Raw genomic sequence first — 55,861 nt, 5'->3', positions numbered from 1 at the left:
TGTCCCTTTTCGGTCTGTGATAAACTGCGCCTTACCACGTGAAATCAGGAATCGATGAATGGCTACAATGCTGGATGTCTCAATTCGCGCAGGCGTCTCGAAAGCGACGGTTTCCCGCGTGTTGAACGGCACAGGTCAGGTGAAAGAGAGCACCCGCCAACAGGTCTTTAAAGCGATGGAAGAGCTGGGCTACCGGCCGAATTTCCTTGCCCGCTCGCTGGCCAATCAGACCAGCAACAGTATCGGGCTGGTTGTCTCCACCTTTGACGGCTTCTACTTTGGCCGTCTGCTGCAGCAGGCGTCACGCCAGACAGAAGCCTGGGGAAAACAGCTTATCGTCACCGACGGCCATGATACGCCGGAGCGCGAAGAGGAAGCGGTGCAGATGCTCGCCGACCGGCAGTGCGATGCGATCATCCTCTATACCCGGCATATGAGCGAGAAGGCGATCATGTCGCTGATTAACTCGATCGCCATGCCGCTGGTGGTGATTAACCGTGATGTGGCGCAGGCCCGCGAACGCTGCGTGTTTTTCGAACAGCAGGAAGCCGCCTTCCAGGCCGTGGAGTATCTGATTACCCAGGGCCACCGTGATATCGCCTGCATCACCGTCCCGATGCACACCCCCACCGGCCAGGCGCGCCTGCAGGGCTATCGCAACGCGCTGATAAAACATGGTATTGAATGGGATCCGAGCCGGGTGAAATACGGGGACTCGACGATGACCCGCGGCTACGAGCTGTGCCGGGAACTGCTGGACGAGAAAGCCCGCTTCAGCGCGCTGTTTTCCTGTAACGATGATATGGCGCTGGGGGCCTCAAAGGCGCTGCATCAGGCGGGGCTGCGTATTCCGCAGGATGTGTCGCTGTTTGGCTTCGACGATGCGCCAAGCGCGAAATGGCTGGAGCCGGGGCTGTCGACGGTCTATCTGCCCATCGACAACATGATCACCACGGCTATCGATCAGGCGATCAAGCTTGCTAATCAGCAGCCGATCGAAACGATCCCGCCGTTCACCGGCACGCTGGTGTTGCGCGAGTCGGTAACGACGGGACCTTTTTTTAAATAAGCTCTAAGGCCAGCAGCTCCTGGATGGTCTGGCGACGACGGATCAGCCGCGCCTTGCCGCCATCAAACAGCACCTCCGGCAGCAGCGGACGGCTGTTATAGTTGGATGACATCGAGGCCCCGTAGGCGCCCGTGTCATGGAGCACCAGATAATCCCCTGGGGCCACCGCCGGCAGCAGACGGGTCTCGACTTTACCCCCTTCCTGCTGGGTAAAGACGTCTCCGGACTCGCACAGCGGCCCGGCCACCACGGTCTCCACCTGCGGCGCGGCGCTGAGATCGCGGCCATCCACCGCCAGAGCGGTGATATGGTGATAGCTGCCGTACATCGCCGGGCGCATCAGGTCGTTAAAGCCGGCGTCAATCAGCACGAAGTGGCGGCTGCCCATCTCTTTCACGCTGCGCACCTGCGACACCAGCACGCCGGACTCGGCCACCAGGAAGCGTCCGGGCTCAATCTCCAGTTTCACCGGGTGCCCCAGATGGGTGGCGATCTGCTCCCGGGCGCGGTTCCACAGGCCGTAATAGTGGGCGGTGTCGATGGCCTCTTCACCCTCGCGGTAAGGAATAGACAGGCCGCCGCCGGCGGAGATGGCCTGCAGATCCTGGCCAAAGTCGACAACCTGGCGCACCATCGCGCCGCACACCTGCTCCAGGTGACCGTAGTCGACGCCAGAGCCGATATGCATATGGATCCCCACCAGCTGCAGCTGATAACGACGCATCACTTCCAGCGCCGCCGGCAGATGGCTGTACCAGATGCCATGCTTGCTGTTCTCACCGCCGGTATTGGTTTTCTGGCTGTGGCCGTGGCCAAAGCCCGGGTTGACGCGCAGCCAGACGCGATGGCCCGGCGACACCTCCCCCAGCTGGCTTAGCATGTCGATCGAACCGGCGTTCACCGGGATCTGTAACGCCTTGACGCGATCGAGGGTGGCGTCGTCGATCAGATCGGCGGTGAAGACAATATCCTCTGGATTCTGCTGCGGATCGTAGCCTGCCGCCAGCGCACGCTCGATCTCCCCCAGCGACACCGAGTCCACCTTCACCCCCTGCTCACGCATCAGACGCAGAATATGGATGTTAGAGCAGGCTTTTTGCGCAAAACGCACCACGTCAAACTGGCTGAGCTGGGCAATCTGGCGGCGAATAATCTGCGCATCATAGACCCAGACCGGGCAGCCAAATTCCGCCGGCAGGCGCAGCAGGTTGTCCGCGGTTAGATCGGTATCAGTGGCGTAAAGAGAATGTGGCATAAAAACTCCGGTGCAGTGCGTGTGTTGGTCGCTGTTTTTTCTGATTACGCCACAGTGCCTGACCAATAAAAAATATCGTTTTATCGCGACTCTATGCAAAAATGATATGGTTACAGCCGAGCCTCAGGGAGACCGCATGCCAGCCGTCAATTTGCGCCATATCGAAATCTTTCACGCGGTGATGACCACCGGCAACCTGACCGAAGCCGCGAGGATGCTGCACACCTCGCAACCCACCGTCAGCCGCGAGCTGGCGCGCTTTGAGAAGGTGCTCGGCCTTCAGCTGTTTGAGCGGACCCGCGGTCGCCTGCAGCCAACCGTGCAGGGCCTGCGCCTGTTTGAGGAGGTTCAGCGTTCCTGGTACGGCCTGGACCGCATCGTCAGCGCCGCCGAGAGCCTGCGCGAGTTTCGCCAGGGCGAGCTGTCGATCGCCTGCCTGCCGGTGTTTTCCCAGTCCTTTCTGCCGCTGCTGTTGCCGCCGTTTCTCGCCCGCTACCCGGAGGTCAGCCTGCAGATCGTCCCTCAGGAGTCGCCGCTGCTGGAGGAGTGGCTCTCCGCCCAGCGCCATGACCTTGGCCTGACGGAGACCCTGCATACCCCGGCGGGCACCGAACGCACGCCGCTGCTGACGCTGAATGAAGTCTGCGTGCTGCCTGCCGGCCATCCGCTGGCGGCGCAGACGACGCTGACCCCCGCCGATTTTCAGGGCGAAAACTACATCAGCCTGTCGCGCACCGACAGCTATCGCCAGCTGCTCGACGCCCTGTTCCTTGAGCATCAGGTTAAACGGCGGATGGTGGTCGAAACCCACAGTGCGGCCTCGATCTGCGCCATGGTGCGCGCCGGCGCCGGGATCTCGGTGGTTAACCCGCTGACCGCCCTGGACTATGCCGATAGCGGCGTGGTGGTGCGCCGCTTCAGCGTCGAGGTACCGTTTACCGTCAGCCTGATCCGCCCGCTCCATCGCCCGCGCTCGGCGCTGGTCGATGCCTTTGTGACGCACCTGCAGCAGAGTCTGCCGCAGATCCTCACGCCGCTGGCGTCGGTCCTGCAGAGAGCATAAAGTTGACCGCGTCTTCCGCATGGATCGCCGCGGTGTCAAAGACCGGCAGCGGGCTGAGCTCGGCAGGCACCAGCAGGCCTATCTCTGTACAGCCGAAAATAACCCCTTCCGCTCCCTGCTCCGCCAGGGCGGCGATCGTCTGCAGATAATAGTCCCGCGATGCCTCGCTGAAGGTGCCGAGACAGAGCTCGTCGAAGATGATCTGATTGATCCACGCCCGATCGTCGGCCTCGGGGATCAGCGTCTCGATGGCAAACTGCTCCTGCAGACGACCGCGATAAAAGGTCTGCTCCATGGTATAGCGAGTGCCCAGCAGCGCGACCCGCCGCTGGCCTTTGGCGGCAATCGCCCGCCCGGTGGCGTCGGCGATATGCAGAAAGGGAACCTGGCAGCGGGCGGCGATGGCATCCGCTACCTTGTGCATGGTGTTGGTGCACAGGACAATGCCCTCGGCGCCCGCCTGCTGGAGCCCGACCGCGGCTTCGGCAAGGATCGCCCCGGCGCGATCCCAGTCGCCGGCGGACTGACAGGCTTCGATGTCGTGAAAATCGACGCTGTGCAGCACCAGGCTGGCGGAGTGCAGCCCGCCCAGTCGCGCCTTCACGCCTTCATTAATCAGGCGATAGTAAGGGATCGTTGACTCCCAGCTCATGCCACCTAACAGGCCAATGGTTTTCATCTTCTGCTCCTTATGTCGTTTCTGCCAGTGAAACAAACTTGTGATCAACTTTCCACTTCTCTGGCCGCGTATTTCTTTTTCATGAAGAGTGGGATAAGTTAAGTGAAACAATGTTTCATTTTAACAACAGGATCGCCCGATGTTTATTTTCCATAAAGACACCACCCTTGAAGACCTCGGCAATGGCGTAACCCGCCGCATTCTGGCGCACGACGGCAAAATGATGGCCGTAGAGGTGAATTTTGCCGCCGGCGCCGTCGGCCCGATGCATAACCATCCTCACGAACAGCTCACCTATGTGCTCTCCGGCGAGTTTGAGTTCACTATCGGCGAGGAGACGCGCGTCGTCAGCGCTGGCGATACGCTGTATAAGCAGCCGGGGATCATGCACGGCTGCGTCTGTTTGCAGCCCGGCACGCTGCTCGACACCTTTACCCCGATCCGCGAAGATTTTCTCGCACGCTGATGAAAAACTGGGGCGATCGCCGCCCCCGATTCAGGTTTCACAGCACGCGCTAAAAAAGATGCCGCCCCAATCATTATCCTGGTAATAATATTTCCCGCTCAGTTCAGACTGATTATTCCTTGTTTTCAAGCTCCCTAAGATCCTTAAAGTGCTTACCACCTCACCTTTTTGAAACATCGTTTCGACTTTGATCACATTTCCATCCAGATCTGCATGACGCGGAAATAAATCGCAATAAAATGAAATTAAAACGGTGTTTTATAAAAAAAAGATCAGCATGAAAAAGAACCTGACGGCCCCTCCACGCTGGGCCAGATAAAACTTAAGCCATTCATTAACAAGGATATGTTAACCAGAGGAAACGTTCAGACTTTTTGCGTTGGTCGCGGCAAAAGGCCGACAGCGCCGCGTCACCCGATCCGTATTACAACTCGTAAGCCAGGTAGGTATGTATGAATGAAAACAAGCTGCTGGGATTGGCATGGATATCGCCCTATATCATCGGGCTGATTGTCTTTACTGCTTTTCCTTTTGTTTCATCTTTCTTTCTCAGTTTTACTGAGTACGACTTGATGAGTCCGCCGGTATTTAACGGCATTGAAAACTATCGCTATATGTTGACCGAGGATAGCCTGTTCTGGAAATCGATGGGGGTGACCTTTGCCTACGTCTTTTTAACCATCCCCTTAAAACTGGCTTTCGCCCTCGGCATTGCCTTTGTGCTCAATTTCAAACTTCGCGGCATCGGCTTTTTCCGAACCGCCTACTACATCCCGTCGATCCTCGGCAGCTCGGTGGCGATTGCCGTGCTGTGGCGCGCCCTGTTCGCCATTGACGGCCTGCTGAACAGCTTTCTCGCCGTCTTTGGCATCGATGCCGTCAACTGGCTGGGGGAACCCTCGCTGGCTTTAATGTCGGTCACCCTGCTGCGCGTCTGGCAGTTTGGCTCCGCGATGGTCATCTTCCTCGCCGCCCTGCAGAACGTCCCGCAGTCGCAGTATGAGGCGGCAATGATCGACGGCGCCTCGAAGTGGCAGATGTTTATGAAGGTCACCGTGCCGCTGATCACCCCGGTGATTTTCTTCAACTTTATTATGCAGACTACCCAGGCGTTCCAGGAGTTTACCGGCCCGTACGTGATAACCGGCGGCGGCCCGACCTATTACACCTACCTGTTCTCGCTCTACATCTACGATACCGCCTTTAAGTACTTCGACATGGGCTATGGCGCCGCGCTGGCGTGGGTGCTGTTCCTCGTCGTGGCGGTCTTTGCGTCGATCGCCTTTAAGTCATCTAAATACTGGGTCTTCTACTCCGCCGATAAGGGAGGCAAAAATGGCTGATATTCAACAGATGGCGCCGGTGATGAGCGACGCCGATCGTGAGGTCGCCCGTACGCTGCGCCGGGAAAAAGTGAGCCGGGTGGTGCGCTACGTCGTGCTGATATTCGTCGGCCTGCTGATGCTCTACCCGCTGGCGTGGATGTTCTCCGCCTCGTTCAAGCCGAACCATGAGATCTTCACCACCCTCGGGCTGTGGCCGACCCACGCCACCTGGGACGGGTTTATCAACGGCTGGAAGACCGGCACCGAATACCATTTCGGCCACTATATGCTGAACACCTTTAAGTATGTGATCCCGAAGGTGGTGTTAACCATCATCTCCTCCACCATCGTGGCGTACGGCTTTGCGCGCTTTGAGATCCCGTGGAAGAAGTTCTGGTTCGCGACGCTCATCACCACCATGCTGCTGCCGAGCACCGTCCTGCTGATCCCGCAGTACCTGATGTTCCGCGAAATGGGAATGCTGAACAGCTATCTGCCGCTGTACTTGCCGCTGGCCTTCGCCACCCAGGGATTCTTCGTCTTCATGCTGATCCAGTTTCTGCGCGGCGTGCCGCGCGATATGGAAGAGGCGGCGCAGATCGACGGCTGCAACTCCATCCAGGTGCTGTGGTATGTGGTGGTGCCGATCCTCAAGCCGGCCATTATCTCGGTGGCGCTGTTCCAGTTCATGTGGTCGATGAATGACTTTATCGGTCCGCTGATCTACGTCTACAGCGTCGATAAGTATCCCATCGCGCTGGCGCTAAAAATGTCTATCGACGTCACGGAAGGCGCGCCGTGGAACGAAATTCTGGCAATGGCGAGCATCTCCATTCTGCCGTCCATCATCGTCTTCTTCCTGGCTCAACGCTACTTCGTGCAGGGCGTGACCAGCAGCGGAATCAAAGGTTAAGAGGGAAATATCATGGCTGAAGTGATTTTCAACAAACTGGAAAAAGTTTACTCCAACGGGTTTAAAGCGGTGCATGGTATCGACCTGAAGATTGCTGATGGCGAATTTATGGTGATCGTCGGCCCTTCCGGCTGCGCCAAATCGACCACCCTGCGCATGCTGGCGGGTCTGGAGACCATCAGCGGCGGCGAGGTGCGGATCGGCGACAAGATCGTCAACAACCTGGCGCCTAAATCCCGTGGTATCGCGATGGTGTTCCAGAACTACGCTCTCTATCCGCATATGACGGTGCGGGAAAACCTCGCCTTCGGCCTGAAGCTGAGCAAGCTGCCCAAGGCGCAGATTGATCGGCAGGTGGAGGAAGCGGCGAAAATCCTCGAACTGGAGGAGCTGCTGGAACGTCTGCCGCGCCAGCTCTCCGGCGGCCAGGCGCAGCGCGTGGCGGTGGGCCGGGCGATCGTCAAAAAACCGGACGTCTTCCTGTTCGACGAGCCGCTCTCCAACCTGGACGCCAAGCTGCGCGCCTCGATGCGCATCCGCATTTCCGATCTGCATAAGCAGTTGAAAAAATCCGGTAAACCGGCGACCACCGTCTACGTTACCCACGATCAGACGGAAGCGATGACCATGGGCGACCGCATCTGCGTGATGAAGCTCGGCCACATTATGCAGGTCGATACCCCGGACAACCTTTACCACCAGCCGAAAAATATGTTTGTCGCCGGCTTTATCGGCGCGCCGGAGATGAATATTCGCCCCAGCCAGCTGGTTGAGCACGACGGCCGCCTGTGCCTGACCCTTGGCGACCAGCGCCTGCCGTTGAACGACCGTCTGGCGGAGAAAGTCGGCGCCTATCAGCATCAGGAGGTGTTCTACGGGGTCCGCCCGGAATTCGTGTCGCTCTCCGACGCACCGTTCGCCGAAGGCAGCTGCATGGGCGAGATGGTGCGGGTGGAAAACATGGGTCATGAGTTCTTTGTCTATCTGCAGGTCGCGGGCTACGAGCTGACCGCTCGCGTGCCGTCGGACGATGCGAAGCCGATGATTGCTAAGGGACTGAATCGAAAAGTCTATTTCACCTTTGATCTTAACAAGTGTCACATCTTTGACGCCAAAACCGAACAGAACCTCTCTCTGTGAACCCTGGAGCATAACAATGAAAAACGTGCTGATAAGCGCCACCCTCTCCGCCACCCTGGGCCTTAGCGCCTTCTCCTCGCTGGCGCAGGATGTCGACCTGCGCATGTCCTGGTGGGGGGGCAATGGCCGCCATCAGGTGACCCTCAAGGCGCTGGAGGCTTTTCACCAGCAATATCCTGATATCAATGTCAAAGCGGAATATACCGGTTGGGACGGCCATCTTTCGCGCCTGACCACCCAGATAGCCGGCGGCACCGAGCCTGACGTGATGCAGACCAACTGGAACTGGCTGCCGATCTTTTCGAAAAATGGCGATGGCTTTTACGATCTCAATACCCTGAAAGACGAGATCGATCTCAGCCAGTTTGACGCCAAAGAGCTGCAGTCCACCACGGTCAACGGCAAGCTCAACGGCATCCCGGTGTCGGTCACCGCCCGCGTTTTCTACTTTAACGACGAAGCGTGGAAAAAGGCGGGCATCCCCTTCCCGAAAACCTGGGATGAACTGCTGGCGGCGGGAAAAACTTTCGAAAGCAAACTCGGGAAACAGTACTACCCGGTGGTGCTTGAGCACCAGGACGTGCTGGCCCTGCTCAACTCTTACATGGTGCAAAAATACAACCAGCCGGCCATCGATGAGAAGGGCCGCAAATTCTCCTACAGCAAAGCGCAGTGGGCGGACTTCTTCGGCATGTATAAGAAGCTTATCGACAGCCATGTGATGCCGGACACCCGCTACTATGCCTCGTTCGGCAAGAGCAACATGTACGAGATGAAGCCGTGGATCCAGGGTGAATGGGGCGGGACCTACATGTGGAACTCCACCATCAATAAATATTCCGACAATCTGAAGCCGCCGGCGAAGCTGGTGCTGGGGGAATACCCGATGCTCCCCGGCGCCACCGATGCCGGACTGTTCTTCAAGCCTGCGCAGATGCTGTCCATTGGCAAATCGACGAAAAACCCGCAGGCGGCGGCGAAATTGATTAACTTCCTGCTGAACAGTAAAGAAGGGGTGGATATTCTGGGTCTGGAGCGTGGCGTGCCGCTGAGCAAAGCGGCGGTCACCTACCTGACCGAGGACGGGATCATCAAAGCCGACGATCCGGCGGTGTCCGGCCTGAAGCTGGCGCAATCCCTGCCCACCACCCTGCCGGTCTCGCCGTACTTCGACGACCCACAGATCGTCGCCCAGTTCGGCACCACCCTGCAGTACATCGACTACGGTAAAAAGTCGGTGGAAGAAGCGGCCGAGGACTTCCAGCGCCAGACCGACCGCATTCTGCGCCGCGCGATGCGTTAACCTGCCCACCTGAACTCTCCCGCGGCGTCCGCCGCGGGAGAGCCTGCCTGAGTATCCTGTCAGAAGAAATATCAGAAGAAATATTTAAAGCGCACCCGGGCGCCATAGCGTTCGTCGGGATTCCCGCTCTTCGCCGCCGTGGAATCGAGCCACGAGGCGTAGGCGCCAAGGTAAATATTGAAGTTCGGCATCGCCATAATATTCGGCAACTGCCAGGATGTATGCACGGTATGGATGTCATAGCGCCCCGGCGCGAGGATTGCGCAGTCGCCATCGCACTCGCCATTCACCCCGGCCATGTTGAACTGATCGATTTTGTTATGCGCGTAGATATAGCCCAGCTCCACGCGATGCCACAGGGCATTGATTCCGGCGCTGAAGTCGGTTTCATCCGCCGCGTCCAGCAGGGCAGTACTCAGATTGACCACCGCCCCATCGTGCGGATCGCTTTTCAGGGTGTTCCAGCTCATGGTCATCCCGTAGCCGGTGCGGTTTGACTGGTCGACCCAGCGCCCGCTCTGACTCTGATAGCCGTAGGCGTTGTTGACGAGGTTGCTCTCTATCGCTGCCGCCGCCGACCAGGCGCCGGACTGCCACACCGCCACCGGCCGCACGTACACTACGTTTTTGCGGTTTTCCAGCGCATTACCGTGATAGTTCTGATCGACAAACAGCGAACTGCCGTCCTCCACCAGGGTATTGACCTCGAAATACCAGTTATCTACGGTTTTGCTGAACAGGAGGTTGCCGCCGCTGCTGCTGCGGCCGCGCCCCTCTTTCATCATGTAAATATAGCCATAGCCGTCGGAATAAAGGTCGTTGGCGGTATTTCCTGAATATTCAATAAAGGTATCCTGATTCAGGGGGAACATATCCCAGGCTTCAAAGCGGCCTATTTTTATTTTCCAGTCATCCTGCTGACCAAAGAAAAATACCGCATCGTCGAGATTCATTTTGCCATCCATATCCGCCAGCGGCTGCACGCTGAATCCGGCATATTTCCCGTCGTCGCCATTACGTCTGCCATCAAAGCCCAGCAGAATACGGCCATTAATATCCCAGCGCTCTTTCTCGCCGGGCGCCCAACTTTTATTCGCGCTGGTTTTGACCGACGTCAGGCTACCGGTGCGGCTGGCGCCATCAAGATTAAATTCGACGTCGCCATAAAATTTTAATTCGCCATTGTCGTTCAGCTGCAGGCGCGGCGTAGCCGGCGCCGCGCGGGCGACGGTCGTGGCCTGCTGCTGGCCTTTCAGCGTCTTAATCTCCGCCTCTGCGCTGGCGGCGCGCGCCTCCGTCGCCTTCAGCCGCTGCTCCATTTGCGCCAGCCGCTCTTCCAGCGATAACGGCGCCTGCGCCATCGCCTGTGGCAGATACAAAGACGTGAGAAAACACCCGACCCAGATTTTATTCATCGGTAAACCCTTTTATTATGGAATGAACTGAATTTTTTATTAATGGGTAATGCACGACGATACAGGCAATAATAACCCGCCCATCGTCAAAGACGGGTTATTAACGACAACAGCCTTTTTATTATTCGAGCTGCCAGGCTCCGGCTTCGGTTAATGCCGCCGAACCGCTCCAGGCAAATAACGCTAATTCACGGCGGGGAGCCTGCGGATAGATACGGCTGCTCAGGCAGGCCTCGCCGTCATTGACAAAAACCTCCACCGAAGAGCTATCGAAAAATATCCGCAGATTGAGATCCGCCCCGGCGGTCAACGGTACGCTGCGCGTCCCGCACAGGCCATACTGCGGATAATGCCGCTCCAGCACCAGACGCTGCTGTTGGGCATCCACGTAGAGGCGCAGGCCATCGCCAAAGCGCAGACCATACTGCTCGGCGCTGCTGCTGGCGCAGTTCCAGCGCAGGTTGACCTCCATCGCCTCGCAGTTGTCGACCATCGTGGTCTGCTGATTGTTCAGGGTGCTTACCGGCCACGGGAACCAGGCGCCGCGCAGGCTCTCCACTTCTTTCACCGGGCGCATCTGCAGGCGGTTATCCGCGCTCAGGCTCAGCTCGCGCGGCAGGGAGAGCATGCCCGCCCAGCCGTCCTGCTGCTCCGGCAGCGGCGATTCCCACATATCCAGCCAGCCAATCACGATCCGCCGGCCATCGGGGGTGGCGAAGCTTTGCGGCGCATAGAAATCGTGGCCGTGATCCATCTCCGTGAACTCGCCGTGACGGACGAATCGCTGCCCCGGCTGCCACTCGCCGATCAGATAGCCGCTCTGGAACAGGTTGCGGTTGCGGAACCCCTCGGCCTGCATCCCCTGCGGGGAAAACATCAGGACGCGTTTGCCGCTGAGGGTGAAGAAGTCCGGGCACTCCCACATATAGCCCATGGTGCTTTCCGCTTCATCCAGCACCCCCGCGTCCTGCCACTGGCGCAGATCGGCTGAACGGTACAGCCGTACCTGACCGGTGTCGCCTTCGCGCGCGCCGACGATCATGTACCAGCTGTCTCCCTCCCGCCAGACCTTCGGGTCGCGGAAATGGTGCATGCTCGGCGGAGTGTCGACCACCATCCCCTGGCGCTCGAAGTGGATCCCGTCCCGGCTGGTGGCCAGGCACTGTACCTGATACAGATTGGCTTCGTCGCCAGGGTCGCCGTGGAATTTATGCCCGGTGTAAATCAGCGCCAGGGTATCGCCATCGACCACCGCCGAGCCGGAGAAGCAGCCGTCTTTATCCTCCGGCCCCTCCGGCGCCAGGGCCACCGGCAGATGCTCCCAGTGCACCAGATCCTTGCTCCGTGCATGCCCCCAGTGCATCGGCCCCCACTGGGTGGAGTACGGGTGATGTTGATAAAAAGCATGGTACCAGCCGTCGAACCACACCAGACCGTTTGGGTCGTTGATCCACCCGGCGCGGGCCGCCAGGTGATAGTGCGGATACCAGCGCAGATTGAGCGCCTGGCGTTGTGTCTGGAGTACCTGTTCAGCCCTGGAGATTGTGTAAGTCATCGTTTTCACTCTTTTTGATTCAGATAGCGGTAGGTTGCGACATCAGCGGATCGGCGGAGGATTTGCCGGAGCGCAACAAGAAGATGGAAATAAAGGTGGTGCAGAACACCAGCAGGCCCATGATCAGATAGGACTGGGCGAAGCCATATTTTTCATAGCTGTAGCCCGCCAGCGGCGACAATACGCTGGCGATAATCGAGCTGGTGCAGGCGAAGCCCACCAGATAGAGGGTGGAGGAGAGGCGTTTATCGAAGTTGATGCTGTTGTACTTAAAGATAGCCACCAGCAGTATCGGCAGCTCCACCGCGTGCAGCAGTTTGGTGATGGAGATCAGCAGCGGCCCCTCCACCAGGCCGGAGGCCACCATGCGCATCGCCATCACCATGCCGGCGAAAATCAGACCGTTTTTGGCCCCGATGCGGTTCACCAGCCACGGCGCGCAGAACATGCCGGCCGCCTCGAGGAACACCTGGAAGGAGTTAAGGTAGCCATACATCTCATTGCCTTCCTGCAGGGTCGCGAACTGCGATGAGAAATAGACCGGGAACTGCTGGTCATAGACGCCGTAGATGCAGGTGCCGATGACGAAGAAGACCAGCGCCCAGAAGCGCGGCAGCGTCAGCAGGCGCAGCGCATCTTCCAGGGTCACCTTGCCGCCCGAAACCGCCTCCTGCATCGCATGCGGTGCCGAGGAGACGCGCAGCCGGGCCAGCAGAATAAAAAACACCAGTCCGGAGCAGCTGGCGACGAGGAAGTTAAGCTGCGGGTTGATGTTAAACAGCAGACCGGCGAAGAAGGTGGCCACCGCCCAGCCCAGCGAGCCCCACATCCGCGCCCTGCCGAATTCAAACTGGCTCTGGCGCGCCACGCGCTCGGTATAGGATTCCAGCACGCCAATGCCGCCGTTAAAGGTCAAGCCGATGTAGATCCCGCCGAAGATGCTGCCCAGCAGGACGTTAATTTTCAGCAGATGGCCGAACAGCAGATACGCCGGACCGGAGAGGATCAGCAGCGCGGTGATATACCAGAGCAGATGTTTGCGCAGCCCCAGCTTATCCTGGATAAAGCCATAGCAAACTTGCGCAAACAGCGCGGAAACCGACAGCACGGCGTAGATGATACCGGTATCGCCGGCCTTCAGCCCCACCTCCTGGTGCAGCCAGATGGAAAGCAAGGAGCCGGATGACGACCAGGTCACGAAAAAGAAAAACAGTAAGGCACTGAGCAACGGGTAGCTGTGTGAGTGATGCGCTTTCATCATGACATTCTCGTGTTAGAGGAATGCAATTATGGTAACGTTAACAAAAAACAAAGCGCAGAGGGATTCGCTGCGATATATGATGTTAATCACAAAAGTTAACGTTAACATAATGAAGATGCGATCGCGATCAAAAATCAACTGCAACATCGCTCACGACGGCGTTAGCAGAAAATCGTTTCACGCTTTTACATCAGCGACTTAGTTGTATAGCCTGTACTCTGCAGCTATAGCGGAGGAAAAAATGGCGTCCCTGAAAGATGTAGCAAAACTGGCGAATGTATCTTTGATGACCGTCTCACGGGCGCTGAACACCCCGGAGCGGCTGAAGCCGGAGACGCTGGCCCGCGTGCAGGCCGCCATCGCCGAAACCAACTACGTCCCCGACCTGTCGGCAAAAAAGATCCGCGGGGCGCGGGCCACCCCCAGCACCATCGGCGTGCTGGCGCTGGATACCGTCACCACGCCCTTTTCGGTGGAAATCACCCTGTCGATCGAAGAAACGGCCCGCGCCCACGGCTGGAACAGCTTTGTGGTCAATATGTTTTCTGACGATCGGCCGGAAGCAGTGGTCGACCTGCTCCTCTCCCACCGTCCGGACGGCATCATCTTTACCACCATGGGCCTGCGTCAGGTGCCGCTGCCGGACAAACTGCTGACCCTGCCCTGCGTGCTGGCTAACTGCGAAAGCCTCAGCCAACCGGTGGCCAGCTATATCCCGGACGATGAACAGGGCCAGTACGACGCGGTAAAAGCCCTGCTTGCCGCGGGCTATCGTCGTCCGCTGTGCCTGCACTTACCCGCCAGCCAGCTGGCGACAATCCGCCGCCGCCAGGGGCTGGAGCGCGCCTGCCGGGAGGCGGGCATCGAACCGGAGAGCCTGACCCACTCGTATATGGCCCAGGGCGATGAGCATTACCACGATATTCCCGCGGTGGTGCTGGCGCATATCCGCGAGGGTAAACCCGGCTTCGACTCGGTGATCTGCGGCAACGATCGCATCGCCTTTATGGTCTATCAGACGCTGCTGGGCCAGGGGTTACGCATTCCACAGGACGTGGCGGTGGTGGGATACGACAATATGGTGGGCATTGGCGATCTGTTTCTGCCGCCGCTCTCCACGGTGCAGCTGCCGCACTACGACATCGGGCGCCTGAGCGCCCTGCATATCATTCACGGCGACAACCATCGGGAGACGCGCAAGGTCGCCAGCCCGTGGTTGCCGCGCGCCTCACATTAACGGTTACCGATATTGCGCAGCTTCTCGCCCGCCATCAGGTTGCGCTCAATGTGTTCAAGGCTGACATTTTTGGTCTCCGGGATCAGCCAGAAGGTGACGCCGATAAAGGCCACGTTGAGCACCGTGTAGAGCCAGAAGGTCCCGGCGGCGCCGATCGCGTCAAGCAGCGTCAGGAAGGTGGCGCCGATGATCATGTTCGACACCCAGTTGGTGGTGGTGGAGCAGGTGATGCCGAAGTCGCGGCATTTCAGCGGCTGGATCTCAGAGCAGAGGATCCACACCACCGGCGCCGCGCTCATCGCATACCCGGCAATACACATCATGGTCATGCCGACGGAAAGCCAGGAGAGGCCGCTGGAGGCGGTGCCATTGTCGAACTGCATCAGGCAGTAGCCGAGCACCAGGGTGCCCAGCGCCATCACGCTGAAGCCGATTTTCAGCGCCGGCTTGCGGCCTGCTTTATCCACCGTGAACACTGCGATAAAGGTGGCAAACATAAAGGTCAGGCCCACCACCAGGGTGGCGATCATCTGCTGTTCGGTAGTGGTAAAGCCCGCCATTTTGAAAATACGCGGGGCGTAGTACATGATGATATTCATGCCGGTGAACTGCTGCATCGCTTGCAGCAGCATGCCAAGGAACACCGCCCGGCGCACGTTACGATTGACCTTGAACAACGCCCAGCCGCCCTGCTTCAGCTTCAGGCTTTCGCGGATCTCGTTAAGCTCATCGCGCGCCTTCTCCGAAGTATCGCGCAGCATCCGCAGCACCTCTTCCGCTTCGATATGGCGCCCTTTCTCCGCTAGCCAGCGCGGGCTGTTCGGCAGAAAGACGACCAGAACGATCAGGATCACCGCCGGCAGCGCCAGCACGCCCAGCATGGCGCGCCAGTTACCGCTGTAGCTAAAGGCGGTATCGGAAAGAAACGCCAGCACAATGCCGAGGGTCACCATCAGCTGATACATACTGATCATTTTGCCGCGCACGTTCTCGCTGGCCATTTCGGAGAGGTACAGCGGCGCGGTGTAAGAGGCGATCCCAACGGCCACCCCCAACACCACGCGGGCCACCAGCAGCACTTCGACGCTGGCGGCAAAAGCGGAGCCGATAGAGCCGGCGACAAAGAGCACAGCCCCCGCCATCAGGCTATATTTGCGGCCAAGGCGGAACGACAGCCAGCCGTTAAACAGCGCGCCTATCGCCGCCCCCAGCATCATGCTGCTGACCACCCACTCCTGAAGCTGGCTGGATAAGGTAAAGTGGTCGGTAATAAAGGGCAGCGCCCCGGATATCACGCCGATATCCAGGCCAAAGAGCAACCCCGCCACCGCCGCGGCGATAGAAACAAACCAGTTCATCCGCCGGGTGTCACGTTGCGCCCGCGGCGTTAATGCAGAGTCGTTACTGATTGAAGTCATTTTTATTCCTGCCACACAGAGAAAGACATAGGACGAAAGTACGTGACTGGCGGAGGAGTTTGTCAGGCTGGATACGCCAAAGATATGGACTATTTTGCTGGCAAGATGGGTTTTGTGATGGACATTAAACTTTCAACGTAACGAAAAATTCGTTTCGCATCGTTAATAACCCTGTTCATACAGGGCGGTAACATTAATTCTGCATTATGGAATATGGACGATCCTCATTTTACGGTATGGACAATAATTGCTCAGACGGCCGGAGCGGTGAGTGCCGCGCCGGCCGTCGCCGTCGGTTAGCGCGCCAGCCAGCCGCCGTCCACCGCCACCGTGTAGCCATTGATATAATCGGAGGCTGGGGAAGCGAGGAAGACCACCGGCCCCATCAGGTCGGCCGGCAGGCCCCAGCGCCCGGCGGGAATGCGGTCGAGGATTTCGCTACTGCGCTGCTCGTCAGCGCGCAGCTGCTGGGTGTTATTGGTCGCCATATACCCCGGGGCGATGGCGTTGACATTGATATTGTGTTTAGCCCACTCGTTGGCCAGCAGGCGGGTAACGCCCATCACCGCGCTTTTGGACGCGGTATACGACGGCACACGGATCCCGCCCTGGAACGACAGCATCGAGGCGATGTTAATGATCTTCCCGCCGCTGCCCTGGGCGATAAAGTGCTTCGCCGCCGCCTGGGACATGAAAAATACGCTCTTGATGTTGAGGTTCATCACGTCGTCCCAGTCCTTTTCGCTGAACGCCAGCGCGTCCTCGCGGCGGATCAGGCCGGCATTGTTGACCAGAATATCAATATGGCCAAACTCCGCCACCGCCCGCTCCAGCAGGTGAGGGATACCGTCGATCTGGCGCAGGTCGGCGGTCAGGCTGAGAAAGCGGCGTCCCAGCGCCGTCACCCGCTCGATGGTTTCCACCGGCTCGACAATATTGATACCGACAATATCGCAGCCCGCTTCCGCCAGCCCGAGGGCCATCCCCTGACCTAAACCGGTATCGCATCCGCTCACGACGGCCACTTTTCCCTGCAGGGAGAATGCATCAAGAATCATAATGTGTTCCTTAGTCGTTCAGAGCCTGCAGTATGCAGGCAAGGTTCTCTCGGCCCGGCTCGCGCCGGCGGCGCGACTGAGCGTGGGGCGAACTCATGGGCAGAGCCCATCATAAAAAATAAAACAGAGTTCCGTTTTACTGATGGGTGCCATCTTAGCCCCGCCCTCTGTCATTTTCAATGATATTTAAAACGTTGTTTCATTTTTTATGACGAAGATTACAAAAAAAGAAAACGCGAACGGTTCCGGCAACCCGCACCGGACAGGAAGCGGTTTTAAAAGGATGATGATTCAGCCGGTTGTCCGGAGAGGCGGCCAAATTGAGGCCAGCAGGCCGCAGAAGATGCGGGAATTACGCCGAACTGCGTGGGACATCACAAATAATGAAACGTTGTTTTGATAAATTAACACCCATCTTTTAAAACATATCACTCAGCGACACGCCTCTGGTCCAGCGGCATCGCAGGAAAGAAAGGAGCACTACATGGCTAAAGGCATGCGGGTCAAACTGAATTACCACGTCAGCCGCGATCCGGATACCGGGGCGGAAGTCACCCGCTTAACCCCCCCGGAGGTCACCTGTCATCGCAACTACTTCTATCAGAAGTGCTTTTTTAACGATGGCAGCCATTTACTGTTCGCCGGCGAGTTTGACGGCCACTGGAACTACTATCTGCTGAATATCGCCAGCGCCGAAGCCGTCCAGCTGACGGAAGGCGCCGGGGATAACACCTTCGGCGGCTTCCTCTCCCCGGACGATAAGTCACTCTATTACGTGAAAAATGACCGTACCCTGCTGGAGGTGAACCTCACCACCCTCGCCGAGCGTGAAGTTTACCGCGTCAGCGAGGCGTGGGTCGGCTATGGCACCTGGGTGGCAAACAGCGATTGCAGCAAACTGGTAGGCATTGAGATTGCGAAAAGCGACTGGACGCCGCTCAACGACTGGCAGATTTTCCATGACTTCTTCCACAAAGGACCGCATTGCCGCCTGCTGCGCGTCGACCTGTGCAGCGGTGAGAGCCAGGTGATCCATGAGGAAAAAATCTGGCTGGGACACCCGATCTATCGTCCCTTCGACGACCATACCGTCGCCTTCTGCCATGAAGGGCCGCACGATCTGGTTGACGCCCGCATGTGGCTGGTCAATGAAGATGGCAGCAACGTGCGTAAAGTCAAAGCGCATGCCCCGGGGGAAAGCTGCACCCATGAATTCTGGGTCCCGGACGGTTCAGCGCTGATCTACGTCTCCTATCTGAAAGGCCAGCAGGGGCGGACGATCTATCGCTTTGATCCGGAGAGCGGCGTCAACGAGGCCCTGATGACGATGCCCGCCTGCTCGCATCTGATGAGCAATTTCGACGGTACGCTGCTGGTGGGCGATGGATCAGGCACGCCGGTGGATGTCAAAGATACCGGCGGCTACTCCATTGATAACGATCCTTATCTGTACGTCTTTAACGTGGCGGAGAAGCGCTACTTCCGCGTCGCGCGCCATGATACCTCATGGGCGACAGTGGCCAACAGCCGCCAGGTGACGCACCCGCACCCCTCGTTTACGCCGGACGACAGCGCCATTCTGTTCAGCTCCGATAAAGACGGCAAGCCGGCCATCTATATCGCGAAATTACCTGACCATCCGCCGATGCTGAGCGCCTGAGCCCCGGCGAACGTTTTTCTGTAACTGGCCTTGCCCTCCTTCGCGGAGGGCTTTTTTTGTTCCCCCGCTTTGGCCCATAAAAAACCCCGGCTGACGGCGCCGGGGAAAACAGACGATGAGGGCCTGATGGAAATCAGAATGAGTAAGCCACCCCGACGCGGAAACGGGTCTGGCGATCGCTGCGGTCATTCACGCCGACGTTGCCGATTTCACCATACGGCGACCAGTTGTTATCCAGCTTATAGGCCACCTTCACGTTATATTCCTGCGAGTAGGGTTTGTTGTCGTTACGATTCACCCCTTCCGAACTGCGGGCATAGACATAGTTCAGCTCGGTGCGCCAGTCGCCGAGAGCAAACCCGGCCCACGCGTCGCCGCGATTCACCTTGTCATCATCTTTGCCGGCATCATTCGGATAGCGGGTGTACTCATAGCGATAGCGAGCGGCGACATAGAAGCCATTGTCGAAACTGTATTGTACGTGCAGGTGCGGCTTGTAGATGGAGCGGCTGTCGTTGCTCTCTATGGTAAACCCGGGGGTGAGGAACAGGTTCGATGTCGCTTTCCAGCGCCAGCTGATGGTGTCTTCATGGCCGTTGCCCACCACGTCCGAATAGGGTTGCGAACCGTTGTCGCCGCCTGAACGCCATTTGGCCTCTACGGTAAAGCCTAGCCCGTTGGCGAAGCGGTGGGACACCGAGACGCGGTCAGCATTGCTTTTATCGCTCTTGCCGCCATCAATAAATTCATGACGTAAATCTATCGTGACCGCGGTTGCCGCAAAAGACATACCGCAGAGGGCGGCCAGAACCAGAGATCGTTTCAACATAGGGTACCCCTTATAATAAATAAAATGTCATTTCGTTTTTATGAAACGTTATTTTATTTTTTAAGCACCTTAGTTTTAGTGACCAGGATCGTAGTTATTTGTTTCAAAAAAGGTGGCACAACAAGACGTGACGGAGCTCAATAAATTGGCGGTGGGTGAGGGAAATACGGGTGAAAAAAGAGGGGTCGGCAAAGCGCGGCGCATAAAAAAGGCCTCCCGCAGGAGGCCATGGAAATCGACATGCAGCGCTACGCGCGTTCTACCGCCAGCGCCACGCCCTGACCGCCGCCGATGCACAGCGTCGCCAGCCCTTTACGCGCATCGCGCTTGATCATTTCATGCACCAGCGACACCAGAATCCGACAGCCGGAGGCGCCGATGGGGTGGCCGAGGGCGATCGCGCCGCCGTTAACGTTGACCCGTCGCTCATCCCACTCCAGTACCCGGCCAACGGAGATAGCCTGAGCGGCAAAGGCCTCATTGGCTTCGATCAGATCGACGTCGTCCAGCCGCCAGCCGGCCCGCTCAAGACAGCGACGAGTGGCGTGCACCGGCGCGATGCCCATCAGCGCCGGATCGACGCCGACGCTGGCGAAGGCGCGGATCCGCGCAAGGATCGGCAGCCCCAGCGCCTCGGCTTTCGCCTCACTCATCATCATCACCGCCGCCGCGCCGTCATTGATGCTGGAGGCGTTGCCGGCGGTTACCGATCCGAGACGATCGAAGGTAGGCTGCAGGCTGGCCAGCCCTTCCGCGCTGGCATCCACCCGCGGTTGTTCATCGGTATCCACGGTGCGCGCCGCGCCGTTATGCTCGGTAACGACCGGGACAATCTCATCGCGAAAGCGTCCGGAATCAATCGCCTTGCGCGCCTTCTGCTGCGAGCTGAGCGCCCAGGCGTCCTGCAGTTCGCGGCTGATGCCATATTCCCGGGCGAGGTTCTCCGCCGTGACGCCCATATGATAATCGTTGAAGGCGTCCCACAGGCCGTCATGGACCAGGCTGTCAATCAGCTGGCTGTTGCCCAGCTGGGCGCCGGTGCGGCTGTCGGTGAGGACATGCGGAGCGCGGCTCATGTTCTCCTGGCCGCCGGCGATCACCACGTCCGCCTCCCCGCACTGGATCGCCTGGGTGGCGAGGTGCAGGGCTTTCAGGCCAGAACCGCAGACGTCGTTAATGGTGATCGCCGATACGGTGTTGGGCAACCCGCCGCGAATAGCAGACTGACGGGCCGGGTTTTGCCCGGTTCCCGCGGTCAGCACCTGGCCGAGGATCACCTCATCCACGCTCTGCGGATCGATTCCCGTCTTCTCCACCAGCGCCTTCACCACCACGCTGCCCAGCTCAACGGCTGAATGGCGCGATAACGCGCCCTGAAAGCAGCCAATCGGCGTACGTAGCGCCCCGACGATCACGACATCCTTCATCCTCTACCCCTGCCCGTGCTTTTGCGCAAAGAAACAGCGATATACTAGATAATTGTTATCAAAAAACTTTGTAATTGTTTAAAAAAAGTGAAGCCAATCACAAAGAAATAGCTATTCGTTAACGCTCACGCCGCTGCAGATGCTGACGCAGCCAGCTGCCGGCCGCCCCGGGCGGCGCTTTCTTATTCCACAGCAGATCCACCGAAATCGCCCGCGGCCAGCCGGGGATATCGAGCGCCACCAGTCCGCCCTGCGGCGCAAACTCCGCCACCAGCGCACAGGGCAGAATGCACCAGCCGAAGCCCTGCACCGCCATGCTGAGCAGCAGCAGGTAGTTTGGCGCCGACCAGACCTGCCCGGCGGCAGGCTCCGTCGCGCTGGCCAGAAAGGTGCTCAAACGCAGCTCGCGCCAGCTGCGCAGCTCATCCCAGACAACCTTGCCCTGCCCCGCCAGCGGATGGTCAGGCGCCACGTAAATGCCCATCGCCGTCTGCAGCGGCAGGCGGGTGCTGCCGATATCGGTCGGGTAGCGCTCTCTCGCCTCAATCAGTCCCACCTGGGCGCGGGATTTTTGCAGGAGATCGATCACGTCCTCATCTTCGCCAATCAAGCATTCAAATTCGGTATGAGGGAAGCGGCGGTCAAACTGCACAAGCAGATCTTCCAGCACGTCCGGGTGCAGGGTGTCCGAGAGCACAAAGGTCAGCCGCGGCTCCGTCTCGCCGGACAGCGATACCGCCAGCTCATCCAGCCGCTCGCTGGCGGCGAGGATCGCTTTGACATAGCTCAGCACCTGCTCTCCCTGCGGCGTCAGCGTCGGCTGCCGCGTTGCCCGATCGAAGAGGGTCACCCCGAGGTCAGCCTCCAGGTTGGCGATAGCGGTACTGATCGTCGACTGGCTTTTGCGCAGGCGACGGGCGGCGGCGGAGAACGACCCGCTGTCAACGGCCTCGACAAAGGCGGTTAACGCTTCCGGTGAATAACGCATGATGTATCTACTTTATCGATGGTTTCTATCTTTTGTTTATCACATTTTTCCATAAACTGCCGGGTAATTTCCTGTTCAGGCTAAAACTGGAGGTAGCTCGCCATGCAACAGACCCTACATCAGCGCAAGACGCTCACCGAGCGCGTTATCCACGCCATCACCTTCGAAGGGCTGGCGACGCTGATCCTCGCCCCCACCGCCGCCTGGCTGATGCAGCGTTCGGTGGTGGAGATGGGCGGACTGAGCATTCTGCTCGCCACCCTGGCGATGGTATGGAACATCATTTATAACGCGGCTTTCGATCGCCTGTGGCCAGTCTCCCGCGTCCCTCGCCGGCTGAAAGTGCGGGCGCTGCACGCGATCGGCTTCGAGACCGGCTTTGTTATCATCGGCGTCACCATGGTGGCCATCGTGCTGGGGGTATCGCTGCTGCAGGCGTTTATGCTGGAGATCGGCTTCATGCTCTTCTTCCTGCCCTACACCATGGCGTTTAACTGGGTCTGGGACACCCTGCGCGAGCGCGTGATCCGTCGCCGCCGCCCGCGCCAGGCGGCGCGCGGCTAGCCTCGCGGCGGATCCTTCGCGATCCGCTGCCACTTTATCACCAAAAACTATCGCAACAGACGAACCATAAATATGGTAAATTGCACTCCTTTTTTTTGGTTTGACGGTTGATAAAGTCGCATAATGTCTAAAATTTGGTCTAAAGAAGAAACTCTATGGAGTTTTGCCTTATATGGCACTGCAGTAGGCGCTGGGACGCTATTTCTACCGATCCAGCTGGGTTCGGCTGGCGCCATTGTCCTTTTCATCACCGCGCTGGTCGCCTGGCCGCTCACCTACTGGCCTCACAAAGCGCTGAGCCAGTTTATTCTCTCGGCCAATATCGCGCCGGGAACCGGGATCACCGGCGCAGTAAATCACTACTATGGTAAGAAAATTGGCAACCTGATCACCGGGCTCTATTTCCTCGCCTTCTTTGTGGTCGTGCTGATCTACGCCGTGGCCATCACCAACTCGCTGGCCGAGCAGGTGGCACATCGCACGCCGATGACGCCTGCGCTACGCGCGCTGCTGAGCCTGGGGGTCGTGCTGGTCCTTAACCTGATCTTTCTCATGGGCCGGCAAATCACCATCAAGGTGATGGGCTTTCTGGTCTTCCCGCTTATCGCCTGCTTCCTGTTTCTCTCCCTCTATTTAATCCGCGACTGGCATCCGGAACATCTCACCAGCCAGATGCAGTTCAGCTCGCAGACGCTCCACCAGGTCTGGATCTCCATACCCGTGATGGTTTTCGCTTTTAGCCATACGCCGATTATCTCGACTTTTGCTATCGACCAGCAGGAGAAGCACGGCGACCTGGCCATGGGTAAATGCAAAAAAATCATGAAGGTGGCCTATACCATCATCTGCGCCAGCGTGCTGTTTTTCGTCTTCAGCTGCCTGCTGGCCATCCCGGCGACCTATATTGAGACCGCCCGCGATCAGGGGGTGACCATCCTCTCCGCCCTGTCGATGGTGCCGGGCGCGCCGGGCTGGCTGGCGGTGACCGGCATTATTGTCGCCGTGGTCGCCATGTCGAAATCCTTTCTCGGCACCTACTTCGGGGTCATTGAAGGCGCCAGCGAAATCGTCAAAAGCTCGCTGGGCCTGATGGGCGTGCGCAAGAGCCGCGCCTTCAACCGCGCGATGTCGATCATGCTGGTCTCTGCCTTCACCTTTGCGGTGTGTTTTATCAACCCGAATGCGATCTCGATGATCTACGCCATCAGCGGACCGCTTATCGCCATGATCCTGTTTATCATGCCCACGCTGTCAACCTGGCTTATCCCGGCGCTGAAGCCGTATCGCTCGGTGGGTAACGCCATCACTCTGGTGGTCGGCCTGCTCTGCGTCTCCGTGATGTTCTTAGGCTAATCCGTCTCCGGCGACAGCGGCTTGCCTTAGCCGCTGTCGCACATTCTGACAATATTCTCACCCTTCTCTTCCTTGTTAGCGCATTACACTTACGGCTTAGCCACCGTGAGGAGAGTTCCTATGTCCAGTGTCACCTTATCCGGTCGCGGCACGCTCGGCGATCGCCAGGTCTATCGGTTGGGTTACGGCGCCATGCAGCTGGCCGGCCCCGGCGTTTTCGGCCCGCCGAAAGATCCAGAAGAAGCGGTGCGCGTGCTGCAGGCCGCCGTCGAAGCCGGGGTAAACCATATCGATACCTCGGATTTCTATGGCCCCCATGTGACCAATCAGCTGATCCGCAAAGCGCTCCACCCCTACCCCGACGATCTGTGCATTGTCACCAAGGTCAGCGCCCGTCGTGACGAGAAAGGCAACTGGCTGCCGGCCATGTCGCCCGCTGAACTGACCCAGGCCGTCGAGGACAATTTGCGTCACCTGGGGCTCGACGTGCTGGAGGTGGTGAACCTGCGCAGTATGCTGAGCCCCCACGGCCCGGTAGAAGGGTCGCTGGAGGCGCCGCTCGCCACCCTGCTGGAGCTGAAGGAGCGAGGATTGATCCGCCATATTGGCCTCAGCAACGTGACGGCAAAGCAGGTGGCGGATGCACAGAAAATGACGCCTATCGTCTGCGTGCAAAACCTCTATAACATTGCCCATCGCGCCGACGACGCGCTGGTGGATGCGCTGGCCGCCCAGCACATCGCCTGGGTTCCCTTCTTCCCGTTGGGCGGTTTTACCCCCCTGCAGGCGCAGGAGCTGAACGAGGTCGCGGCCTCGCTTGAGGCGACGCCGATGCAGGTCGCCCTCGCCTGGCTACTCCAGCGCGCGCCCAATATTCTGCTGATCCCAGGCACCTCATCCCGGACGCACCTGGCGGAAAATATTGCCGCCGCCGGGCTAATTCTGCCGGCGGATGCGCTGCGTACCCTGGATAATATCGCCACCCGCAAGCATCCCTGACCCGTCATGCCGAAAGGAGGGAACGACTTCCCTCCTCAATATTTGCCTGGAAAAACCTCATCACTGCTGGCACTATAGATCCTACAAATGGGGCGTGATCGACGATCGTTCTCTCATTATCCCCGTTAATTAAACTTAAGTTTTTTATCCTTCGACCGGTCTCCAGCTTGGAGGCCGTTGTCGTTTTTGTCATGACCAAAATTTGAAACGCTTGATTACAGGAAACACAATATCGAATTCCAAGTTTATACATATCAATCTGGCTGCAAAGATAGTCAATAACATCAAACGCTCATAAAAACATCTGATTAACCCAATCAGAATGTTGCTATTGCTATAAGAAAAATCAAACGCCTCACGACAACTATTTACAAGGGATGCACATGACAGAGGGAACGATAAAGACCAGTAAGTATGAAATTATTGCTATTTTCAGAGAGGAGTTGCGCAAACGTACTGAAATTGAAATATTTTTTAACAACACCAGTATCATAACCCAACTGACGCGCGTGGACTTTGCCGAGTTCCATATTCAGACCCATCGCAAAATCCCGCCCGGGCATAAAATTCGCTTTCTCCTGCATAGCGATTCAGGGAAAATAGAGTTTAATGCGGCCCTGACAAAACATGACAATAGCGGTGTCGATAAAGGTATCCGCTACGCCTTTTCCTTGCCTGAATGCCTGCAGGTGGTGCAGCGTCGCCGCGATCCCCGCTTTCGTTTACGCCACGAGCATGATTTTTATTGCCGCGGTCGCCATAAAAATGGCGAAAACTATCTTTTCGACATCAAGGACATTTCAGACGGCGGTTGCGCACTGATGACCAAAACGCCGAATCTGAAATTCCTCAGTCATAACGCATTGCTGAAAAACGCCGTACTGATGCTGGCGGAATATGGCGAGATCACCATCGACCTGGTGGTAAAGAATGTCATTATTATCACCCTTGATGACCCTAATGAAGAGAGCGAAAGCTACTATCAGATATCCTGCCAGTTTAAGTTCCGCCATCTCGACGACCAGCGCAGAATAGAGAAAATTCTGCTGGACCTGATCTTAGAAGCCAAGCGAAAAAAGAGAATCTGATACCCTTGGAAAGTATATTGCTGTACACCAATGATAATCTCATTGGTCACTCAATCTATCACTACCTTATTGATAGTCATGAAAACGCCACCCGTTTTGGCTATGACGAAGTCATCCATGGGAAACAGCTGCCTGAGGCCCAAACGGTTATTTTCAATTTAATCAATAAGGATATTTCTGCCATCAGAATCGTTGATCTATTGAATGCGCTCCGCCTTTCCCTGCAACGCTGCCAGCAGCCGGTGCTGATGATAAAAAGCGACATTGCCGGACTGTGCAGAGAGTTAATAACCGTCGATAATGCCATGATTATTAGTGAAAAATCGCCGCTATCTATGTTTGCTTCTATTATCCAGCGGGCGAAGGGCGCCAGCGAACAACCGCCGCGACGATTGCGCAAACAACTGTCGCCGCGGGAGTGCCAGATCCTCGAGCTGCTGATTGCCAACAATAATAATAAGCGGATTGCCGCCCTGCTCGGCATTGCCCATAAAACGGTCCACAGCCATCGAATCCATATCATGCAAAAGCTGGGCATTGATAATTCCCGCACGATGAACCAGCGTATTGCCGCTCTCCATCAATGCTAAATTACGCAGAGGTAAATCAATAGCGGATAAAGCGTACTTATTCGTTGTTGATTTACATTTCCTGCCATTCCCATTAATCATCAGGTAGCCTATAATTAACCTATCCTCTGCTTATTGTCTGACTAACCTCGTGAAGAGGGATAATGAACACTAAAATATTCGAAGACAACATTTTATCTCGTAATGATATCGCTGTACGCTACGTCTTTCAGAAAATGTTTTCCCCACAAGGTACCTTAGTCGCGGTTGAATGCTTAAGCCGCTTCGATAATCTTCCCGTTTCGCCAGAATATTTTTTCCGCCATGCCACCGCGGCAGTTCGTGAACGTATTTTTCTCGAGCAACTGGGGTTGATTGAACAGCATAAAGCATGGTTTTTACGTAACCATATTTCCGCTACCATTAACGTTGATGACCATATCCTGACTCTGCTGCGCCAGAAGGAAATAAAAGAGAAAATCGCCGCCCTGACCTGCGTCCATTTTGAAGTGACCGAAAACGCCGAGAAACTTCTGAATAATTCCCTGGCCGCCTGGCAAAGCCCGCAGGATACCTCGCTGTGGCTCGATGACTTCGGCTCTGGCTACGCGGGGATTAACGCCATCAGCGGTTATCATTTTGACTATGTCAAAATTGATAAAGATTTTTTCTGGCATCTGATGCGCAAAGAGTCCGGCCGTCAGCTGATGGATGCGCTGGTCACCTTTTTATCCCGCAATCATCACAACGTGATTATTGAAGGCGTGGAAAGCGAAGCCCATAAAAAATGGCTGCAGGGTATGGAGTGGTTTGCTATTCAGGGGCATTACTGGCAGGAAGTCAGCATTGAGCAACTGGTTGCCGACGATATTGGCATATAAAAAAGCCGGGCTTGCCCGGCTTTTTCGTCCCGCTTAATTATAAACTAATTCCCACGTTGCCCAGCTGGTAATTGGCCCGCTGGTGGCGCTTTTCGGGGTCGGCGAAACGTAGCCCACATAATAGGTGAACAGGCCGCCGCTGACCGCGTTTTCCTGTAAATGCACCTGATTTTGCTGCGGATCCGCAGGGACAATTTTATTACTCTTATCCAGCGTATTATTATCATTGGTCGACAGCGCCAGATAAATATTCTGCGCGCCGTCTGGCAAGGTATTAGCCAGATAGCCCGCGTTCTCATTGCCGACCGCCGTCAGTAAAAAACCGTCGATCCAGCGAACGCTGACCCGCCGCACCTCGTCCTGCGAAGCGGCGCCGCCGTCATGACGTAGCTGGCAGTTTGACAGCGCCAGGGTAAAAGGCTGCGGCTTCATAAACGCGCCGGCCCCGCGATCGTGCACTTCCGCCAGGCTGACCGGCGCCAGCCAGACGTTGCCGCTGCCGGCATGCTGGCCGCCATTGAGCGCGACGCTGCAGGAGATATCCGTCACCCGCCCGGCAAAATCGACCCGTCCGCGGTCGTAATTAGTCTCGAAACCCCACGCCGAGGGGACGACGAGGCTGCCGCAGAGCAGCAGCCACGCGATAGTATGTTTCGGCAATCCCTTCATTCCCCCTCCCGTATTAATCGTACGTCAGGTTAAAGATCATATGCGACTCCACCTCACCGGTGCTGGTCGTCGGGCCATACTGATAAAAGCGCGCGTGCAGCGGTATGGTGATGTAGCGGGTCTCCTGATTATTCAAGCGGCCAACGGTATATTTCTTATTAAACTGCAGCGGGGATCCATCCTTCAGCACCTGGATGCCGACGCCTTTCGCCATCCCGCTGCCGGCCTTTTCATTCAGCAAGGCGCCCATGGTGGCGGTGGTGCTGGTAGCCAGGGTGCCGGAGAAAGAGGTGCTGATGTTGGCATATCCCGTTTCACTCAGGCCGCCGCTGCACTGCAGCTCAATATTAAAATCCTTCCCGCCCGCGGTGGTGCCAACCCCTTTCAGGTCAGTACGTCTGATGGCGCCCACATCAACATTCATATTTTTCCCACTCAATACCGAACAGGAGGGCGAGACCACGGTGATCGCGTTGGCGCTCAGATAGGTTTCGAGGATCGGGTTGCCGCCGCTCTCCCAGTCGTAGGAGGTGTATTTTCCCGCCGCGAGGGTACCGCTGCCGGTGGTTGCCGCAGTTTTGATAATCTCCAGCGTAAAACGTGATCCTTCAAGGGAATAGTTGGTGGTGTTATACACTCGGGACGAATAGACGTCGGGATAGACGATATTCACCGTCGCGCCACCGCGGCTGAAACGCATACCAATTCCCGGCACGTTGGTGGAATAAATTTTATTCCCCAGGTCCGTGGCCCCTGGCGACACGATCTTCGCCGCGAAGCGGTTGGTGCCGGAGGTACAGCGATAGCTCGCCCCGCCGGGGGCGCTCATCGTCCAGTCGCGGGTGAGGATCACCGAACCCACCGGCAGATCCGGGGGCACCACCACCCTGCCCACCACCATGTCCAGCATCACCGTTGGCGAAGAAAGGCGCGTACAGACGGCCCAGGACGAGGTGGTGCCCAGCGCCATCAAGACGATAAAAAGCGTCAGTAATTTCCTCAGCGACATACGCTATCCTTTGTTGTTTGCTGTCCCAGATCCACCGAACACTGCCCGCCGCTCCACTTCACAATTGCGCGTTTGGCGTTCGCATCGCTGATAAACATCATGCTGCCCTGACCGACGACGCCGATCTCCTTGCCGTCGGGGGAGAATATACTCGCCGCAAACGGCAGCGGCTCATGGTTCGCCTGGCGCGCCTGCAAGGTGAGGTTGTTCTGCACCGTGGTGCCAAACGCCACCTTAACCACGCTGCCTTCCCACGGCACAACCTGCGCCACGGTGCGATCGAAAGCCACGTCGTCATGGCTGCCTTTCGGGTCGATCTCGACGGCGTTAATTCGGTACGGGCGCAGATACGGCAGGATGGCGTAACCATTGCTGTCCACGCGGGTGCCCGGCGATCCCGGGAGCATAGCGCCGGCCGCGTCTTTGGCTTCAATCAGCGCCATCGTCGAGCCGCTTTCCGGTGAGAGCACCACGCCGCCGCTGTGGGCGATCATCGTCCCGCTGGCGCCAATGCCGCTCTGACGATAGCCTTCGCCCTGGCTGTAGCTGCCGTTGAGGGTGGTCCATGGCGTACGGTAGCTGCCGTTGAGCGCCACATCATGCTGACCGCCGGTGGCGGTGGTGGTCGACACGCCGTAGTTAAGGTTGTTTTCACTGTCCAGCGAACCGTTGATACCAATCTGCGAGCTGGCAAAGCGCGAGTTGTTGAACGAGGTGTTCGACGTCAGGTTGGCGGTGCGGTTGTCGCCAAACCACAGCGGGTAGCTGAAGTTGAGTGAAATGCGATCGTCGCGGCGATGGCCGGAGCTGTCCGGGGTATAGACGCGCTGGGCGCTCGCCGACCAGGAGAGACGACCAAACGAATTGTTATAGCTGACCTGATACTGCTTCTCGGTCCCGGAGCGGTTCCAGTAATCGGAAATACGACCGCTGAGATAAAACCCGCCCCAGCCGTCAGGCAGGTTCTGGTTTACCGTGAAGGTCATGCCGTTTTTTTGCCGCCAGAGGGTGTAGTTGCTGCGGCTGTTTTTTTCCTGATCGACGGCGTACAGCGCGTCGTTGAGGTTGTAATAACCTTTCGTCGAGTAGCGATACGCCGCCAGCACGATGCTGGTCTGGGTATCGGTGAACATGCGGTTAAAGGTGGCGCGATAGCTCTGCCCCGAGTCATCATGGCTATCGCTTTTCAGCCGAGAATGGGTGACGTCAAAAGAGAGGGCGCCGATCCCGGTGTTCATCCCGGTGCCCACCAGGAAGGCCTGATAGTCGTCAAAGCCGGTGACCCCGGTGTAGCCGGTCAGCAGGTTATTGATCCCGTGCTGCCAGGTCGCCTGATAGAGCATCGGCTTATTGCGCAGCCCGCTGTCGTCCACTTTACCGGCGGAGAGCGCGTAGCGGGTCATGCCCGGACGCAGCAGCTGAGCAACGGAGGCGTAAGGCACGCTGAACACTTCCACCGAGCCATCCGCCTCTTTTACCGAAACCTCAAGATCGCTGCCATAGCCGGATGGATAGACATCCTGCAGGGTAAACGGCCCCGGCGGAACGGTGGTCTGATAGATAATGTTGCTGCCCTGGCGCACGGTGACGAGGGCGTTGCTCTGCGCCACGCCGCGAATTTCCGGGGCATAGGAGCGCATGCCGTCCGGGAACATATTGTCATCGGTGGAAAGATTAACCCCACGCAGACCGATGGTGTCGAAAAATTCACCATTGGTAAAGATCTGCCCACCGCTGACAATGGAGTTGATCTGCGGGATCGGCCGCTGGAGATAGGTCTGGTTGCTGTTCCAGTGCGCTTTACCCTGCTGCTGCTGCCAGTTCAGGTTACCGATATGCTTCAGCAGCCAGCCGTCCCACGACAGGCCGGCATTGACGCCAAGGTAGGCGCTGCTGTTATCCGACCCGCCGACCGAAGAGGTGTGGCTGTTCCAGGCGTTGGCCATCCAGCCAAGATTAAGCGCGGTAATGCCTTTGTCCCAGAACTCCGGGCTGACATAGTTTTTCAGGCGTTGATCTTCATAGATCTGCGGCACCGAAATGTTCAACCGCAGGGAGGACTGGACCAGGTTGTCTTTGACGTTGTCTTCGTTGCGCCAGGATTTGAGGCTACCGCAGTAGCCTTCCTGTTCGCTCAGCTGCGGATTGAGCTTTTCCGCCGCGATGCCGTACTGCGTCAGCATCGCTTTGGTGTAGCAGACCCCAAGGTTACCGTCTTTGTCGCGCGCGATGCGCAGATCGTAGCGCCCTTTCCATTCGTCGTTGGTGTAGACGTCAAGGGAGTAAGTGCCTTCGGTAATCGCGCTGGTCGAGAAGCGTGACAGGTCGACCTTTTCGCGACTGCCGACAATAAAGCCGTCGTTAAATTGATATACCGTTCCCGGGTTTTCCTGTCCGCTGGAAAATGGCGGAAAGCAGCACAGCGCGATGGCGATCGCGGTGCTTAATCTTCCCGGGCAGAATGACCTCTGCTTCATTAGCTTTTCCCTTATTTAACGGCCACTTTCACTGCGACATCGGCGCCATAGTCATTAATGTTGTTAACGGTCAGGGTTTCGCCGCGGTTGACGGCTGAGGAAAGCGCCACCGTCTGGCTGGACTGCGGCGCCAGCATCACGGTTTTGCTGTTCAGGGCTTTACCGCCGTCGCGGGAAATACGGCTGACGGTAATGTAGAACGGCGTCGGGTTGTTGATGGCGAGACTACTGCCGCTGGCGGTCAGGGTCAGCTTCTCGGCCGCCGCATCGCGGTTGCCCAGTCCGGCAGGACGATAAATAAATTTAAAGCGCGAACGGATCGCCAGCTGCAGCACGTTCTGGCCTTCATTTTTCTGATTGGCCACCACCGGCGGTATTTCCAACAGATTCAGCCACCACAGCGTCTCTTTATCTTTCGCCAGACCGGCGCTGCTGCCGAGCTTAATACGCAGCGTCTGGCCGCTCTTGGCGTCAACGCGCGAAATCGGCGGGGTGATAATAAACGGGGTGGTAATGGTATCCGGTGTGGCATCGGCATCGCCGTTATCCAGCCAGGCCTGCGCCAGCGCCGGACGGTCGGCGTTATTTGAAAGCTGTACCGTTATTTCTTTTTCATTTCCTGGATAAATAAAGCGGGTACCGTTAACAATAATATTGTTGGCGTGGGCCGCAAAACTAAAAATGAAACAGAAAAAAAGGGCAATACGCTTCATGCTGACCTCAGAATAAAAATACAAGCGGCGGTCATCGCCGCTTTATTATTGTTATTAACTGCCCCATCGCGGGGCAGTTTTATTTTCTGACGGAATTACTGGTAAGTAATTTCGTAAGTCGCGTAGCTGTTAACCACACCAGTGGTCACAGTGGTCGGCGCGCTGGTGGCGTAGCCTACGTAGTAGGTGAAACGCGCGCCATCAGCGACAGCGGAAGCGTCGCCTTTCGCTTTCGGCTGAGTGCTGTCACCCGGGATGATTTTGTTGGTCAGCGCGGTAGCGTTGTCAGTAGACAGTACCAGCTGGATGTTCTGAGCACCGGAAGCTTCGGTGTTCGCCAGGTAGCCCTGTTGTTTGCTGGTAGCGCCAGCCAGCAGGTTACCGCCGGTCCAGTTTACGCCCAGTTTGCTTACGTCATCCTGTTTGGTGCCGTCAGCAGCCTGGCAGTTAGAGACGTCAATGGTGAAAGATTTCGGTTTCAGGTAAGTATCCGCTGCTGCCGCTTTAACTTCAGTCAGAGTTACCGGAGACAGGTAAACGTTCGCATCGCTGCCCTGGCCGTTAACAGAAACAGTACAGGATACATCGGTAACTTTACCGAAGAAATTAACCTGGCCGCCGCCAACATTGGTATCAGCTGCATGGGCAGCAGTCATGCCAAAAAACGCGGTTGCCATTGCTGCAGAGAGAAGAACCTTTTTCATTGCCATTTCCTTGTCAGAGTGAATTACGAATCAATGAGCACACTGTGAATTCGCATAGAACCAGAAACATCAGGCGATGCTGATTTATGCCACTGCTAATAGAATCTTCGACTGACCGGGAGCCGCAATATTTAAGGCGTCAGGTAACGAACTTAAAAATATAAGTTCGCTGGTGCTATCGGCGTCAAAGAATGCTATTTATTCGCCGACAAATATACATTTGTTCACGTTTCATTAAGTTATATAACAGATAATCGATAACTATTAATAAATGCTTATTGATAGATCAAAACGTGGTGATGGATGTTTACAGCGCGGAAAGCCTAACGCCAGGGCATGAGAGAAATGGCCGTCTCAGCATGCCGAAATGGCCGCCAGAGGGCTATTGCGAATCGTCCGAATCCGCCCCAACGGCGGCTAAAAACCGCCCAACTAATTCATACAATGAATGGTAACCGCGTAAATGAGGCGCCTTCTACATTCTGATCGCAGGCAGTCCGCGTGATACTCCCATCAAAAAATAATCACTAATCCATTGTTTTTAAATTAAAAAATAGAGAAACATTCATATCTCCGTCATCAAACCGCCATAAAAATGTGATCTAAATCGCACTTTTTGCCACGCGCGTTATAGTTAGCAGACTTATTATAAGCCCATCGAAAGCAAACACGCTTTCCACCATAAAAGTTAAAAGGACAAACACCATGAAAAACGTAAAATTACTCGCCGCTGCCGGTATGCTCTCCCTGGTCTCTTTCGCTAGCTTCGCTCATCCGGTGAGCGTAACAGCAGACACCCTGGACAGCGCAGAAGCGAAAATCGCGACCATTGCGAAAGAACAAGGCGCTTCCTACCACATCACTGAAGCGTACACCGGCAACCAGGTCCATATGACCGCCGAGCTCTCTAAATAAGCGAATGGTTGCAGAGGGAGCTGCCGGACAGGCCGCCTGCGGGCGGCTGGTCTGGCTCCCGCCGCCCACCCCGCACACAGCAATGTCGAGCCCCGTTATGGGGCTTTTTTCGTTTTTGCCCCCGCCGCCTGACGCGCCAGCGCGCGCTGAATAGACAACACGCTCGCCAGCACCACGATCAGCCCGACCAACGCCATCCCCTGGATCTTTTGGCCAAGGAAAATCCACCCCAACACCACGGCGGTCACCGGGCTCAGCAGGCTCATTGCCGATACCGCCACCGGCGAGAGGCGGCCAATCCCCCGGAACCACAGGCCATAGGCCAGCATCGCGCCCGCCACGCACAGCCACAGATAGCCGGCCACCTGCAGCGCTGTCACCTGTTGTAAAGGGGGATCAACGATCAGCGCCACGGGCGCCAGCACCACCCCGCCGATCGCCAGCTGCCAGCCGGTTAACGCGACGATCGGCAGGGAGAGCGCCCAGCGGCGGGAGAGCCAGGTGCCCAGCGCCATACTGATCGCCCCGAGAAACGCCGCGCCGATGCCCAGCGGGTCGAGGACGGTGCGCGGCGACAGCAGCAGCATGGCCATACCGAGTATGCCGGCGAGGGCTGAGAATACCGCCAGCCAGGGCGAGCGCTGCCGGTCTACGCACCAGGCGAGAATCATCACCAGCAGCGGCTGGATCGCGCCAATCACTGCCGCCAGACCGCCGGGTAAGCGATAGGCGGCGATAAACAGCAGCGCCTGAAATGCGCCGATATTTAAGATGCCGGTAACGATAAGCTTTAGCCATTCGCCGCGCTGTGGAAAGCGGCGGCTCCAGATCAGCAGGGCGATGCCTGCCGGCAAAACCCTCAGAAGGGCGGCGATAAACGGCCGGTCGGGGGGAAGAAACTGGGAGGTGACGATGTAGGTCGTCCCCCAGATAGCGGGCGCCAGCGCCGTGAGCAGCAGGTCGAGCATCAGACTACGCGAGAGAAAAGCCATGATTTTATCTTCACTTCAAGTTAAATTGGTGCCGCAAGTATGTACACGCAATTATCTTGATATCAAGACAAGTGAGCACTTATGGACAAATCACCGCCGATCGACGCCGTTGATCGGATCCTCGCCCAGTGGCAGCGCGAGCGGCCGGACCTCGACTGCAGCCCAATGGGGCCAATTGGCCGTCTGAAACGATGCGCCATGCTGCTGGAGCCGCAGGTGGAAGTGGCTTTTACACGCCATGAGCTGGTGCGCTGGGAGTTTGACATGCTGGCGACGCTGCGCCGCGCCGGGGCGCCGTTTATTCTTTCGCCTACCCAGCTCTTCTCCACGCTGATGATCACCTCCGGCACCATGACTCATCGCCTGAAGGCATTGGAGAAACGCGGATTTATTACCCGCCTGCCCAATCCGGAAGACGCCCGCAGTATGCTGGTCGCCCTGACGCCCGCCGGACGTGAACGCATCGATGAAGCGGTGGAGACCCATGTCGATAATGAACGGCAGCTGCTGGCGGGGCTCAGCGATGGCGAGCGCCAGCAGCTGGATCAGGCGCTGCGGGTATTGATGCGCCTGCTGGAGAGCCGTTAACAGCCGGCGGCGATAAAGTCGCCGTTAGCGCTGATCGGCACCACGGTGAAAAACAATGTCGCGGCAAAGAGGATCAGCGCCAGCCCGCCGAGGATCTTCACCAGCGGCACCAGCCAGGGCCGCGGACGGCTGGTCGCCGTCAGCCGGTTGACGGTACGGTGACGGGCATAGTGCACCGCCAGCGACAGACCAAGGATCGACAGCGAGGTGCCCAGCGCCATGGTCATCACCGCGGCGATGCCCCAGCTGACGATCCCCAGCGCGTTGGCGAACAGCAGGATCATAATCGCTCCGCTGCAGGGCCGGGCGCCGATGGCCAGCACCACGCCCAGGCGTGTCTTCCAGTCGGCGCCCTGCAGGTCGTGTCCCACGCCGTGGTGCCCGCAGCCGCACGAGGCATCATGCTGATGCGCCGGCCTCAGGGCGCGTATTCTCCTTTTACCCGGCAGCAGGCTCTGCAGCGCACGACAGATAACGTAAACCCCAAAGGCTGCGATGGTCAGGGCGCTGATCTTCTCGACGTACCAGCGGCTGGCGCTGAGATCGCCAGCGGCCAGATTCAGCCCCACCGCGAGAATAAAGACAAACAGGATGGCGCTGACGCCCTGCAGCAGGCTGCCGAGAAAAGGCACCACCCGCGCCGCGGTCAGGCTCTCCTGATTGGTGCTCAGGTAAGTGGTGACGATAAACTTGCCGTGGCCCGGTCCGATAGCGTGGAGCACGCCGTAGAGAAAAGCGCCCACCAGCAGCCAGACGCCGCCGCTGTACTGATGGTTGTTCAGCAGCAGAAGGTACATCACCAGATAGCGATGCAAGGTAATTTGCGTGGCGAGGCACCACTGGAGGAAGTCGTTCCAGTGGCTGTGCAAGGTGATGCCGGCGGCCAGCAGAAGAAGGCCGCCGCTCCCGACGGCCAGCAGGCGCCAGTCGCGCTGCGCAAACGGAGTATTCATCAATATGCCATGGTGTAAAGACGTAAACCGCCGGACGCCCCTCTCACCTCCGGCGAGCGGTGTACCGGCCCTCCCGGCCAGGGTGAGCGGTACGCCTTCCCTGACCGTTCGGGATAACATTAGCCTGGAGCGCCGCCGACGGCAAAGCGGGATTAGTTGTTATTCACCACGATAATGACCCGGCTCTTGATTGTTCCGGTACGGATATTCTCACCATATTTCATGGGCTTGATGTTGAGAATGATGGGATTTTTCCCCTGGGTAGCGGCCTGAGGCGTTTCGTACAGGTAGCCATTGTCATACTGGATATCCGCGCCGTTGGCATCCTGAATACGGAATCCAACCTCACCAGCCCCGGTCGCGGACGACTCTTCATCGTTAGCTAACACCAGGCCGTTTTTCAGAAGCGATGCGCTCCGGAAGGTGTACTCAATTTTGCCCGGCGTCAGCTGCAGCATACCGGAGTCCCCCTGCCGGCAATCGATATAGATCATCTCCGGGCGGTAATCTACGGTCCCCTGCTTAATATCAATGAAATTATAATCACCCATATTAATTTCCGTCGTCGGGTTATCAAAGCCACAGGTCATTACGTTGATCTGCAGAATAATATGGTAAATATAGGTGATGGGGATGTCAGTGCACGTTTTGTCCTTGTTCTGACAGTACCTCAGATTAAGCTTATAACTTACCGTAAACGGCTGTCCAGGAGTGATCACCGGCCTGCCCGCGACCTCGCCCTGACTGATGGCATAGTCAATCGAGGCGGTATCGGTGAAAATATCCGACAATTTATAGTGGGCATTGGTGGTAAAATCTTTGCCAGACAAATTATGCGGCGACAGGTCGAATTTAATTTTATATTTTTCATTACCCACCAGAAAATTATACTCGGTGCTGTGCTGCGCTTCGCCCGTCAGGGTAATAACGACATTCTCTAATGACTGACAAACAAACAGCCAGTCATCATTGGGAAAGGTGCCCTCGCGTAACGCCAGTGTGCCGGAGAGGGTCACGGGTTTGAAAATATAGATACCGTAACCTTCGATCCCTTTCTGGATATAACTGGTGTTCAGGTCGCAATTCCCTGCCCAGGCGCCAAAAGTGCTGAAGGTGAACAGCAGAAACAGTAGCCATTTCATCGTCATAGTCCTTTACCGGCAGACGTAGGTCTGCGCTTCATCAATGTTTTGCTTAAAGGTGATCGTGCAGTACTGATTTTTTGCTTTATCGACAGCCACTTTCAGCGTCGACGGAATCGTATCCGTGCGGATATATAATAAGCTGCCCTGCCCCACGACCCCGACGTTGTGCCCGAGGTTATCCTCGATTTCATAACCAAACGGCAGCGGCTCGCCCGTGGCTTGTCGGGCATGAATCAACCACGGCTTACGCTGGTCGGTATCAAAGTGGCTGACCACCACAGCCCCCCGATACGGGGCCACCATTTTCCGATTGCCTTTCAGCTCCGTGGTGCTGTGGGAATCCGACACATCCAGCATCAGCGCGTTTTCACGGAACGGCGTGAGGTTGTCATAGAGCACAATCCCTTTCCCGTTAGTGGTGCGATATTTCTGCCCATTCACCCGAGCCCCCTCCAGGCCCGGCGCCTGCAAAATCGCGAAGGTATCTGATAATCGATTCGCCAGATTGATGCCCCCGGACCAGAGCACCACGCCACCGGAGAGACTCCCGCTGGCCTGCGTGTAGTTTGACGACTGGCTATAGCTGCCGCTCAGGGTCGCCAGCGGCGCATTCCAGGTGAGATTCGCCCCCGCGGCGGTTTCATTATTTTGCTGCTGATGGCTGAGGTTAACCCCGTAGCTGAACTGATCGCGGGAGCCGGCAATGCCGTTGAGTCCGGTGTTATTGGAGGCAAAGCCACTATTATCAAAGGTGGTGGAGTTCGACAGATTCAACCGACGGCGCGGCGTGGTCAGATCGTCCCCCCAGCTGAACGGAATAGAGAAATACAGGTTAAACCGCTTATCCTGGTGGTGATAATCGTCATAGGTCTGGCTGGCCGATAGCGTATAGGTCAGCCGCTGCCAGGTGTTTGAGTACCCCAGCTGATAATCTTTATTACTGCCGCTTTTTTCCCAGTAGTCGCGCCACAGGGCGCTCAGGGAGATCGCGCCATAGCCCGCCGGCAGCGCCTGGCTTAAATTGACCGACAGCGAGTTTTTTCTACCGAAATCATATTGATAATAATCGGCAATATCATAGATATCGTTTTCGTCACGGTGATAATGAGTTCTGTTCTTCGCCCACACGTGATCGTTAAAGGTGCGGAAATCCCGGCTCGAATAGCGGTAGGCCGCCAGGCCAAAACGGGTCTGGGTTGGGGTCAGGAATTTACTGTAGGCCACCTGATAGCTTTGACCATCGTAGGTGCCATCATCCTGTTCGCTATGCGACTGAGTGGCGTCGACAGAGATCGCGCCGAGCCAGGTATTCCAGCCCGTCCCGAGGGTAAAAGCCGAATAGTGATTGGACAGCATCGAACCGCCGTACAGCGTGAGCAGATTATTCACACCATACTGATAGGTCCCCTGAATAAAATCAGCCTGCCGATCGGCCCCCTCAATATGGCTGCGTCCGGCAGCAAGATCGTATTTCGAGACGCCAGCCTGCAGCATATTGGGTACAGAAGAAAAGGGCACCAGATAGCGGGTGACCGTCCCGTCCGCTTCCTTGATGCTCACGTCAAGGTCGGCCCCGCCGCCGGCCATCTGTAAATCAGCAATCGCAAAGGGACCGGGCGGCACCTCTTTCTGATAAATGACGAAACCATTTTGCTCAATGGTCACCAGGGCATTGCTTTGCGCAATCCCCTGGACTATCGGCGTAAAGTTGCGCCTGGAGTTGGGCAACATCTGCATGTCGCGATATAAGCGCACCCCGCGAAAACGCACGGTGTCGAAAATATCCCCTGACGTGTACATATCCCCGGCGCGAAACGTACTTTCTATCTCGCCGAAGCCTCGTTCCAGATAGAGCGTGTTACTCTTCCATTCACCCGAACCAGAATCATTATTGTTATAGCTGGCGTCAGAGTGCAGTTGCCATCCCAATAGATTTAAGCCGCTGGTAAAGCGGGCAAAGCTGCTTTTGTTATTCCCGGCGCTTTTATAATCGCTGTAATACTGACTGGCATAATAGGACGTGTAGAAGGCGTTTACCCCGCGGTCCCAGCTTTCCGGGGAAGCATAGCCCTCCTCCAGTTCATCAACAAACGCCTGCGGAACGCTGAGCTCGAGGGTCAGGGTGGAGATATCAAAATGGTATTTTCCACCCTGCACCGCCTGGCGCAACGTGATGCATTGCGCCTGAGCCTTTTTGTTCAGTCCCTCGGTCTTAATACCGAGCTGCTGCAGCTGGGATAATGACAGGCAGCTTTCCCCTGGCTGCTCCTTCACCGTCAGGTCATACTTCCCACGCCACTTATTATTGACATATACATCCAGGTTATATTCGCCCGCAACCAGTGCGTCATCTGTAAACTGATAGTGACTGTCTTTGACCCCTTTCATTCCTCCGAACATAAAGTTGGTATCAAAGGTCTCTTCTGCTGCCAGGGCTTCAGCAAATAATGATGCAATAATCGCCAGGGCAAGTGATGTCATCCTTAACATAACCACCTCTTTTTATTTTACGCTGATGCTATCACTAATATAATTTCCGTAATCATCAATAAGAGTTATTTTGTACTGTCTGGCGACACTGCCGCCGAGGGTGATAATTTGCTGAGAAAATGGTGCCAGCATAATGGCTTTACTGTTTCCCTTAACGTTATTTGTTTTAATTTCGGGAATAGTGATCCAGTTAGCACTGTTATTTTGTAGGAACAAGTTTTTGCCTTTTTGCTGCAGGACTAAATGATGAAAACTGGCCTGCGTAACGCCAGTGACACCTTCCGGGCGATAAAACAGCTTGATCCGGTTTTGTATTGCAAACTTCACCACATTTTTACTATCATTCACGCTGGCATTGGGTGGGATATCGAGGACATTGAGATAAAATAAACTCTCCTGGTTTCGCGGTAACGTATTGGCTAATGCTTTAATTTTAAGCTGCTGGCCGGTATTGGCTCTGACGCGCACCACCGGCGGGGAGATAAGAAAAGGAACACGAATGTTCTCCGGAGCAATGGATGTATTACCGTCGTCGATCCACGCCTGAACCAGGGCGCCGCGATCGCCGCGATTCATTAACTGTACCATCACCTCATTTTTAGCGGCCGGATAAATAACACGCGTTCCATAGATCACAATACCCGCCTGCGCAGGGATGATGAAAAATGTCAGTAGCAGCAGAATGAATCCTTTCATCTCTTTCACTCCATGTAAACAGAGACCCGGCGAACGCTCTGCGTTACGCCGGGTTACCACATCACTCGGTTACCACGGTCAGCGTAACGGTCGACTCTACATCGCCCTGGGTGACGGAAGAACCCTGAGCCACCAGCGCATACTGTGCTGAAAAATCAATGGTATAAACATCATTTTCATCGGGTTCGCCATTGAGCGAGATCAGCGAGTCGGCGTTCAGTTCGGCGTTATTTGCCGTCACCACAAAGCCGACGCCGGATGCGCCGCCCGTTACGGTATTTTTCGTAATGTTCGGGTAAGTCGTATCAAACTGGTTACGCGCCAGGCTTATTTTTGGCGGCTTACCGGTACATTTTAATTTTAATGGCACCGTGGTGCTGTTTTTAATACCGGTATAGGTGGCGCCGGCACTCAGGCCGGCAAGACTTTCCTGCCCCACCTGGTTCATCGTAATGGTCGTAGAGTTATTCCCGTCAAGAAATTGACATGTTGTACCCACAACGCGCCCGGTGATAATAACCTCGCCCTGGTCAGTTTCCGCAAAAGCGCCGGCGCTCATAAATACCGTAGACAGTACTGCTGCAGCAATAGTTAAACGCTTCATAAAATAGTTCCTTTTATTTATTTATCCACTTAGCTTGTGAGATGAGAAAAAACTCATGAGGTGAATATTGCACGCAATTAAAACACCGACAATATGTGCATTTAATTAACTTGATAAATATCAAGACAATTAATCCCTTCAGTTTATACCTGATACGAAAATCATGATACTAATATCGTATTATGGATTGCTAATTTAAGAATGAATTCGTCAACAAACTTGTCTAATAAAAAACAAACTTGCTGCCAGCGGCGATGCATTTCGTGCTATTCCCTGCTGAAATATATGATAATTCTATCGATTAATGCTAATAATTTATTGTATTTATCAAACCTAAGGCCACCCCCATGAAAAGATGCTTACTCGCCCTGGTGTGCGTCGCGCTGCTGACGCCCTCGCTTTCGGCGCAGGCGGCCTGGCGCAGCGACCAGCGCCAGGACGCTCGCGATATCCGCCAGGATAGCCGCGAGCAGGGCCGTGAAACCAAGCAAGAGTGCGTCAGAAATAATAATCAAAGCAACGCCAGCTGCCGTCACGATAAGCGGGAAAACCGCCGCGAAGGTCGTCAGGAAGCCCGCGACGAAAAATGGTAAGTCAGCCTGCTCCGGTGGATATCAGATCGCGGACTTCTGCCACCGGAGCCTTTAACACCGCCTGCGACACCGGACCGTCGTGTCTATCCCCTACCTGCTCTTTATTCTTAACTCGCCGCAGAATATTACCCACACCAGTCTGCAGCCTATGCCTCTCTTATACCCACCGCCTGATATCACCGCTTCCGCCGATTACCGCCCACGCTCCCACAGCACCATTAAGATTAAGCTCAACCCGTTAAATAAGACCTAAAGTGCCCTCACAGAGACAATGGCTATTATCCCCAGGCTTTTTGCAGTATGGTTTAATCTCTGTTGTAGTTTTGCAGTGAATGCTATCCAGACGGTTCAAGGTTGTATTCTGTCTGAGAAATTACTCATGCCATTCCCGTCGCTGAGATACGGGAGGCCGGCTGGCTGACGCCGTGCCGCCCCGACAGCCGGGAAATAAATCATGACGGCATTGATGGCCGCCTTGCCGTGGCCGGAAGCCAGTGCCTTCATCATCAAGCGGGCATCATCAAGAGGATCAGGGATGTACAGGACGTGGAAACCTCCAGGAAAGATTCGCCAGTTCAACCAGCTAACCCTTTCTTTACCCTTCAGCATACGGCGTCTTATCGCTGGGGATGGCGATAGCCCATGATACCGCATGCTCCCGTAGCAAATAAAAACGTTATCAGCACGCTGTTAAAAAATAAAAAGGCAGTCGCATTTAACAATGACCTGACGCAGGCCTGGAAAGCGTAATATTTGCCTGCCATAAAAGGGAACACTATGACGAATAACGCCGAGATAAAAAAAAGGAACTTCCTGACTCAGAATGAAATCGAGTCGCTACTTAAAGCCGCCGATAGCGGTCCCTATGCCGCACGTAATTATTGCCTGACGCTGCTATGCTTCATCCATGGTCTGCGCGCCAGCGAGATCTGTCGCCTGAGAATATCCGATATCGACCTTGCTTCCCGCTGCGTTTATATCCATCGGCTAAAAAAGGGGTTTTCGACCACCCACCCTTTGCTGAATAAAGAGATCCACGCCCTAAAGCGCTGGCTGGCCATTCGCAACACCTGGCCGCAGGCCGCCAGCGAGTGGCTATTTCTCTCCCGCAAAGGCAATCCCCTTTCCCGCCAGCAGTTTTATCAAATTATCGCCTCCTCTGGCGACCAGGCGGGATTGCCGCTGGAGATCCACCCGCACATGCTGCGCCACTCCTGTGGCTTTGCGCTGGCCAATATGGGTATCGATACCCGTCTGATCCAGGACTATCTCGGACACCGCAATATTCGCCATACCGTCTGGTATACCGCCAGCAATGCGGGACGCTTCTATGGTATCTGGGACAATACGCGCGACAAACAGCGCCTGTCGCTGCTTCAGTAAGCCTGACGCCACGGATGGCGTTGTACCGCGTTGCGGGGAAATTAAATAGCAATAAATTAACCCTCAGTTAATTATGATTACTGTTCCCGCAAGTTCTTATTTAATCCTGCGGTCTCATCGTTAAATTGACCCTGTATTAATTCCGGTTTTGCCGTGATTCTTTATTGTTGGCTAAAAATCCATCCCGCTATTTTTTAAAATCTACCGAGTGAAAAATCCCTTTTATTTTATGCACATGCTATAAAACCCGAGCAGTTCTATTGTGACCTTGCTTAAAATCTCTAAAATTAAGAATTATCGCCAGGCGATATTTTGACTGGCTGTAAATATAATATGCTATCTATACGTGGTTAATCGCCTTCACCTTGTACCGTTCTTACATTACGGATCTTTTCCGTCATGGCGTATGGTTTCGCCATGACGACCCCTCACCTCTTTTTCAGGAGTAATTATTGTGAACCGACGTCGTTTTCTTACCGCCAAAGAAGTTCAGGCTATGATGCAGGCCGCGCGTCAGGGCGCCACCGGCGAGCGGGACTACTGCCTCATCCTTCTCGCCTTTCGCCACGGGATGCGCATCAGCGAACTGCTGGATCTGCACTATCACGATCTGGATCTACGGGAAGGCCGGGTCAATGTGCGGCGGTTGAAGAACGGTTTTTCAACTATTCACCCGCTGCGCTTTGATGAACGTGAGGCCATTGAGCGCTGGAGTCAGGTCCGCGCCGGCTGGAAAGCGGCGGCCAAAACCGACGCGCTTTTTATCTCCCGTCGCGGGACCCCGCTCTCACGCCAGCAGGCGTATCGTATTATTCGCTCCGCCGGGGAAAAGGCGGGTACCGTGACGCAGACCCACCCCCATATGCTGCGTCACGCCTGCGGCTACGAACTGGCGGAAAGAGGTACAGATACCCGTTTGATCCAGGATTACCTCGGTCATCGTAATATTCGACACACGGTACGCTACACCGCCAGCAATGCGGCGCGTTTCGCTGGAATATGGGAAAGAAATAATCTTATTGGAGAAAGCATTGCAGAATCGGGAGTTGATACAACTGATTGAATTTAATTAAAAAAATAAACCGTGAACAGGTCAATTGGGGCCAAACTGTTTATATCATAAAAATGTTTTGACATATTTTGCAACTCACCACGCCATATTTCTGCAGAAAAATTATTAACTACATGTTTTTAATATATTTTTAAAGCGTCAATTACGCACTTTTCCCCACCCTGCCCTCCCGTTGCATTGGCGCGCCTTCGCCAGCGGTATCTCTCTTCCTTTCGCACTCTCGCTAACATCACCAGATTAAATAACCAATAAAACCACATTAAACAGATTTTAATACCGTAAAACAGGCAAGATTAAACAACGAACAGATCGTTTATCTCAACGAGTCAAAATGGCCCCAATTGTCTCATCGGTTGGGCGAAAACTGTGCAGAGCCGGCAGCCAGACCACTCGGCTGAAATCTGAAATGCCTGGAAGGCACAACGGCTGCCAATCCGGTTCGTTATTTCGACATCGTTCAAAGGAAAACAGTATGAAAATCAAAACACTGGCAATGATTGTTGTGTCAGCCCTGTCTCTGAGCTCCGCGGCGGCCCTGGCCGATACCACCACGGTTAACGGCGGGACCGTCCATTTTAAAGGGGAAGTCGTTAACGCGGCCTGTGCGGTGGATGCCGGCTCTATCGATCAAACCGTCCAGTTGGGCCAGGTGCGTTCCGCGAAGCTGGCCACGGCGGGGAGCACCAGTTCGTCCGTTGGTTTCAACATTCAGCTGGATGATTGCGACACCACGGTAGCAACCAAAGCGTCCGTCGCCTTCGCCGGTACGGCCATCGACAGCAGCAATACCACCGTTCTGGCGCTGCAAAACTCTGCCGCCGGCAGCGCGACCAACGTCGGCGTGCAGATCCTCGACAACACCGGCACGCCGCTGGCGCTGGACGGCGCCACCTTCAGCGCAGCCACCACGCTGAATGACGGCACCAACATCATTCCGTTCCAGGCGCGTTACTACGCCACTGGCGCCGCGACCGCCGGTATCGCGAACGCTGACGCCACCTTCAAAGTGCAGTACGAGTAAGGCAAACATCAGGCAAGGAAGCCATCCGGGCCAGGAGGGCCCGCGCTTAATTTTGCAACCGGGGTGAAACGATGCAGGGAATGAAATCGGGTCTGCTACTGCTACTGCCTCCGCTGGCGCTGGCCGGTAATCAGTGGAACGTCACGCTGCCGGGGGGCAGCATGCGCTTTCAGGGCCTGATCATGGCCAGTTCCTGCCGCGTCGAAGCCGGCGATCGGCAGATGACGGTCAATCTGGGACAGATCAGCAGTAACCGATTTCACGACGTGGGCGAAGACAGCAACCCGATCCCTTTCACGATTCATTTACAGGATTGCAGTACGGCAGTCAGCCAGCATGTCGGGGTGGCATTTCACGGCGTGGCTGACGGCAAAAACCCCGACGTGCTGTCGGTGGGTGAAGGCCCGGGGATCGCCAGCGGGATCGGCATCGCGCTGTTCGACGGTCACGGCCAGCAGCTGCCTCTCAATCGTCCGCCGGATCGCTGGGTGCCGCTCTACCGCGGACCGACGACGCTAAATTTCGTCGCCAAATATCGGGCGACCGGACGCCAGGTCACCGGCGGCGCGGCCAACGCCCAGGCCTGGTTCTCATTAACCTATCAGTAATCAACCCGCAGACCAGCAGGACAACACCGTGAGCAGACAAGGAGATAATGTGAGAAAAACAGCAACGACGATACGCGGCATACTGACGGGATGTGTGCTTTTCGCCGCCGGCGCGTTGAGCGCCAGCGCGCACGCGGGCGTCGCGCTGGGCGCGACCCGGGTCATCTACCCGGCGGGTCAGAAACAGGTCCAGCTGGCGGTGACCAATAACGACGACAACAGCACCTGGCTTATTCAGTCATGGGTGGAAAATGCCGATGGGCAGCGAGACGGCCGGTTTGTTATCACTCCCCCGCTGTTTGCCATGCAGGGCAAAAAAGAGAATACCCTGCGCATTATCGATGCGACCAATAACCAGCTGCCGCAGGATCGGGAAAGCCTGTTCTGGATGAACGTGAAGGCTATTCCCTCAATGGATAAATCGAAGCTCAGCGACAACACCCTCCAGTTGGCGATTATCAGCCGCATCAAGCTCTACTACCGACCGGCAAAACTGACCCTGCCCCCGGATCAGGCGGCGGACAAGCTGACCTTTAGCCGCAACGGATCGTCGCTAACGCTGACGAATCCAACCCCTTATTACCTGACGGTGACCGAACTGAACGCCGGAACGCGCATTCTGGAAAACGCCCTGGTGCCGCCGATGGGTAAAACCAGCGTCAAGCTGCCCGCGGATGCCGGCAACACCATCACCTATCGCACCATTAACGATTACGGCGCGCTGACGCCGAAAATGAATGGCGTACTGCGTTAAATCTGGTGTGCCCCGCCGCGCGGGCCACGCTGCGCATGACCAGAAGCACTGACAGCCGGGCAACGTCGGACCGGAGGGATTATGTCACATCGAAAATATGGACTGGACCATGGGGGTCGCCGAAGCGCCCGGCGCCTGATTACGCCGGCGCTGACGCTGTGGCTCTGCTCACAGCCGTTCGCCGCGCAGGCGGACCTCTATTTTAACCCCCGCTTTTTAGCTGACGATCCGGCGGCGGTGGCAGACCTGTCGGGATTTGAAAAAGGCCAGGAGGTCCCGCCGGGCACCTATCGCGTCGATATTTATCTCAATAACGGCTATATGACCACCCGGGACGTCACTTTCCAGGCCGATGCGCAGGGCCATGGCCTGTCGCCCTGCCTGACCCGCGGCCAGCTGGCGAGCATGGGGGTGGATACCGGACGGGTGACGGGCATGGCGGCCCTGGACAGTACAGCCTGCGTGCCGCTAACGACGCTCATCAGCGAAGCCACCACCCGCTTCGATGTCGGCCAACAGCGCCTGTATCTCACCGTACCCCAGGCGTTTATGGGCAGCCACGCCCGCGGGTATATCCCGCCGGAGCTATGGGATAACGGCATCACCGCCGGGCTGATTAACTATAACTTCACCGGTAATAACGTCCATAACACCACCGGGGGCAACAGCCGTTACGCCTATCTGAATCTGCAGAGCGGCCTGAATTTCGGCGCCTGGCGCCTGCGCGATAACAGCACCTGGAGTTACAGCAGCGGCGGCAGCGCGTCATCCAATGAGAACCGCTGGCAGCATGTCAACAGCTGGCTTGAGCGGGACATCATTTCCCTGCGCTCGCGGCTTACCCTCGGGGATAGCTTCACCAACGGCGATGTCTTCGACGGGATCAACTTCCGCGGCGCGCAGCTGGCCTCGGATGACAATATGCTGCCGGACAGCCAGAAAGGCTTCGCGCCGGTGATCCACGGGATCGCCCGCGGCACCGCGCAGGTGTCAGTCAAACAAAACGGCTACGAAATCTACCAGAGCACGGTGCCGCCGGGGCCGTTTACCATCGACGATCTCTACGCCGCGGGCAACGGCGGCGATCTGCAGGTCACCATTAAAGAAGCGGATGGCACCCGCCAGGTCTTCAGCGTGCCCTGGTCAACGGTGCCGGTGCTGCAGCGCGAAGGCCATACCCGCTTCGCCCTCACCGCCGGGGAGTACCGCAGCGGCAACAACCAACAGGAAACGCCCGATTTTTTCCAGAGCACGGCCATGCATGGCCTGCCGGCCGGCTGGACCCTGTACGGCGGCACCCAGCTGGCGGACCGCTATCGCGCCTTTAACCTCGGGGTGGGGAAAAACATGGGCTATTTCGGCGCCTTATCGCTGGATATCACCCAGGCCAACGCCACCCTGCCTGACGACAGCGAGCATCAGGGACAGTCGGTGCGTTTTCTCTATAACAAGTCACTGGATGAGACCGGCACCAACCTGCAGCTGGTGGGCTACCGCTACTCCACCCGCGGCTACTATAACTTTGCCGATACCACCTACCGCCGGATGAGCGGCTACAGCGTGGAAACCCAGGACGGGGTTATCCAGGTGAAACCCAAATTTACCGACTACTACAATCTGGCTTACAGCAAGCGCGGTAAGGTGCAGCTGAGCGTGACCCAACAGCTGGGGCGCACCGCCACCCTCTATCTGAGCGGCAGCCACCAGACCTACTGGGGCACCGACGATGCCGATGAGCAACTGCAGGCCGGCCTCAACGCCGCCGTAGACGATATCAACTGGTCGCTAAGCTACAGCCTGACGAAAAATGCCTGGCAGCAGGGGCGCGATCAGATGCTGGCGGTCAACGTCAATATCCCCTTCAGCCACTGGCTGCGTTCCGATAGCCGTTCGGTCTGGCGGCACGCCAGCGCCAGCTACAGCCTGTCGCACGATCTCAATGGCCGCATGACCAATCTGGCGGGCCTGTACGGCACCCTGCTGGAAGACAATAACCTCAGCTATAGCGTACAGACCGGCTATGCGGGCGGCGGCAACGGCGACAGCGGCAGCACCGGCTATACCGCGCTCAACTACCGCGGCGGCTACGGCAACGCCAACGTCGGCTACAGCCGCAGCGATGGTTTCAAACAGCTCTACTACGGGGTCAGCGGCGGCGTGCTGGCGCACGCCAACGGCATCACCCTGAGCCAGCCGCTGAACGATACCGTAGTGCTGGTGAAAGCCCCCGGCGCCGGCGGCGTGAAGGTAGAAAATCAGACCGGGGTGCGCACCGACTGGCGCGGGTATGCCGTCCTGCCGTATGCCACCGAGTATCGCGAAAACCGGGTCGCGCTGGACACCAATACCCTGGCCGACAATGTCGATCTTGACGATGCAGTGGTCAGCGTGGTGCCTACCCATGGGGCGATCGTCCGCGCCAGCTTTAACGCCCAGGTGGGAATGAAGATTCTGATGACGCTGACCCATCGCGGCAAACCGGTGCCGTTTGGCGCCCTCGCCACCAGCGACAGCAACCAGAGCGGCAGCATCGTCGCGGATAACGGTCAGGTCTACCTCAGCGGGATGCCGCTGGCGGGCAAGGTGCGGGTGAAATGGGGCGATGGCCCGGACGCCCAGTGCGTGGCCGATTATCGTCTGCCGCCGGAGAGCCAGCAGCAGTCGCTCAGCCAGCTGTCCGTCGCGTGTCGCTAAGGAGATGATGATGAGAACACCGCAGTTTCTGCTGAGCGCCCTGCTCGCTCTGTTCGCGCCGCTGGCCTTCGCTGCCGACAGCACGATCGCCATCAGCGGCTATGTGCGCGACAACGCTTGCGCGGTGGCCGGAGAGTCGAAGGATTTCACCGTCGATTTGCAAGACAACGCCGCGAAGCAGTTTTACGCCGTCGGGGCGACGACCCCGCCGGTGCCGTTCCGTATCGTGCTATCGCCCTGCGGCACTTCCGTCACCGCGGTGAAGGTCGGCTTCACCGGCGTGGCGGACAGCGTCAATACCAGCCTGTTAAAACTTGACGCCGGCGCCTCGGCGGCGGCGGGAATGGGGGTGGACATTCTCGACCAGCAGCAGTCCCGGCTGCCTGTCAATGCCCCGTCGTCAGCCATCGCCTGGACCACGCTGACGCCGGGCCAGACCAACATCCTGAACTTTTACGCCCGTCTGATGGCCACGCAGGTGCCCGTCACCGCCGGGCATGTCAATGCGACAGCAACATTCACCCTGGAATTTCAGTAAGTGGAGGCTGAAATGAAATGGACCCACGTGGGCTGGCTGCTGGCCGGCCTGTTAACCGCGAGCCCTTCCCTGCGGTCGGCCGACGTCACCCTTACCGTCAACGGGAAGGTGGTGGCCAGACCCTGCACGGTCTCCACCGTCAATGCCACCGTCGAGCTGGGCGATCTCTACACCTTCAGCCTGATTGGCGCAGGCTCGGCATCGGCCTGGCACAGCGTGGCGCTGGATCTCAGCAACTGCCCCGTCGGTACCTCACGGGTGAAGGCCACCTTCAGCGGAACGGCGGACAGCACCGGCTATTACAAAAACCAGGGGACGGCGGGCAATATTCAGCTCGAATTGCAGAGCGAGGATGGCACCACGCTGAACAATGGCAGCAGCCAGTCGGTACAGGTGGATGAGGCCAGCCAGTCCGCCCGCTTCCCGTTGCAGGTCAGGGCCCTGTCGGTCAACGGCGGTGCCACGCAAGGCACCATACAGGCGGTGATTAACGTGACCTATACCTACGCCTGAGCCAGGAGAGCATCATGATGAAAAAAATTATCCCTTTATTCACCACCCTGCTGCTGTTGGGCTGGTCGATGAACGCCTGGTCCTTCGCCTGCAAAACAGCCACCGGCGCGACGATCCCCATCGGCGGCGGCTCAGCCAACGTCTACGTTAACCTGACCCCGGCGGTCAACGTCGGGCAAAACCTGGTGGTCGACCTCTCCACGCAGATTTTTTGCCATAACGACTATCCGGAAACGATCACTGACTACGTGACCCTGCAGCGCGGATCCGCCTATGGCGGTGTGCTGTCGAGTTTCTCTGGCACCGTGAAATATAATGGCACCTCTTACCCCTTCCCGACCACCACGGAAACGGCGCGGGTGATTTACGATTCCCGGACCGATAAGCCCTGGCCGGCCGTCCTGTATCTGACGCCGGTCAGCACCGCCGGCGGGGTGGCGATCACCGCAGGATCGTTAATCGCGATGCTGATCCTGCATCAGACCAACAACTACAATAGCGACTCCTTCCAGTTCATCTGGAATATCTACGCCAATAACGACGTGGTGGTCCCCACCGGCGGCTGCGATGTCTCCGCCCGCGATGTCACCGTCACCCTCCCCGACTACCCGGGCTCCATGGCCGTGCCGCTCACCGTGCACTGCGCGCAGAGCCAACAGCTGGGGTATTACCTCTCCGGCGCCACCGCGGACAGCGCTAACGCGATCTTCACTAACACCGCCTCCGCCTCGCCGGCGCAAGGGATAGGCGTCCAGCTTACCCGCAACGGCAGCGCCGTGCCGGCGAACAGCACGGTCTCACTGGGCACCGTCGGAACCTCGCCGGTCAATCTCGGCCTGACGGCGACCTACGCCCGGACCACAGGCCAGGTAACCGCCGGCAACGTGCAGTCGATCATCGGCATTACCTTTGTCTATCAATGATGACCGAGTACATCCTTTCTCCCTGCTCGCTGGCCGCCCGTGGGTTGAGCCAGCTGATGCACAACGCGGGGAAGCGGCCCGTCATGCTGCCGTTGGAGGGCGTCTCTCTGCGGGAGCTGGCCGCGGTGAAGCGGATCGTGGTCTTTCTTCCTGACGATCCACTGTGGATGCTCACCACACTGCGCCAGGCGGCCAGGCTGCTCGACCAGGCATCACGCCCGTTGCCGATGCTGATGCTTAGCCGCAGCCCGGCCATCTGGCTGTGGCGAACGCTGCTTTATCAGATGAGCCATCCGGATCGTTTGCGCAACGTCCATGCCGCTCCTGCCGACCTCCCCTGCGCGCAATTGATCCATCGGCTGAAGAACGCGCCGCGGCTTGAACGCCTTGCCAGTGAAGCCGCCCTGATCCACCGAAAACGGGCCGCCGGATTAAGTCATGCCGAGCTCAAAGCGCTCCTCGCCCTGCTGCAAGGGCAGACGATAGGCGAGCAGTCGCAACGTCTCGGATTGAGCCAGAAAACGCTCTACGCTCAGCGGCTGGCGGGGGTGAAAAAGCTGGTGGAATATCACCCGCATCTGGCCCCTCGCTTTCCGCACAGGCAGCCGCCTCGTTCATCAGCAAACTCACGGTCGGCGTTTGTCCGGGCATGAGGGGAAGCGATGAGTGACTAAAGGCGTGGATTCGCTGGCGAGAGAAAAGCGCACCGGTTTACACCGGTGCCGGTACGTCAGGCGCGAATATCGTCGTATTCACGGGTGTTATCGAATTCATGTTTGGCAAACGGGCAGAGAGGAATAATCTTCCGCTGCTCCTGGCGCATTTTTTCCACCACCTTCGCCACCAGCTGTTTCCCCACCCCCTGGCCTTTCAGGCTGGGATCGACATCGGTATGTTCGATAATGCTGAGGTGTTCGCCGGTGGGAACAAAAACAATCTCCGCGACCTGGTTACCCTGCGCGTCGTTAACATAAAATTTGTTGTGCCCTTCCAGTATTTCCATCTTCTCCTCGCTTATTTATGACGATATTGCAGCGCGCCGCTCGGGCAGGTATCGATCACCTTCACCACCGTCGCGACATCTACTTCATCCGGGATGATCCACGGCTTACGCTTGAGATTGAACAGCTTCGCGCTGCCGCGCACGCAGTTCCCGGAATGCTGACAGATCGCCGTATTAAAGTAGACGTCGATTTTCTCCCCGGTGTAGGCCCGGTAGCCGGCTTCCAGTAATTCCTTATCCATGACATTGCCTCGGTCTTGTTTTATGACTTTCAGGCTAAGCATAGTCCTCCGCTTGACGGCTGACTATGCGCAAGTCGGTAATGGGCGTCAGGAGAGCGATTTGGCGCATCCTCCCCCTCTCCCGGCGCGCAAGGATCCCGCAGTCAACGAACGGTTGACTTTCATTCCCGCAACGAGGCGATTACACTCATGACACACTGGTAAGAGCACTCAGGGATGTTCCATTGAATCATATTGCCACCATAGCCCGCCCAGCGCGGCTACTGCTCGTCTTGCCGCTGACCGGCTGCTCACTCTCACCAGCGATCCCGGTACTGGGCGCCGCATTCCCCGGCTGGTTTTTCTGCTTGTTGGGCGGGGCGTTTTTACTGATCCCCTGCCATATCCTGATTACCCGTAAAGGCTGGCAGCCTCGCTTTTCTCCCCTGGTCTTCAGCTATGTCGCGCTGATGTTCCTGTTCGCCACACTGCTGTGGTTTCTGTTTTTTGTTCACTGATCGCTTATGACTACTTCCCGCACTCCCCTGTTACGCAAGAAATGGCCTCTGCTGGCGCTGGTCCTGGCCGCCATCCTGGCACTGATCCTGGTTATCTGGCAGTTGCAAACGTCGCCGGAGACCAATGACGCCTATGTCTACGCCGATACCATCGATGTGGTGCCCGAGGTCAGCGGGCGCATCGTGGAGATGCCCATTCGCGATAACCAGCGGGTGAAAAAAGGCGATCTGCTGTTCCGCATCGACCCCCGCCCCTATCAGGCGATGCTCGATGACGCGAAAGCGCGGCTGACGACCCTCGACGCGCAGATTATGCTGACCCAGCGCACCATCAAAGCGCAGGAGTATAACGCCCAGTCGGTGGCGGCCGCCGTCGAGCGCGCCAGAGCGCTGGTCAAGCAGACCACCTCCACGCGCATCCGCCTTGAGCCGCTGGTGCCGCAGGGGTTTGCCTCGCAGGAAGATCTCGATCAGGCGCGCACCGCCGAGAAAGCGGCGCGGGCGGAGCTGGAGGCCACGCTGCTGCAGGCCAGACAGGCCTCGGCGGCTGTGACCGGCGTGGATGCCATGGTGGCGCAACGCGCCGGGATCCTGGCGCAAATCGCCCTCGCCGAACTGCATCTGGAATTCACCGAAGTGCGCGCGCCGTTCAACGGCGTGGTGGTGGCGCTGAAAACCACCGTCGGCCAGTACGCTTCGGCGCTGAAGCCAGTCTTCACCCTGCTGGATGACGACCGCTGGTATGTGATCGCTAACTTCCGCGAAACCGACCTGAACAACGTGCGCCCCGGGGTGGCGGCGCGCATCACCGTGATGACCAACCACAACCGGACCTTTAACGGGGTGGTGGATTCGGTCGGCTCCGGCGTCCTGCCCGAAGGCGGGAGCGTCATCGAAGGCCTGCCGCTGATCCAGAAAAGCATTAACTGGGTCCACGTCTCGCAGCGCTTCCCGGTGAAAATCGCCGTCAGCGATCCCGATCCTGAACTGTTCCGCATGGGCGCCTCGGCCAGCGCCGTGCTGCAGCCGTAGCCGGGCGACGCGATGTTTCCTCTCGCCCATTTTTTACGCCAGGAACTGCGCGACGCACCGGGACGCGCCAGCTACACGCTGCGCCTGACGCTGAGCTGTGCGGTGCTCATCACCCTGTTCATGACCCTGCAGATCCCCTTTCTGGCCGTCGCGCTGATCGTCGTGTTCTACGTCAGCCAGCCTAACGTGTTGATGATTAAGTTAGTCAGCGTGGTCTTTTTTGTCACCGTCAGCGTGGCGCTCGGCGGCGTGCTGCTGATCATCAAGTGGACCTATGACTACCCGCTGATCCGCCTGGCGGCCTCCGTGGCGCTCTTTTTCTGCGCCATCTATCTAATGCGGGTGCTGGGCAAGCTGGGACTGGCCTTTTTCGTGGTGGCGCTGGCGGTGATTTACGCCCAAACCTTCCCGTCGATGACCAGCCAGAGTGAAATCCTGGTGCGGCTGCTGCTCTGGCTGTGGGTGGCGATTAACACCGCGATCCTCGTCACCCTGCTGGTCAACGCCTGTTTTCAGCAGGCCTTTCCCGGCAACCAGTTTAAGGCGCGTCTGGCGGAGATGCTGCAGGCGGTCGCCAGCCGGCTGGCAGACCCGGACGCTGAAGCGCCACCGACCTTCGGCGAGACCGCCGCGCAGTTCAACCAGCTGCAGTCGCTGTTCGCCCAGGCCAGCCGGGCGACGCCGGAGATCGCCGCCGATCCCCAGGCCTGGCGCTCGCGGCTGGCCACCACCCTGCGCTGCTACCAGCTGGCGGCGCTGCTGCAAGCGGACGAGGCCGATAGCGACGATCGCCTGCGGCTGTCGCAGGCGGTGCTGCAGCTGAAGAGTGCCCTCAGCGAGGGGCCGTTTGACGGCGCTATTCCTCCGCTGGCGCTCAGCGGCCGCGGCGTCAATCGCGCCGTTCTGCAGGAGATGGCAGCCCTTCTGCAGCGGCTGGCCCAGGGTGAGCCCGTTGCTCTGCCACAGGGCGAGGTGGAGAAGCCGCCCCTGCTGGCGCCGGACGCCTGGCGCAACCCGGCGTATCTCCATTTTGCGCTCAAGACCCTGCTGGCGACGCTAATCTGCTATGTCTTCTATACCGCTGCCGACTGGCAGGGACTGCATACCATTATGCTGAGCTGCGTGATCGTCGCCCAGCCCGGGCTGGGCGCCACGATGCAAAAGACGTGGCTGCGCATCGGCGGCGCGCTGTTCGCCACTCTGCTGGCGCTGCTGTTAATCGTTTTTGTCCAGCCCTGGACCGACTCGCTGTCGGGGCTGCTGGCGATGTCCCTGCCAGTGCTGGCGCTGGCGGCCTGGATTGCCGCCGGTTCGGAGCGTATCGCCTACGCCGGGATCCAGATTGGCTTCACCTTTGCGCTGGCCTTCCTCAGCTGGTTTGGTCCGCTGACTAACCTCACCGAGCTGCGGGACCGGGTGCTGGGTATCCTGCTCGGGGTGCTGGTCTCCTCCATTGTCCATTTATATCTCTGGCCGGACAGCGAAGCGCCGCAGCTGAAATCGCGCCTCGCCGGACTC

At 57.2% G+C, this 55,861-nt stretch carries 55 protein-coding genes and 1 pseudogene (1 of these 56 running past the window's edge); 31 read left to right on the top strand and 25 right to left on the bottom strand.

What is annotated here, in order from left to right:
• Positions 1 to 67: 67 nt before the first annotated feature.
• Positions 68 to 1,069: a LacI family DNA-binding transcriptional regulator gene (locus ACQUTP_RS13490; protein ID WP_004229436.1), complete on the top strand. Its 1,002-nt coding sequence runs from the start codon at positions 68 to 70 to the stop codon at positions 1,067 to 1,069.
• On the opposite strand, the gene lysA is transcribed toward ACQUTP_RS13490, so the two are convergent.
• Entirely contained in the window at positions 1,062 to 2,324 is a 1,263-nt protein-coding gene (gene lysA, locus ACQUTP_RS13485; RefSeq protein WP_017899245.1) for a diaminopimelate decarboxylase, read from the bottom strand. The two genes, ACQUTP_RS13490 and lysA, sit on opposite strands and share 8 nt — an antisense overlap.
• Before the next feature lie 136 nt (positions 2,325 to 2,460).
• Between lysA and ACQUTP_RS13480 the strand changes: the two genes are divergently transcribed.
• Positions 2,461 to 3,387: a LysR family transcriptional regulator gene (locus ACQUTP_RS13480; protein WP_004205422.1), complete on the top strand. Its 927-nt coding sequence runs from the start codon at positions 2,461 to 2,463 to the stop codon at positions 3,385 to 3,387.
• On the opposite strand, the gene ACQUTP_RS13475 is transcribed toward ACQUTP_RS13480, so the two are convergent.
• Positions 3,353 to 4,066: an aspartate/glutamate racemase gene (locus tag ACQUTP_RS13475; protein ID WP_428902394.1), complete on the bottom strand. Its 714-nt coding sequence runs from the start codon at positions 4,064 to 4,066 to the stop codon at positions 3,353 to 3,355. The genes ACQUTP_RS13480 and ACQUTP_RS13475 overlap by 35 nt on opposite strands.
• 139 nt (positions 4,067 to 4,205) lie before the next feature.
• Here ACQUTP_RS13475 and ACQUTP_RS13470 point away from each other — a divergent pair, with 139 nt between their 5' ends.
• From ACQUTP_RS13470 to ACQUTP_RS13450, 5 genes are all read left to right on the top strand, one after another.
• Positions 4,206 to 4,532, top strand: a complete 327-nt coding sequence (locus tag ACQUTP_RS13470) for a cupin domain-containing protein (protein ID WP_004205420.1) — start codon at positions 4,206 to 4,208, stop codon at positions 4,530 to 4,532.
• 452 nt (positions 4,533 to 4,984) lie between these two features.
• On the top strand, positions 4,985 to 5,875 hold the full coding sequence (locus tag ACQUTP_RS13465; RefSeq protein WP_004205419.1) for a carbohydrate ABC transporter permease: 891 nt from the start codon (positions 4,985 to 4,987) through the stop codon (positions 5,873 to 5,875).
• Positions 5,868 to 6,770, top strand: coding sequence for a carbohydrate ABC transporter permease (locus tag ACQUTP_RS13460; protein ID WP_004205418.1), 903 nt, complete (start codon positions 5,868 to 5,870; stop codon positions 6,768 to 6,770). Before ACQUTP_RS13465 ends, ACQUTP_RS13460 begins: the two co-directional genes overlap by 8 nt.
• Positions 6,771 to 6,782: 12 nt before the next feature.
• Positions 6,783 to 7,910, top strand: a complete 1,128-nt coding sequence (locus ACQUTP_RS13455) for an ABC transporter ATP-binding protein (RefSeq protein WP_004205417.1) — start codon at positions 6,783 to 6,785, stop codon at positions 7,908 to 7,910.
• Positions 7,911 to 7,926: 16 nt separating this feature from the next.
• Positions 7,927 to 9,213, top strand: a complete 1,287-nt coding sequence (locus tag ACQUTP_RS13450) for an ABC transporter substrate-binding protein (RefSeq protein WP_004205415.1) — start codon at positions 7,927 to 7,929, stop codon at positions 9,211 to 9,213.
• A gap of 71 nt (positions 9,214 to 9,284) precedes the next feature.
• On the opposite strand, the gene ACQUTP_RS13445 is transcribed toward ACQUTP_RS13450, so the two are convergent.
• From ACQUTP_RS13445 to ACQUTP_RS13430, 4 genes are all read right to left on the bottom strand, one after another.
• Positions 9,285 to 10,628 (bottom strand): carbohydrate porin, encoded by a 1,344-nt coding sequence (locus ACQUTP_RS13445; protein ID WP_049004100.1) that lies wholly within the window; start codon positions 10,626 to 10,628, stop codon positions 9,285 to 9,287.
• A gap of 121 nt (positions 10,629 to 10,749) precedes the next feature.
• Complete coding sequence (locus tag ACQUTP_RS13440) at positions 10,750 to 12,183, bottom strand: glycoside hydrolase family 32 protein (RefSeq protein ID WP_285756314.1); 1,434 nt, start codon at positions 12,181 to 12,183, stop codon at positions 10,750 to 10,752.
• Between the two features lie 19 nt (positions 12,184 to 12,202).
• Positions 12,203 to 13,444, bottom strand: coding sequence for an MFS transporter (locus ACQUTP_RS13435; protein WP_004205406.1), 1,242 nt, complete (start codon positions 13,442 to 13,444; stop codon positions 12,203 to 12,205).
• A gap of 12 nt (positions 13,445 to 13,456) precedes the next feature.
• A complete protein-coding gene (locus ACQUTP_RS13430; protein ID WP_049004099.1) occupies positions 13,457 to 13,591 on the bottom strand; it encodes a hypothetical protein in 135 nt (44 codons plus the stop codon).
• A gap of 94 nt (positions 13,592 to 13,685) precedes the next feature.
• On the opposite strand from ACQUTP_RS13430, the gene ACQUTP_RS13425 reads away from it, so the two are divergent.
• A complete protein-coding gene (locus ACQUTP_RS13425; protein ID WP_004205404.1) occupies positions 13,686 to 14,681 on the top strand; it encodes a LacI family DNA-binding transcriptional regulator in 996 nt (331 codons plus the stop codon).
• On the opposite strand, the gene araE is transcribed toward ACQUTP_RS13425, so the two are convergent.
• The gene (araE, locus tag ACQUTP_RS13420; RefSeq protein ID WP_032456582.1) at positions 14,678 to 16,099 is read right to left on the bottom strand and encodes an arabinose-proton symporter AraE; all 1,422 of its coding nucleotides are present in this window, start codon (positions 16,097 to 16,099) and stop codon (positions 14,678 to 14,680) included. The genes ACQUTP_RS13425 and araE overlap by 4 nt on opposite strands.
• 296 nt (positions 16,100 to 16,395) lie before the next feature.
• Positions 16,396 to 17,157 carry a 2-dehydro-3-deoxy-D-gluconate 5-dehydrogenase KduD gene (gene kduD / locus ACQUTP_RS13415; RefSeq protein WP_004205401.1) on the bottom strand — a complete coding sequence of 254 codons (762 nt, stop codon included), beginning with the start codon at positions 17,155 to 17,157 and terminating at the stop codon, positions 16,396 to 16,398.
• 484 nt (positions 17,158 to 17,641) lie between these two features.
• Here kduD and ACQUTP_RS13410 point away from each other — a divergent pair, with 484 nt between their 5' ends.
• Positions 17,642 to 18,817: an oligogalacturonate lyase family protein gene (locus ACQUTP_RS13410; RefSeq protein WP_004205399.1), complete on the top strand. Its 1,176-nt coding sequence runs from the start codon at positions 17,642 to 17,644 to the stop codon at positions 18,815 to 18,817.
• Between the two features lie 133 nt (positions 18,818 to 18,950).
• Here the strand turns inward: ACQUTP_RS13410 and ompK26 are convergent, their stop codons facing one another.
• From ompK26 to ACQUTP_RS13395, 3 genes are all read right to left on the bottom strand, one after another.
• Positions 18,951 to 19,646, bottom strand: a complete 696-nt coding sequence (gene ompK26 / locus ACQUTP_RS13405; RefSeq protein WP_004205398.1) for a KdgM family porin OmpK26 — start codon at positions 19,644 to 19,646, stop codon at positions 18,951 to 18,953.
• Positions 19,647 to 19,894: 248 nt separating this feature from the next.
• A complete protein-coding gene (locus tag ACQUTP_RS13400; protein WP_004205397.1) occupies positions 19,895 to 21,073 on the bottom strand; it encodes an acetyl-CoA C-acetyltransferase in 1,179 nt (392 codons plus the stop codon).
• A 118-nt stretch (positions 21,074 to 21,191) separates the two neighbouring features.
• Positions 21,192 to 22,061: a LysR family transcriptional regulator gene (locus ACQUTP_RS13395; protein ID WP_004205395.1), complete on the bottom strand. Its 870-nt coding sequence runs from the start codon at positions 22,059 to 22,061 to the stop codon at positions 21,192 to 21,194.
• A 102-nt stretch (positions 22,062 to 22,163) separates the two neighbouring features.
• Between ACQUTP_RS13395 and ACQUTP_RS13390 the strand changes: the two genes are divergently transcribed.
• The 6 genes from ACQUTP_RS13390 to mrkJ all read left to right on the top strand — a co-directional run bounded on the left by ACQUTP_RS13390 (position 22,164) and on the right by mrkJ (position 27,515).
• Positions 22,164 to 22,625, top strand: coding sequence for a multidrug/biocide efflux PACE transporter (locus ACQUTP_RS13390; protein ID WP_085846491.1), 462 nt, complete (start codon positions 22,164 to 22,166; stop codon positions 22,623 to 22,625).
• Between the two features lie 123 nt (positions 22,626 to 22,748).
• The gene (locus ACQUTP_RS13385) at positions 22,749 to 23,978 is read left to right on the top strand and encodes an amino acid permease (protein WP_285756311.1); all 1,230 of its coding nucleotides are present in this window, start codon (positions 22,749 to 22,751) and stop codon (positions 23,976 to 23,978) included.
• A 120-nt stretch (positions 23,979 to 24,098) separates the two neighbouring features.
• Entirely contained in the window at positions 24,099 to 24,977 is an 879-nt protein-coding gene (locus tag ACQUTP_RS13380; protein WP_017899257.1) for an aldo/keto reductase family oxidoreductase, read from the top strand.
• A 383-nt stretch (positions 24,978 to 25,360) separates the two neighbouring features.
• Positions 25,361 to 26,065, top strand: coding sequence for a transcriptional activator MrkH (gene mrkH / locus ACQUTP_RS13375; RefSeq protein WP_004205390.1), 705 nt, complete (start codon positions 25,361 to 25,363; stop codon positions 26,063 to 26,065).
• 5 nt (positions 26,066 to 26,070) lie between these two features.
• On the top strand, positions 26,071 to 26,655 hold the full coding sequence (gene mrkI / locus ACQUTP_RS13370) for a transcriptional regulator MrkI (protein ID WP_025999151.1): 585 nt from the start codon (positions 26,071 to 26,073) through the stop codon (positions 26,653 to 26,655).
• A 143-nt stretch (positions 26,656 to 26,798) separates the two neighbouring features.
• On the top strand, positions 26,799 to 27,515 hold the full coding sequence (gene mrkJ / locus ACQUTP_RS13365) for a cyclic-di-GMP phosphodiesterase MrkJ (RefSeq protein ID WP_004205387.1): 717 nt from the start codon (positions 26,799 to 26,801) through the stop codon (positions 27,513 to 27,515).
• A 33-nt stretch (positions 27,516 to 27,548) separates the two neighbouring features.
• Here the strand turns inward: mrkJ and mrkF are convergent, their stop codons facing one another.
• The 5 genes from mrkF to mrkA all read right to left on the bottom strand — a co-directional run bounded on the left by mrkF (position 27,549) and on the right by mrkA (position 33,087).
• Positions 27,549 to 28,184, bottom strand: a complete 636-nt coding sequence (mrkF, locus tag ACQUTP_RS13360; protein ID WP_130944967.1) for a type 3 fimbria minor subunit MrkF — start codon at positions 28,182 to 28,184, stop codon at positions 27,549 to 27,551.
• 13 nt (positions 28,185 to 28,197) lie between these two features.
• Entirely contained in the window at positions 28,198 to 29,193 is a 996-nt protein-coding gene (gene mrkD / locus ACQUTP_RS13355; RefSeq protein WP_004205385.1) for a type 3 fimbria adhesin subunit MrkD, read from the bottom strand.
• Entirely contained in the window at positions 29,184 to 31,670 is a 2,487-nt protein-coding gene (mrkC, locus tag ACQUTP_RS13350) for a type 3 fimbria usher protein MrkC (RefSeq protein WP_004205384.1), read from the bottom strand. Before mrkC ends, mrkD begins: the two co-directional genes overlap by 10 nt.
• 11 nt (positions 31,671 to 31,681) lie before the next feature.
• On the bottom strand, positions 31,682 to 32,383 hold the full coding sequence (mrkB, locus tag ACQUTP_RS13345) for a type 3 fimbria chaperone MrkB (RefSeq protein ID WP_000820818.1): 702 nt from the start codon (positions 32,381 to 32,383) through the stop codon (positions 31,682 to 31,684).
• 95 nt (positions 32,384 to 32,478) lie between these two features.
• Complete coding sequence (gene mrkA / locus ACQUTP_RS13340) at positions 32,479 to 33,087, bottom strand: type 3 fimbria major subunit MrkA (RefSeq protein WP_000756959.1); 609 nt, start codon at positions 33,085 to 33,087, stop codon at positions 32,479 to 32,481.
• A 705-nt stretch (positions 33,088 to 33,792) separates the two neighbouring features.
• On the opposite strand from mrkA, the gene ACQUTP_RS13335 reads away from it, so the two are divergent.
• Complete coding sequence (locus ACQUTP_RS13335; RefSeq protein ID WP_002916131.1) at positions 33,793 to 34,002, top strand: DUF1471 domain-containing protein; 210 nt, start codon at positions 33,793 to 33,795, stop codon at positions 34,000 to 34,002.
• 95 nt (positions 34,003 to 34,097) lie between these two features.
• Here ACQUTP_RS13335 and ACQUTP_RS13330 read toward each other — a convergent pair whose 3' ends face one another.
• Positions 34,098 to 34,994, bottom strand: a complete 897-nt coding sequence (locus tag ACQUTP_RS13330; protein WP_049004094.1) for an EamA family transporter — start codon at positions 34,992 to 34,994, stop codon at positions 34,098 to 34,100.
• A gap of 81 nt (positions 34,995 to 35,075) precedes the next feature.
• Here ACQUTP_RS13330 and ACQUTP_RS13325 point away from each other — a divergent pair, with 81 nt between their 5' ends.
• Entirely contained in the window at positions 35,076 to 35,582 is a 507-nt protein-coding gene (locus tag ACQUTP_RS13325) for a MarR family winged helix-turn-helix transcriptional regulator (RefSeq protein WP_004205381.1), read from the top strand.
• On the opposite strand, the gene ACQUTP_RS13320 is transcribed toward ACQUTP_RS13325, so the two are convergent.
• From ACQUTP_RS13320 to yehD, 5 genes are all read right to left on the bottom strand, one after another.
• Positions 35,579 to 36,535, bottom strand: a complete 957-nt coding sequence (locus ACQUTP_RS13320; RefSeq protein WP_285756308.1) for a nickel/cobalt transporter — start codon at positions 36,533 to 36,535, stop codon at positions 35,579 to 35,581. The genes ACQUTP_RS13325 and ACQUTP_RS13320 overlap by 4 nt on opposite strands.
• A gap of 152 nt (positions 36,536 to 36,687) precedes the next feature.
• On the bottom strand, positions 36,688 to 37,677 hold the full coding sequence (locus tag ACQUTP_RS13315; RefSeq protein ID WP_222690052.1) for a fimbrial protein: 990 nt from the start codon (positions 37,675 to 37,677) through the stop codon (positions 36,688 to 36,690).
• A gap of 12 nt (positions 37,678 to 37,689) precedes the next feature.
• Positions 37,690 to 40,170 carry a fimbrial biogenesis outer membrane usher protein gene (locus ACQUTP_RS13310; protein ID WP_222690053.1) on the bottom strand — a complete coding sequence of 827 codons (2,481 nt, stop codon included), beginning with the start codon at positions 40,168 to 40,170 and terminating at the stop codon, positions 37,690 to 37,692.
• Between the two features lie 12 nt (positions 40,171 to 40,182).
• The gene (locus ACQUTP_RS13305) at positions 40,183 to 40,866 is read right to left on the bottom strand and encodes a fimbria/pilus periplasmic chaperone (protein ID WP_049004091.1); all 684 of its coding nucleotides are present in this window, start codon (positions 40,864 to 40,866) and stop codon (positions 40,183 to 40,185) included.
• Between the two features lie 61 nt (positions 40,867 to 40,927).
• A complete protein-coding gene (yehD, locus tag ACQUTP_RS13300; protein WP_285756304.1) occupies positions 40,928 to 41,470 on the bottom strand; it encodes a fimbrial protein YehD in 543 nt (180 codons plus the stop codon).
• 347 nt (positions 41,471 to 41,817) lie between these two features.
• Between yehD and ACQUTP_RS13295 the strand changes: the two genes are divergently transcribed.
• Positions 41,818 to 42,063 carry a hypothetical protein gene (locus ACQUTP_RS13295; RefSeq protein WP_285756303.1) on the top strand — a complete coding sequence of 82 codons (246 nt, stop codon included), beginning with the start codon at positions 41,818 to 41,820 and terminating at the stop codon, positions 42,061 to 42,063.
• Positions 42,064 to 42,411: 348 nt separating this feature from the next.
• Here ACQUTP_RS13295 and ACQUTP_RS13290 read toward each other — a convergent pair whose 3' ends face one another.
• The gene (locus tag ACQUTP_RS13290) at positions 42,412 to 42,672 is read right to left on the bottom strand and encodes a hypothetical protein (protein ID WP_004205367.1); all 261 of its coding nucleotides are present in this window, start codon (positions 42,670 to 42,672) and stop codon (positions 42,412 to 42,414) included.
• Positions 42,673 to 42,840: 168 nt separating this feature from the next.
• Between ACQUTP_RS13290 and fimB the strand changes: the two genes are divergently transcribed.
• From fimB to ACQUTP_RS13240, 10 genes and pseudogenes are all read left to right on the top strand, one after another.
• Complete coding sequence (gene fimB, locus ACQUTP_RS13285) at positions 42,841 to 43,446, top strand: type 1 fimbria switch DNA invertase FimB (RefSeq protein WP_004205366.1); 606 nt, start codon at positions 42,841 to 42,843, stop codon at positions 43,444 to 43,446.
• Between the two features lie 454 nt (positions 43,447 to 43,900).
• On the top strand, positions 43,901 to 44,509 hold the full coding sequence (fimE, locus tag ACQUTP_RS13280; protein ID WP_004205365.1) for a type 1 fimbria switch DNA invertase FimE: 609 nt from the start codon (positions 43,901 to 43,903) through the stop codon (positions 44,507 to 44,509).
• A gap of 481 nt (positions 44,510 to 44,990) precedes the next feature.
• The gene (fimA, locus tag ACQUTP_RS13275; RefSeq protein WP_004205364.1) at positions 44,991 to 45,539 is read left to right on the top strand and encodes a type 1 fimbrial major subunit FimA; all 549 of its coding nucleotides are present in this window, start codon (positions 44,991 to 44,993) and stop codon (positions 45,537 to 45,539) included.
• A 71-nt stretch (positions 45,540 to 45,610) separates the two neighbouring features.
• A complete protein-coding gene (locus ACQUTP_RS13270) occupies positions 45,611 to 46,147 on the top strand; it encodes a fimbrial protein (RefSeq protein WP_109938283.1) in 537 nt (178 codons plus the stop codon).
• A gap of 70 nt (positions 46,148 to 46,217) precedes the next feature.
• Complete coding sequence (locus ACQUTP_RS13265) at positions 46,218 to 46,901, top strand: fimbria/pilus periplasmic chaperone (protein WP_369707419.1); 684 nt, start codon at positions 46,218 to 46,220, stop codon at positions 46,899 to 46,901.
• An 81-nt stretch (positions 46,902 to 46,982) separates the two neighbouring features.
• On the top strand, positions 46,983 to 49,595 hold the full coding sequence (locus tag ACQUTP_RS13260; RefSeq protein WP_285756301.1) for a fimbrial biogenesis usher protein: 2,613 nt from the start codon (positions 46,983 to 46,985) through the stop codon (positions 49,593 to 49,595).
• A gap of 10 nt (positions 49,596 to 49,605) precedes the next feature.
• Positions 49,606 to 50,133, top strand: coding sequence for a fimbrial protein (locus ACQUTP_RS13255; RefSeq protein WP_004205358.1), 528 nt, complete (start codon positions 49,606 to 49,608; stop codon positions 50,131 to 50,133).
• Between the two features lie 27 nt (positions 50,134 to 50,160).
• Positions 50,161 to 50,646 (top strand): fimbrial protein, encoded by a 486-nt coding sequence (locus tag ACQUTP_RS13250; protein WP_072500825.1) that lies wholly within the window; start codon positions 50,161 to 50,163, stop codon positions 50,644 to 50,646.
• 17 nt (positions 50,647 to 50,663) lie between these two features.
• On the top strand, positions 50,664 to 51,569 hold the full coding sequence (locus ACQUTP_RS13245) for a fimbrial protein (protein WP_109938305.1): 906 nt from the start codon (positions 50,664 to 50,666) through the stop codon (positions 51,567 to 51,569).
• Positions 51,566 to 52,210: pseudogene (locus tag ACQUTP_RS13240) on the top strand (EAL domain-containing protein); the annotation flags it as partial. The gene ACQUTP_RS13245 and the pseudogene ACQUTP_RS13240, both read left to right, overlap by 4 nt.
• Positions 52,211 to 52,299: 89 nt before the next feature.
• Here the strand turns inward: ACQUTP_RS13240 and ACQUTP_RS13235 are convergent.
• Together ACQUTP_RS13235 and yjdI are read right to left on the bottom strand one after the other, a co-directional pair.
• Positions 52,300 to 52,572, bottom strand: coding sequence for a GNAT family N-acetyltransferase (locus ACQUTP_RS13235; protein WP_002916201.1), 273 nt, complete (start codon positions 52,570 to 52,572; stop codon positions 52,300 to 52,302).
• A gap of 11 nt (positions 52,573 to 52,583) precedes the next feature.
• Complete coding sequence (yjdI, locus tag ACQUTP_RS13230) at positions 52,584 to 52,814, bottom strand: 4Fe-4S mono-cluster protein YjdI (protein ID WP_004205354.1); 231 nt, start codon at positions 52,812 to 52,814, stop codon at positions 52,584 to 52,586.
• Between the two features lie 224 nt (positions 52,815 to 53,038).
• Between yjdI and ACQUTP_RS13225 the strand changes: the two genes are divergently transcribed.
• The 3 genes in view from ACQUTP_RS13225 to mdtO are tightly spaced (at most 12 nt apart) and all read left to right on the top strand, a layout consistent with a single transcriptional unit that may run on beyond the window.
• Positions 53,039 to 53,311, top strand: a complete 273-nt coding sequence (locus tag ACQUTP_RS13225) for a YtcA family lipoprotein (protein ID WP_004205353.1) — start codon at positions 53,039 to 53,041, stop codon at positions 53,309 to 53,311.
• Positions 53,312 to 53,317: 6 nt separating this feature from the next.
• Positions 53,318 to 54,343: a multidrug transporter subunit MdtN gene (mdtN, locus tag ACQUTP_RS13220; RefSeq protein ID WP_023319101.1), complete on the top strand. Its 1,026-nt coding sequence runs from the start codon at positions 53,318 to 53,320 to the stop codon at positions 54,341 to 54,343.
• A 12-nt stretch (positions 54,344 to 54,355) separates the two neighbouring features.
• A protein-coding gene (mdtO, locus tag ACQUTP_RS13215) for a multidrug efflux transporter permease subunit MdtO (RefSeq protein WP_285756298.1) crosses the window boundary here: on the top strand, positions 54,356 to 55,861 show its 5' portion. It continues 417 nt past the right edge of the window; the window shows 1,506 of its 1,923 coding nt (coding positions 1–1,506); it begins with the start codon at positions 54,356 to 54,358; its stop codon lies beyond the right edge, outside the window.

The organism is Klebsiella sp. 2-CIP_Kleb., assembly GCF_050378715.1.
Classification (GTDB): Bacteria; Pseudomonadota; Gammaproteobacteria; order Enterobacterales; family Enterobacteriaceae; genus Klebsiella; species Klebsiella quasipneumoniae.
This window is presented reverse-complemented; position numbering and strand designations above follow the sequence as displayed.

What these genes read in the sequence shown, in the direction of transcription:
- ACQUTP_RS13490 (WP_004229436.1), top strand. Translation starts at nt 68, where the DNA reads ATGCTGGATGTCTCAATTCGCGCAGGCGTCTCGAAAGCGACGGTTTCC.
- lysA (WP_017899245.1), bottom strand. Translation starts at nt 2,324, where the DNA reads ATGCCACATTCTCTTTACGCCACTGATACCGATCTAACCGCGGACAAC.
- ACQUTP_RS13480 (WP_004205422.1), top strand. Translation starts at nt 2,461, where the DNA reads ATGCCAGCCGTCAATTTGCGCCATATCGAAATCTTTCACGCGGTGATG.
- ACQUTP_RS13475 (WP_428902394.1), bottom strand. Translation starts at nt 4,066, where the DNA reads ATGAAAACCATTGGCCTGTTAGGTGGCATGAGCTGGGAGTCAACGATC.
- ACQUTP_RS13470 (WP_004205420.1), top strand. Translation starts at nt 4,206, where the DNA reads ATGTTTATTTTCCATAAAGACACCACCCTTGAAGACCTCGGCAATGGC.
- ACQUTP_RS13465 (WP_004205419.1), top strand. Translation starts at nt 4,985, where the DNA reads ATGAATGAAAACAAGCTGCTGGGATTGGCATGGATATCGCCCTATATC.
- ACQUTP_RS13460 (WP_004205418.1), top strand. Translation starts at nt 5,868, where the DNA reads ATGGCTGATATTCAACAGATGGCGCCGGTGATGAGCGACGCCGATCGT.
- ACQUTP_RS13455 (WP_004205417.1), top strand. Translation starts at nt 6,783, where the DNA reads ATGGCTGAAGTGATTTTCAACAAACTGGAAAAAGTTTACTCCAACGGG.
- ACQUTP_RS13450 (WP_004205415.1), top strand. Translation starts at nt 7,927, where the DNA reads ATGAAAAACGTGCTGATAAGCGCCACCCTCTCCGCCACCCTGGGCCTT.
- ACQUTP_RS13445 (WP_049004100.1), bottom strand. Translation starts at nt 10,628, where the DNA reads ATGAATAAAATCTGGGTCGGGTGTTTTCTCACGTCTTTGTATCTGCCA.
- ACQUTP_RS13440 (WP_285756314.1), bottom strand. Translation starts at nt 12,183, where the DNA reads ATGACTTACACAATCTCCAGGGCTGAACAGGTACTCCAGACACAACGC.
- ACQUTP_RS13435 (WP_004205406.1), bottom strand. Translation starts at nt 13,444, where the DNA reads ATGATGAAAGCGCATCACTCACACAGCTACCCGTTGCTCAGTGCCTTA.
- ACQUTP_RS13430 (WP_049004099.1), bottom strand. Translation starts at nt 13,591, where the DNA reads ATGTTGCAGTTGATTTTTGATCGCGATCGCATCTTCATTATGTTAACG.
- ACQUTP_RS13425 (WP_004205404.1), top strand. Translation starts at nt 13,686, where the DNA reads ATGGCGTCCCTGAAAGATGTAGCAAAACTGGCGAATGTATCTTTGATG.
- araE (WP_032456582.1), bottom strand. Translation starts at nt 16,099, where the DNA reads ATGACTTCAATCAGTAACGACTCTGCATTAACGCCGCGGGCGCAACGT.
- kduD (WP_004205401.1), bottom strand. Translation starts at nt 17,157, where the DNA reads ATGATTCTTGATGCATTCTCCCTGCAGGGAAAAGTGGCCGTCGTGAGC.
- ACQUTP_RS13410 (WP_004205399.1), top strand. Translation starts at nt 17,642, where the DNA reads ATGGCTAAAGGCATGCGGGTCAAACTGAATTACCACGTCAGCCGCGAT.
- ompK26 (WP_004205398.1), bottom strand. Translation starts at nt 19,646, where the DNA reads ATGTTGAAACGATCTCTGGTTCTGGCCGCCCTCTGCGGTATGTCTTTT.
- ACQUTP_RS13400 (WP_004205397.1), bottom strand. Translation starts at nt 21,073, where the DNA reads ATGAAGGATGTCGTGATCGTCGGGGCGCTACGTACGCCGATTGGCTGC.
- ACQUTP_RS13395 (WP_004205395.1), bottom strand. Translation starts at nt 22,061, where the DNA reads ATGCGTTATTCACCGGAAGCGTTAACCGCCTTTGTCGAGGCCGTTGAC.
- ACQUTP_RS13390 (WP_085846491.1), top strand. Translation starts at nt 22,164, where the DNA reads ATGCAACAGACCCTACATCAGCGCAAGACGCTCACCGAGCGCGTTATC.
- ACQUTP_RS13385 (WP_285756311.1), top strand. Translation starts at nt 22,749, where the DNA reads ATGTCTAAAATTTGGTCTAAAGAAGAAACTCTATGGAGTTTTGCCTTA.
- ACQUTP_RS13380 (WP_017899257.1), top strand. Translation starts at nt 24,099, where the DNA reads ATGTCCAGTGTCACCTTATCCGGTCGCGGCACGCTCGGCGATCGCCAG.
- mrkH (WP_004205390.1), top strand. Translation starts at nt 25,361, where the DNA reads ATGACAGAGGGAACGATAAAGACCAGTAAGTATGAAATTATTGCTATT.
- mrkJ (WP_004205387.1), top strand. Translation starts at nt 26,799, where the DNA reads ATGAACACTAAAATATTCGAAGACAACATTTTATCTCGTAATGATATC.
- mrkF (WP_130944967.1), bottom strand. Translation starts at nt 28,184, where the DNA reads ATGAAGGGATTGCCGAAACATACTATCGCGTGGCTGCTGCTCTGCGGC.
- mrkD (WP_004205385.1), bottom strand. Translation starts at nt 29,193, where the DNA reads ATGTCGCTGAGGAAATTACTGACGCTTTTTATCGTCTTGATGGCGCTG.
- mrkC (WP_004205384.1), bottom strand. Translation starts at nt 31,670, where the DNA reads ATGAAGCAGAGGTCATTCTGCCCGGGAAGATTAAGCACCGCGATCGCC.
- mrkB (WP_000820818.1), bottom strand. Translation starts at nt 32,383, where the DNA reads ATGAAGCGTATTGCCCTTTTTTTCTGTTTCATTTTTAGTTTTGCGGCC.
- mrkA (WP_000756959.1), bottom strand. Translation starts at nt 33,087, where the DNA reads ATGAAAAAGGTTCTTCTCTCTGCAGCAATGGCAACCGCGTTTTTTGGC.
- ACQUTP_RS13335 (WP_002916131.1), top strand. Translation starts at nt 33,793, where the DNA reads ATGAAAAACGTAAAATTACTCGCCGCTGCCGGTATGCTCTCCCTGGTC.
- ACQUTP_RS13330 (WP_049004094.1), bottom strand. Translation starts at nt 34,994, where the DNA reads ATGGCTTTTCTCTCGCGTAGTCTGATGCTCGACCTGCTGCTCACGGCG.
- ACQUTP_RS13325 (WP_004205381.1), top strand. Translation starts at nt 35,076, where the DNA reads ATGGACAAATCACCGCCGATCGACGCCGTTGATCGGATCCTCGCCCAG.
- ACQUTP_RS13320 (WP_285756308.1), bottom strand. Translation starts at nt 36,535, where the DNA reads ATGAATACTCCGTTTGCGCAGCGCGACTGGCGCCTGCTGGCCGTCGGG.
- ACQUTP_RS13315 (WP_222690052.1), bottom strand. Translation starts at nt 37,677, where the DNA reads ATGAAATGGCTACTGTTTCTGCTGTTCACCTTCAGCACTTTTGGCGCC.
- ACQUTP_RS13310 (WP_222690053.1), bottom strand. Translation starts at nt 40,170, where the DNA reads ATGTTAAGGATGACATCACTTGCCCTGGCGATTATTGCATCATTATTT.
- ACQUTP_RS13305 (WP_049004091.1), bottom strand. Translation starts at nt 40,866, where the DNA reads ATGAAAGGATTCATTCTGCTGCTACTGACATTTTTCATCATCCCTGCG.
- yehD (WP_285756304.1), bottom strand. Translation starts at nt 41,470, where the DNA reads ATGAAGCGTTTAACTATTGCTGCAGCAGTACTGTCTACGGTATTTATG.
- ACQUTP_RS13295 (WP_285756303.1), top strand. Translation starts at nt 41,818, where the DNA reads ATGAAAAGATGCTTACTCGCCCTGGTGTGCGTCGCGCTGCTGACGCCC.
- ACQUTP_RS13290 (WP_004205367.1), bottom strand. Translation starts at nt 42,672, where the DNA reads ATGCTGAAGGGTAAAGAAAGGGTTAGCTGGTTGAACTGGCGAATCTTT.
- fimB (WP_004205366.1), top strand. Translation starts at nt 42,841, where the DNA reads ATGACGAATAACGCCGAGATAAAAAAAAGGAACTTCCTGACTCAGAAT.
- fimA (WP_004205364.1), top strand. Translation starts at nt 44,991, where the DNA reads ATGAAAATCAAAACACTGGCAATGATTGTTGTGTCAGCCCTGTCTCTG.
- ACQUTP_RS13270 (WP_109938283.1), top strand. Translation starts at nt 45,611, where the DNA reads ATGCAGGGAATGAAATCGGGTCTGCTACTGCTACTGCCTCCGCTGGCG.
- ACQUTP_RS13260 (WP_285756301.1), top strand. Translation starts at nt 46,983, where the DNA reads ATGTCACATCGAAAATATGGACTGGACCATGGGGGTCGCCGAAGCGCC.
- ACQUTP_RS13255 (WP_004205358.1), top strand. Translation starts at nt 49,606, where the DNA reads ATGAGAACACCGCAGTTTCTGCTGAGCGCCCTGCTCGCTCTGTTCGCG.
- ACQUTP_RS13245 (WP_109938305.1), top strand. Translation starts at nt 50,664, where the DNA reads ATGAAAAAAATTATCCCTTTATTCACCACCCTGCTGCTGTTGGGCTGG.
- ACQUTP_RS13235 (WP_002916201.1), bottom strand. Translation starts at nt 52,572, where the DNA reads ATGGAAATACTGGAAGGGCACAACAAATTTTATGTTAACGACGCGCAG.
- yjdI (WP_004205354.1), bottom strand. Translation starts at nt 52,814, where the DNA reads ATGGATAAGGAATTACTGGAAGCCGGCTACCGGGCCTACACCGGGGAG.
- mdtN (WP_023319101.1), top strand. Translation starts at nt 53,318, where the DNA reads ATGACTACTTCCCGCACTCCCCTGTTACGCAAGAAATGGCCTCTGCTG.